The 57,671-nt window shown below is 73.5% G+C and carries 50 protein-coding genes and 1 pseudogene (1 of these 51 running past the window's edge); 32 read left to right on the forward strand and 19 right to left on the reverse strand.

What is annotated here, in order from left to right:
• Window positions 1-224: pseudogene (locus tag ABD990_RS17115) on the reverse strand (hypothetical protein); the annotation flags it as partial.
• Window positions 225-1,150: 926 nt separating this feature from the next.
• Between ABD990_RS17115 and ABD990_RS17120 the strand changes: the two are divergent.
• Both ABD990_RS17120 and ABD990_RS17125 read left to right on the forward strand, forming a co-directional pair.
• Window positions 1,151-1,603: a DUF7144 family membrane protein gene (locus ABD990_RS17120; RefSeq protein ID WP_345381539.1), complete on the forward strand. Its 453-nt coding sequence runs from the start codon at window positions 1,151-1,153 to the stop codon at window positions 1,601-1,603.
• A gap of 324 nt (window positions 1,604-1,927) precedes the next feature.
• A complete protein-coding gene (locus tag ABD990_RS17125) occupies window positions 1,928-2,092 on the forward strand; it encodes a hypothetical protein (protein ID WP_345381540.1) in 165 nt (54 codons plus the stop codon).
• Window positions 2,093-2,657: 565 nt separating this feature from the next.
• On the opposite strand, the gene ABD990_RS17130 is transcribed toward ABD990_RS17125, so the two are convergent.
• Window positions 2,658-3,080 carry a MarR family transcriptional regulator gene (locus ABD990_RS17130; protein ID WP_345381541.1) on the reverse strand — a complete coding sequence of 141 codons (423 nt, stop codon included), beginning with the start codon at window positions 3,078-3,080 and terminating at the stop codon, window positions 2,658-2,660.
• A gap of 178 nt (window positions 3,081-3,258) precedes the next feature.
• Here ABD990_RS17130 and ABD990_RS17135 point away from each other — a divergent pair, with 178 nt between their 5' ends.
• The 6 genes from ABD990_RS17135 to ABD990_RS17160 all read left to right on the forward strand — a co-directional run bounded on the left by ABD990_RS17135 (window position 3,259) and on the right by ABD990_RS17160 (window position 10,961).
• Complete coding sequence (locus ABD990_RS17135; RefSeq protein ID WP_345381542.1) at window positions 3,259-4,500, forward strand: FAD-dependent monooxygenase; 1,242 nt, start codon at window positions 3,259-3,261, stop codon at window positions 4,498-4,500.
• Window positions 4,501-5,312: 812 nt separating this feature from the next.
• Entirely contained in the window at window positions 5,313-5,873 is a 561-nt protein-coding gene (locus ABD990_RS17140; protein ID WP_345381543.1) for a type IV toxin-antitoxin system AbiEi family antitoxin domain-containing protein, read from the forward strand.
• Window position 5,874: 1 nt separating this feature from the next.
• Entirely contained in the window at window positions 5,875-6,627 is a 753-nt protein-coding gene (locus ABD990_RS17145) for a nucleotidyl transferase AbiEii/AbiGii toxin family protein (protein ID WP_345381544.1), read from the forward strand.
• Window positions 6,628-6,934: 307 nt separating this feature from the next.
• Window positions 6,935-8,527: an ATP-binding SpoIIE family protein phosphatase gene (locus tag ABD990_RS17150; protein WP_345381545.1), complete on the forward strand. Its 1,593-nt coding sequence runs from the start codon at window positions 6,935-6,937 to the stop codon at window positions 8,525-8,527.
• 122 nt (window positions 8,528-8,649) lie between these two features.
• Window positions 8,650-10,491, forward strand: coding sequence for a SpoIIE family protein phosphatase (locus ABD990_RS17155; RefSeq protein ID WP_345381546.1), 1,842 nt, complete (start codon window positions 8,650-8,652; stop codon window positions 10,489-10,491).
• 245 nt (window positions 10,492-10,736) lie between these two features.
• Window positions 10,737-10,961 carry a hypothetical protein gene (locus tag ABD990_RS17160; RefSeq protein ID WP_345381547.1) on the forward strand — a complete coding sequence of 75 codons (225 nt, stop codon included), beginning with the start codon at window positions 10,737-10,739 and terminating at the stop codon, window positions 10,959-10,961.
• A gap of 367 nt (window positions 10,962-11,328) precedes the next feature.
• Here the strand turns inward: ABD990_RS17160 and ABD990_RS17165 are convergent, their stop codons facing one another.
• Window positions 11,329-12,228 (reverse strand): sigma-70 family RNA polymerase sigma factor, encoded by a 900-nt coding sequence (locus ABD990_RS17165; RefSeq protein ID WP_345381548.1) that lies wholly within the window; start codon window positions 12,226-12,228, stop codon window positions 11,329-11,331.
• Window positions 12,229-13,226: 998 nt separating this feature from the next.
• Between ABD990_RS17165 and ABD990_RS17170 the strand changes: the two genes are divergently transcribed.
• The 6 genes from ABD990_RS17170 to ABD990_RS17195 all read left to right on the forward strand — a co-directional run bounded on the left by ABD990_RS17170 (window position 13,227) and on the right by ABD990_RS17195 (window position 21,046).
• Window positions 13,227-13,424 (forward strand): hypothetical protein, encoded by a 198-nt coding sequence (locus ABD990_RS17170; protein ID WP_345381549.1) that lies wholly within the window; start codon window positions 13,227-13,229, stop codon window positions 13,422-13,424.
• Between the two features lie 459 nt (window positions 13,425-13,883).
• Complete coding sequence (kdpF, locus tag ABD990_RS17175) at window positions 13,884-13,985, forward strand: K(+)-transporting ATPase subunit F (RefSeq protein WP_345381550.1); 102 nt, start codon at window positions 13,884-13,886, stop codon at window positions 13,983-13,985.
• A complete protein-coding gene (gene kdpA / locus ABD990_RS17180) occupies window positions 13,985-15,646 on the forward strand; it encodes a potassium-transporting ATPase subunit KdpA (RefSeq protein ID WP_345381551.1) in 1,662 nt (553 codons plus the stop codon). Before kdpF ends, kdpA begins: the two co-directional genes overlap by 1 nt.
• Complete coding sequence (kdpB, locus tag ABD990_RS17185; protein ID WP_345381552.1) at window positions 15,643-17,745, forward strand: potassium-transporting ATPase subunit KdpB; 2,103 nt, start codon at window positions 15,643-15,645, stop codon at window positions 17,743-17,745. The genes kdpA and kdpB overlap by 4 nt, the downstream gene beginning before the upstream one ends.
• Window positions 17,745-18,368 (forward strand): K(+)-transporting ATPase subunit C, encoded by a 624-nt coding sequence (gene kdpC / locus ABD990_RS17190; RefSeq protein ID WP_345381553.1) that lies wholly within the window; start codon window positions 17,745-17,747, stop codon window positions 18,366-18,368. Before kdpB ends, kdpC begins: the two co-directional genes overlap by 1 nt.
• Before the next feature lie 38 nt (window positions 18,369-18,406).
• The gene (locus ABD990_RS17195; protein WP_345381555.1) at window positions 18,407-21,046 is read left to right on the forward strand and encodes a DUF4118 domain-containing protein; all 2,640 of its coding nucleotides are present in this window, start codon (window positions 18,407-18,409) and stop codon (window positions 21,044-21,046) included.
• Between the two features lie 336 nt (window positions 21,047-21,382).
• Here ABD990_RS17195 and ABD990_RS17200 read toward each other — a convergent pair whose 3' ends face one another.
• Together ABD990_RS17200 and ABD990_RS17205 are read right to left on the reverse strand one after the other, a co-directional pair.
• Window positions 21,383-25,822, reverse strand: a complete 4,440-nt coding sequence (locus tag ABD990_RS17200; RefSeq protein WP_345381556.1) for an HAD-IC family P-type ATPase — start codon at window positions 25,820-25,822, stop codon at window positions 21,383-21,385.
• Window positions 25,823-25,953: 131 nt separating this feature from the next.
• The gene (locus ABD990_RS17205; RefSeq protein ID WP_345381557.1) at window positions 25,954-26,457 is read right to left on the reverse strand and encodes a hypothetical protein; all 504 of its coding nucleotides are present in this window, start codon (window positions 26,455-26,457) and stop codon (window positions 25,954-25,956) included.
• A 447-nt stretch (window positions 26,458-26,904) separates the two neighbouring features.
• Here ABD990_RS17205 and ABD990_RS17210 point away from each other — a divergent pair, with 447 nt between their 5' ends.
• The 7 genes from ABD990_RS17210 (at window position 26,905) to ABD990_RS17240 (ending at window position 30,967) form a co-directional block, all read left to right on the forward strand.
• A complete protein-coding gene (locus tag ABD990_RS17210) occupies window positions 26,905-27,351 on the forward strand; it encodes a CorA family divalent cation transporter (RefSeq protein WP_345381558.1) in 447 nt (148 codons plus the stop codon).
• On the forward strand, window positions 27,345-27,713 hold the full coding sequence (locus tag ABD990_RS17215) for a CorA family divalent cation transporter (protein ID WP_345381559.1): 369 nt from the start codon (window positions 27,345-27,347) through the stop codon (window positions 27,711-27,713). The genes ABD990_RS17210 and ABD990_RS17215 overlap by 7 nt, the downstream gene beginning before the upstream one ends.
• Window positions 27,714-28,038: 325 nt before the next feature.
• The gene (locus ABD990_RS17220; protein WP_345381560.1) at window positions 28,039-28,902 is read left to right on the forward strand and encodes a nuclease; all 864 of its coding nucleotides are present in this window, start codon (window positions 28,039-28,041) and stop codon (window positions 28,900-28,902) included.
• A gap of 80 nt (window positions 28,903-28,982) precedes the next feature.
• Window positions 28,983-29,132, forward strand: coding sequence for a hypothetical protein (locus tag ABD990_RS17225; protein WP_345381561.1), 150 nt, complete (start codon window positions 28,983-28,985; stop codon window positions 29,130-29,132).
• Between the two features lie 148 nt (window positions 29,133-29,280).
• A complete protein-coding gene (locus ABD990_RS17230) occupies window positions 29,281-29,550 on the forward strand; it encodes a hypothetical protein (RefSeq protein ID WP_345381562.1) in 270 nt (89 codons plus the stop codon).
• Window positions 29,551-29,870: 320 nt separating this feature from the next.
• A complete protein-coding gene (locus ABD990_RS17235) occupies window positions 29,871-30,344 on the forward strand; it encodes a GNAT family N-acetyltransferase (RefSeq protein ID WP_345381563.1) in 474 nt (157 codons plus the stop codon).
• A 290-nt stretch (window positions 30,345-30,634) separates the two neighbouring features.
• A complete protein-coding gene (locus tag ABD990_RS17240) occupies window positions 30,635-30,967 on the forward strand; it encodes a hypothetical protein (protein WP_345381565.1) in 333 nt (110 codons plus the stop codon).
• A gap of 115 nt (window positions 30,968-31,082) precedes the next feature.
• Here ABD990_RS17240 and ABD990_RS17245 read toward each other — a convergent pair whose 3' ends face one another.
• The 7 genes from ABD990_RS17245 to ABD990_RS17275 form a co-directional block, all read right to left on the reverse strand.
• Window positions 31,083-31,724, reverse strand: coding sequence for a maleylpyruvate isomerase family mycothiol-dependent enzyme (locus tag ABD990_RS17245; RefSeq protein ID WP_345381566.1), 642 nt, complete (start codon window positions 31,722-31,724; stop codon window positions 31,083-31,085).
• The gene (locus tag ABD990_RS17250; RefSeq protein ID WP_345381567.1) at window positions 31,721-32,212 is read right to left on the reverse strand and encodes an SRPBCC family protein; all 492 of its coding nucleotides are present in this window, start codon (window positions 32,210-32,212) and stop codon (window positions 31,721-31,723) included. Before ABD990_RS17250 ends, ABD990_RS17245 begins: the two co-directional genes overlap by 4 nt.
• Complete coding sequence (locus ABD990_RS17255; RefSeq protein ID WP_345381568.1) at window positions 32,209-32,568, reverse strand: ArsR/SmtB family transcription factor; 360 nt, start codon at window positions 32,566-32,568, stop codon at window positions 32,209-32,211. The genes ABD990_RS17250 and ABD990_RS17255 overlap by 4 nt, the downstream gene beginning before the upstream one ends.
• Window positions 32,569-32,860: 292 nt before the next feature.
• Complete coding sequence (locus ABD990_RS17260; protein WP_345381569.1) at window positions 32,861-33,556, reverse strand: class I SAM-dependent methyltransferase; 696 nt, start codon at window positions 33,554-33,556, stop codon at window positions 32,861-32,863.
• Window positions 33,557-33,642: 86 nt separating this feature from the next.
• Entirely contained in the window at window positions 33,643-33,843 is a 201-nt protein-coding gene (locus ABD990_RS17265; protein WP_345381570.1) for a cold-shock protein, read from the reverse strand.
• A gap of 153 nt (window positions 33,844-33,996) precedes the next feature.
• Window positions 33,997-35,193 (reverse strand): cytochrome P450, encoded by a 1,197-nt coding sequence (locus ABD990_RS17270; protein WP_345381571.1) that lies wholly within the window; start codon window positions 35,191-35,193, stop codon window positions 33,997-33,999.
• 145 nt (window positions 35,194-35,338) lie between these two features.
• Complete coding sequence (locus ABD990_RS17275) at window positions 35,339-36,187, reverse strand: hypothetical protein (RefSeq protein ID WP_345381572.1); 849 nt, start codon at window positions 36,185-36,187, stop codon at window positions 35,339-35,341.
• 193 nt (window positions 36,188-36,380) lie between these two features.
• Between ABD990_RS17275 and ABD990_RS17280 the strand changes: the two genes are divergently transcribed.
• From ABD990_RS17280 to ABD990_RS17295, 4 genes are all read left to right on the forward strand, one after another.
• Window positions 36,381-37,199 (forward strand): DUF4397 domain-containing protein, encoded by an 819-nt coding sequence (locus ABD990_RS17280; RefSeq protein ID WP_345381573.1) that lies wholly within the window; start codon window positions 36,381-36,383, stop codon window positions 37,197-37,199.
• Entirely contained in the window at window positions 37,200-37,874 is a 675-nt protein-coding gene (locus tag ABD990_RS17285) for a class F sortase (protein WP_345381574.1), read from the forward strand.
• Window positions 37,875-37,947: 73 nt separating this feature from the next.
• Window positions 37,948-38,589, forward strand: a complete 642-nt coding sequence (locus tag ABD990_RS17290; protein ID WP_345381575.1) for an RNA polymerase sigma factor — start codon at window positions 37,948-37,950, stop codon at window positions 38,587-38,589.
• Entirely contained in the window at window positions 38,570-39,286 is a 717-nt protein-coding gene (locus tag ABD990_RS17295; protein WP_345381576.1) for an anti-sigma factor, read from the forward strand. Before ABD990_RS17290 ends, ABD990_RS17295 begins: the two co-directional genes overlap by 20 nt.
• A gap of 83 nt (window positions 39,287-39,369) precedes the next feature.
• On the opposite strand, the gene ABD990_RS17300 is transcribed toward ABD990_RS17295, so the two are convergent.
• The 3 genes from ABD990_RS17300 to ABD990_RS17310 form a co-directional block, all read right to left on the reverse strand.
• Window positions 39,370-39,774 carry a DUF6401 family natural product biosynthesis protein gene (locus tag ABD990_RS17300; protein WP_345381577.1) on the reverse strand — a complete coding sequence of 135 codons (405 nt, stop codon included), beginning with the start codon at window positions 39,772-39,774 and terminating at the stop codon, window positions 39,370-39,372.
• Window positions 39,775-40,045: 271 nt separating this feature from the next.
• Window positions 40,046-40,825 (reverse strand): mechanosensitive ion channel family protein, encoded by a 780-nt coding sequence (locus tag ABD990_RS17305; RefSeq protein ID WP_345381578.1) that lies wholly within the window; start codon window positions 40,823-40,825, stop codon window positions 40,046-40,048.
• Window positions 40,826-41,089: 264 nt separating this feature from the next.
• Window positions 41,090-41,980, reverse strand: coding sequence for a DUF2382 domain-containing protein (locus tag ABD990_RS17310; RefSeq protein WP_345381579.1), 891 nt, complete (start codon window positions 41,978-41,980; stop codon window positions 41,090-41,092).
• Between the two features lie 314 nt (window positions 41,981-42,294).
• Here ABD990_RS17310 and ABD990_RS17315 point away from each other — a divergent pair, with 314 nt between their 5' ends.
• The 4 genes from ABD990_RS17315 to ABD990_RS17330 all read left to right on the forward strand — a co-directional run bounded on the left by ABD990_RS17315 (window position 42,295) and on the right by ABD990_RS17330 (window position 45,398).
• Window positions 42,295-43,368 carry a MerR family transcriptional regulator gene (locus tag ABD990_RS17315; RefSeq protein WP_345381580.1) on the forward strand — a complete coding sequence of 358 codons (1,074 nt, stop codon included), beginning with the start codon at window positions 42,295-42,297 and terminating at the stop codon, window positions 43,366-43,368.
• A gap of 94 nt (window positions 43,369-43,462) precedes the next feature.
• Window positions 43,463-44,443, forward strand: a complete 981-nt coding sequence (locus ABD990_RS17320) for a permease (protein ID WP_345381581.1) — start codon at window positions 43,463-43,465, stop codon at window positions 44,441-44,443.
• Window position 44,444: 1 nt separating this feature from the next.
• On the forward strand, window positions 44,445-45,167 hold the full coding sequence (locus ABD990_RS17325) for a TIGR03943 family putative permease subunit (RefSeq protein WP_345381582.1): 723 nt from the start codon (window positions 44,445-44,447) through the stop codon (window positions 45,165-45,167).
• Between the two features lie 48 nt (window positions 45,168-45,215).
• A complete protein-coding gene (locus tag ABD990_RS17330) occupies window positions 45,216-45,398 on the forward strand; it encodes a hypothetical protein (RefSeq protein WP_345381584.1) in 183 nt (60 codons plus the stop codon).
• A gap of 227 nt (window positions 45,399-45,625) precedes the next feature.
• On the opposite strand, the gene glgX is transcribed toward ABD990_RS17330, so the two are convergent.
• The 4 genes from glgX to ppdK all read right to left on the reverse strand — a co-directional run bounded on the left by glgX (window position 45,626) and on the right by ppdK (window position 55,052).
• Window positions 45,626-47,734 (reverse strand): glycogen debranching protein GlgX, encoded by a 2,109-nt coding sequence (glgX, locus tag ABD990_RS17335; RefSeq protein WP_345381585.1) that lies wholly within the window; start codon window positions 47,732-47,734, stop codon window positions 45,626-45,628.
• A complete protein-coding gene (locus ABD990_RS17340; protein WP_345381586.1) occupies window positions 47,731-50,427 on the reverse strand; it encodes an MGH1-like glycoside hydrolase domain-containing protein in 2,697 nt (898 codons plus the stop codon). Before ABD990_RS17340 ends, glgX begins: the two co-directional genes overlap by 4 nt.
• Before the next feature lie 116 nt (window positions 50,428-50,543).
• Window positions 50,544-52,208, reverse strand: a complete 1,665-nt coding sequence (locus ABD990_RS17345; protein ID WP_345381587.1) for an anti-sigma factor RsbA family regulatory protein — start codon at window positions 52,206-52,208, stop codon at window positions 50,544-50,546.
• Between the two features lie 123 nt (window positions 52,209-52,331).
• On the reverse strand, window positions 52,332-55,052 hold the full coding sequence (gene ppdK, locus ABD990_RS17350) for a pyruvate, phosphate dikinase (RefSeq protein ID WP_345381588.1): 2,721 nt from the start codon (window positions 55,050-55,052) through the stop codon (window positions 52,332-52,334).
• Window positions 55,053-55,485: 433 nt separating this feature from the next.
• On the opposite strand from ppdK, the gene ABD990_RS17355 reads away from it, so the two are divergent.
• The 3 genes from ABD990_RS17355 to ABD990_RS17365 all read left to right on the forward strand — a co-directional run.
• Window positions 55,486-56,385: a MerR family transcriptional regulator gene (locus ABD990_RS17355; RefSeq protein ID WP_345381590.1), complete on the forward strand. Its 900-nt coding sequence runs from the start codon at window positions 55,486-55,488 to the stop codon at window positions 56,383-56,385.
• Window positions 56,386-56,665: 280 nt separating this feature from the next.
• The gene (locus ABD990_RS17360; protein ID WP_345381591.1) at window positions 56,666-57,016 is read left to right on the forward strand and encodes an NADH-quinone oxidoreductase subunit A; all 351 of its coding nucleotides are present in this window, start codon (window positions 56,666-56,668) and stop codon (window positions 57,014-57,016) included.
• Window positions 57,007-57,671 carry the beginning of a hypothetical protein gene (locus ABD990_RS17365; protein WP_345381592.1) on the forward strand. Its footprint extends 772 nt past the window's final position, so only the first 665 of its 1,437 coding nucleotides appear in the window; it begins with the start codon at window positions 57,007-57,009; the stop codon falls past the right edge of the window. The genes ABD990_RS17360 and ABD990_RS17365 overlap by 10 nt, the downstream gene beginning before the upstream one ends.

Here is a 57,671-nt window from a genome sequence, read left to right on the forward strand (position 1 = left end):
TCCGCGTACGGGTAGTCCTGCCGCCAGGTCGTGACCTCTCCCCCGTCACGCGCCAGCAGGATCTCCTCGTCGTCGTCGAGCTCGCGGACGGTGTAGCCGTCCAGGTCGTCGAGCAGGTCCGCCGCCTCCAACGCCTCGCGCAACTCGGCGCGGGTGCGCTCGGAACGCCCCGCCCCATGCGGAGAGCTGCGGAACGAGCCCACGACATCGAGCGAAGAGGTCATGGTGCCCTTCGTAGCCGATGCACCGCGGGCCGAAACCCGAGGGTCGCGATCAGCGGAGCGGGAGCGGCGAGAGATGATCCGGTGGCGCGGTCCCCCGGCTCAGGTCGCGGGCCGTGGGCGCTGCGGCGGACGCCGGTGACGCGTTCCCCCGCGCGGCCCCTTCATGGGAACGACGACGTCGCGGACCACAGGTGGGGAGGGGCTGTCCCGGCGCAGAGCGTCACGTATCGCGGCTTCGAGCTGGACCCGTGACAAGCTGTAGCGGACCCCGCAGCGGTCGTGACAGTAGAACCGGACGAGGTCCTCGGTGGCGACGGGAGCCTCGGGAATTCCCCGCCGGAACCAGGTAGCGCACACCTCCGCGACTGTTGGCGCCCACCACATCGATCCGAGCGCTGTCGCGATCGCACCGGGCCTCGCCGAGCACTCGGCCGCATGCGTGACATCGCAGCCGCAGCACAGTCGCCGACGCGGCGCCGGCCGGAGCGACCGACGCGCCCGGGACGACCCGTCGCGCCACGTGAACGGCACCCTCTCCGGTTCGGGCCATATCGGCGGACTGTAGGTCAGCCACCGTTGCCGCCGCCGATCCTGGTGCCGCTGGGCCGGAGCCCGAGGCCGGACTCGGAGTGGAAGGCGAGGAACCCGACCGTGTCGAGCAGCCGCGGGCTGAAGGCACATCGGACACAGCCGACACGCCCCTCCGCATGCCCGAGGTTCCTCGCGGCGACTGACCTGACGGCCAGCGCTGCGCTCCGGGCAAGTACAGCCACCGACACCTCCTCGACCGGGCACGGCGGCTCGAACCCCGCGCGACCCGATGAGCCCCCGTTCTCGTCCATGTCGGATGAGGTCGACGCAGGCTGCACCGGCCGACAGTGAGACCTCGCCATGGCCCACGACCATGCAAGAGGAGGACCAGGATCATGAGCACCATCGACCCGGCCGCGCCCGGCGCCCCACCGCCTCGCGAGCGGCTCACCACGACCCCGGTGCACCGACCCTGGGCGACCGGGCTCGCCATGTTCGCCGGGACCGTCATGGTCGTCCTCGGGGTCCTGTCCGCGCTGGCCGGGATCTCCGCGCTCCTCGACGACGGGCTCTACGTGGCTGTACAGGGGTACCTCTACTCCCTCGACCTGACGACCTGGGGCTGGATCCACCTGATCCTCGGTGTGGTCGTCGCCGCGGCGGGCTTCGGAGTGATCGCCGGGCAGCTCTGGGCCCGGGCCATCGGCATCCTGGCAGCGAGTGTGAACCTGATCGCGAACTTCCTGTTCCTGCCCTACTCCCCGTGGTGGTCGATACTGCTCATCGCACTCGACATCGCCGTCATCTGGGCCCTCTCGGTCTACCGACCGCAGGAAGCACGCGGCTGACGGTGCTGCGCCACGACCTCGCGGTCGGCGTGGTCATCGGTATCGAGCGTCCTTGGGCGCGGTGACCACCTCCCCGGCCTTCACATGGGCCGGGTGGCGGACCCGCGCTGATCGTCAACCCATACTTCACGAAGCTTGCGTCAATGATAGGTTGACGATTGTGAACGACGGATGACGTCGAACCGTCCGAGGGGGTGCGCAATGGCCAAGAAGAAGGACAAGAAGAAGAAGGGCAAGAAGAAGAAGTGAGCCCGGCGGGCTCGACGCGGTCGAGCCCCGAACGGAGGCGCCCGGACATCGTCGTCCGGCGCCACCATCACGTCGATGATCAGCACGGTCACCCCGCGCGACGATGCCAGAGGCCGCTCGACGGCCGCGCCGGACGCCGGCGGCATGCCCCAGCCGCTCGTCGTCGGGCCGCCGCCGAAGATCCACGAAATCGGCGGGGCCGAAGCCGTGACACGCCATCCACGCCCCGATCCGTTCTGAGCTGAGTCGGAGCGTGGAGCACGTTCGCCCTGTCATGACTCGACGCACCAGGAGGCGGTCGGGCGCGGGTCGTCGGACCAGCATGCGACCAGGCGGACGCCCGGGGAGCCTGCGACGCCCCGCCGGTCGTCGTCGAGGTCGCGGAGTCGACGGTCCCGAGCGCGGCCGTCGGGGCGGCGAGGGTGTCTGCGGTGCTCATCGTGGTTCCCCTTCACAGGTGGCCTGGTGTGTTCCTGATGAGGACAACTCTGCTGTCGATCTCGGGGGCCCACCGTCGGCCCGACGCCCGATCGGCAGGGTGAATCAGCTGTCGGGCGACAGGCGGACGACGCGGAGGCCGGTCGGTCAGCTCCAGACCTGCCGCGTCGGACCCCGCTGATGACTCGGTCACCGAGCAAGCCGACCGCCCCGTCGAGCGGTGCACCAGAAGGGAGTCTGGGCGCGCAGCGAAGCCGCAACTCGACCAATCGCGGCCCAGCGGCGGCACTGATGCCAGGATTACCCGCGCGGCTCTGGAGCCCGCGACAAGAGCCGGTGACCGGATCCTGCCAGTTGCCGATCGACGTCAGGAGCCGGCGGCGAGGTCGAGCGCGTGCCCGTGGACCAGCTCGGTCGCCGCGGTGAGGTACCGGGTGATGACGGCCTGCTCGGCGGAGGTGAAGGAGTCCGCAAGCTGGTCGAGCTTGCCGAACAGCGGCGCCAGTTGGCCGAGTATGCCCGACACGGACGCCTCGTCCGGCTCCAGCACGATCCGGCGCCGGTCCTCGGCGGCGCGCCGGCGGTGCAGGTGCCCGGCCCGTTCGAGGCGGTCGGCAAGCTCGGTCCCCGACCCGCTGGAGATGCCCAGCAGCGAGGCCAGCTCTCCCGGTCCTAACGGTGCGTCCGCGGCCATCAGGTGCGTCATCGCCGTGAAGTCCAGGGCGCGCAGTCCGAGCCGGGCGGTGAGTGCCCGGGTCAGCTCCTCCTGGGCGCGCTGCAGCCGACGCACTCCCCAGGACACCTCCGACGCGGTGACGCGCTGCCGTTCCCGAGGCTCCACCTCGTCTTGCGATCCCTCCGACACGGAGCCATCCTAGCTATCAGGTAGCTCCGAGTCCGAGTTACCTCATAACGGAGGGAAAAACGATGACCGGATCGGCGATCGTCGTGGGCGGCGGCCCGGCGGCGTGCTGCTGACCTATCTCCTGGCCCGGGGCGGGGTGCCCGTGACGCTGTTGGAGGCACCCGGTGACTTCGACCGCCGGTTCCGCGGCGACACCCTCGCCCCGCCCGTGCTGGACTACCTCGACGCACTCGGCCTGGCCGAGCCGCTGCTGGCCGCCGTGCCGCACGCCCGCGCCGACGCCTTCCGCTGGCACACCCCCAGCCGCACCTACACCCTCGCCGACTACCGCTGGGCCAGCCGCCGCTTCGGCTACTACGCGCTCATCCCGCAGGCGCGATTCCTGCCCTGGCTGGCCCGGCGGGCCGAGCAGCACGGCGCCCGGATACTGATGGGCGCCCGGTTCCGCACCCTCCTGCGCGACGCCGACGACCGCGTCTGCGGCGTGGAGTACACCCACGCCGGCGCCGCGCAGCAGCTCACCGCCGACGTGGTGATCGGCGCCGACGGGCGCTCGTCGAAGGTCCGCCACGCCTCCCGCCTGGTCGCCACCGAGCTCGGCGCCAACCTCGACATCCTCTGGTACGCCGTGCCCCGCCGGCCCGACGACCCGGACCTGTCCGGGCTCGACCTGTTCGCCGCCCCCGGGACCACCGTGGTGCTCCTCGGTCAGGAGGACAGCTGGCAGGTCGGCTACGACATCCCCGCCGGCACCCTGCCCGAGGTCCGCGCCCGCGGCCTCGCCCCGATCATCGACGCGATCACGCGCGTCGCGCCCTGGCTCGGCGACCGGCTCGACACCCTCACCGACCTCAACCAGCTCACCCTGCTCCCGGTGAGGATCACCCGCCTGGACCGGTGGACCGAGCCCGGCCTGCTCCTGATCGGCGACGCCGCCCACGTCATCTCCCCGGTCGGCGGCAACGGCATCAACTTCGCCCTCGCCGACGCCGCCGAGGCCGCCAACCAGCTCCTGGACCCGTTGCGCGCCGACCCGGTCGATCCCGGACGCATCGACGCAGCCGCGCACCGGGTCGAAGTCCGCCGCCGCCCCCCGATCGACCGCGAACAGGCCTCCCAGCTGCGCATCGAGAAGGACAGCGCCGACCGCCTCCGCCGCGGCGACCCCCGCCCCGCCGGCTTCCTCCAACTCGTCGCGACCATCCCGGGACTCCCCCGCCTCATCGGGCGCCAGACCCGCAAGCTCCGCCTCCCCGCACCCGTCCCGACGATCCTGGATCGCCCGGCGCTTTCCCCTCCTGGCCGACGCCAGGGCAGCGCAGCGCTGGGCGGTGAAGGCCTGTGATCTCGACGCACGATCTGATCGTGATCGACGACGCCCTGTGGGTTCCGATCGGACGTCAGGTCCGGCAGCGTGTTGTCACAGTCATCCCTGAAGGAGCGGGCCGGTCAACCTCCCGTCCTTATAGTTGATCTTTGTTTCGGGGTTCTCCGCGTGCCTGCGGCAACGGGTTGCGGTGGACGAGATCAATCAGACGGGGCGATCACGCCGAGCCGACAACCTCGAACCGACAACGCCGAGCCGGCTCGGGGATCATGACCGTGCCGGTCCGCGTCCCCCGCAGGAACGGATGCCTCATGCCGCTGGGGCGGACAGGCAGCGCAGATGGCGATCGCGTAGGCCGTAGAACACGAGCGTGACCAGGTCACGGGCAGCGGCGACGACCCCGACGCCGCGGCCGCGGCGTGCGGCCACCGGGCGCCCTGGCCGTGGTCTGCGCCCTCGGCGGAGCCCGGGCTGGTGCTCAGCGGTGTCGCCCGCGCGTTCCCGGACGCAGTCGGGTTCCTCCGCTTCCCGACCACCACCTGGCAGTCGGCCCTGACCACCTCGGGTGGATCGCCCTGGCCGTCGCCGACTGGACGACGCAGCGCCGGCAACTTGGGGAGAAGGACATCGCGTCCTGACCCGGTGTCGTCGGCGCCCGGGGACCCGGACCCTCGGCCGCCTTGTCAGGCGGGATCTGTGGTGCCGTTGGTGTCACTTCTGTAGCCTTGGACCCTACGGAGGTGACAGTGATGGTTTCACGAGTTGCGTCACGGGTGCCTCCCGAACTGCTTCGACGAGGCCGCGTCCTCCGCCCGGTCGACGCCGAAGACGTGTACAGCAACCCCCGCGCCGAGTTCGCCCGCCTGGAACGAGCAGGAGCCCTCCATCGGCTCGCCGCCGGACTCTTCGCCGCGGTGCCGGACGACCGGGTCGGCAAGGACTGGCAGCCATCCCTCGAGGCCGTCGCGCTCGGCGCGGCCGGGACGGGCGGACACACCGCCGACAGCGCCCTGATGGGCATCAGCGCCGCCCGTATCCACGGCGCCGTCCCCCGCGCCCTCAACGTCGCCGTCGTCGCCGTCGAGCGCCACCGCCGCGCCCTGCAGCTCACCGACCGCAAGGCCACGATCCACTTCACCCGCCGCGACGTCGCCCGCCTCGACGTCCAACGCCACCGCACCGAACTCGGCCAGGGCTGGATCACCACCGTCGAGCAGACCCTGCTCGACCTCATCGCCCGCCCCCACCTCGGTGCCGTCCCCGACGCAGCGCACGAGGCGATCCGCGCCCTGATCCCCCGCGCAGACATCGCCCTGCTCCGCGACCTGGCCACCCGCCAACGCCGGCGCCGCGCGCTCGAGGACGCCCTCACCGCTCACGGGGCGGTCTGACGTGCTCGACCCCGACGACCTCCAGGACGTCGCACAGACCTACGGCGTCGACGAGGCCCAGGTCCTGCGCGACCACCTGATCTCCCACCTCCTCGCCGCCATCACCACCGAGGCCGCCGACCACGTCGTCTTCATCGGCGGCACCGCCCTGGCCCGCAGCGTCATCCCCGACGGCCGACTTTCCGAGGACATCGACCTTCTCGCGGTCGGCCGGCGTCGCATCGTCGCGGAGCGGCTCACCACCGCGCTTCCCCGCGCACTGCGCCGGGAGTTCCCCGGCTTGGATTGGCAGCCCTCGCTGATCGAGGCCCGAGAACCAGCGCCGGGGATCATCCGCAGCCCGGAGGGCCTCATCGTCCGCATCCAGCTGCTCAGCTCCACCGGCTACCCCCGCTGGCCCACGCAGGCAGTCGATCTCGTGCAGCGCTACGGCGACGCGCCGCCCGCCAGACTGTCGGTGCCCACCCCTGCCGGATTCGCCGCCGCGAAGGCCGTGGCCTGGCACGACCGCCACGCCTCCCGGGACCTCTGGGACCTCTGGGCACTCGCCGAGCGCGGACACCTCGACACCGCTGCCGCCGAGCTCTACGCCCGCCTCGGCCCCACCAACCACCGACCGGACCCCGACGACTACTCCGACCCACCGGACCAGGCACAGTGGCAACGCGATCTGGGCGCCCAGATCCGGCTGACGGTGAGCGCTGCCGACGCCGCCGCAGCCGTCGCCCACGCATGGAGCCAGCTGATCACCTAGCGCGGCGTGGATCGAACGTGGTGCAAACAGGGTTCGTTCCGACAACAGGAGCGGTCACAGTCAACGTTTCCGCAGCTCAGAGCAGTGCCAGCACTCTGTGATGCACGTCTCGGCGTTCTCCTGAAGCGGGTGTCGCAGGTTCGAATCCTGCCCCGGGCACCACCTCTGACCAGCGATCGCCGGGCCCGAGGTTTTCACCGCGAGTCGTGGAACCATCCGTGGAATCACCTGGGCCGACACCGTGACGACGGTGCGCGGCTCTGCGTGGTCGTGGGCGAACGCCTAGAGTGCGCCCCATGGGGGCGTCGTGAGCGAGACCGTGGCCGGCACCCCGACCGGCCCGGACGCCCCCGCTTCGTCCGCTCTACGTGTGCTTCTCGTCGAGGACGACGACGGCGACGCCTTCCTCGTGGAGGAGCTGCTGGCCGAGGTCGGTGAGATCCCGGCCCCGGTCCGCGTCAGCAGCATCGGCGAGGCCAGCGGCCTGCTCGGGCACGTGGCCTGTGTCCTGCTGGACATGAACCTGCCCGACTCCTCCGGGCTGGACGGCCTGACCCGGCTCCTCGAGATCGACGACCACCCGGCCGTCGTCGTGCTCACCGGCGACCTCGACGAGACCCGCGGCCGGGCCGCGGTGGCGGCAGGCGCCGAGGACTACCTGATGAAGGGCCGGGTCGACGGGCGGCTGCTCACGCGGGCGGTGCAGTACGCGGTCGAACGCCGCCGCGCCGAACGGCTCACCCGCCAGCTGCACGAGGCCCGGGTCCAGGAGCGGGAGAACCGCCGGCTCGGGCGGGGCCTGCTGCCCACCGCGCTACTGCGGGACCCAGCCCTCTCGGTCACCACCCGCTACCAGCCCGGCGAGAAGCGGCTGCTGCTCGGCGGCGACTTCTACGACGCCATCGAGACGGACGACGGCACCGTCCACGTCATCATCGGCGACGTCAGCGGGCACGGCCCCGACGAGGCCGCCATCGGCGTCAGCCTCCGAATCGCCTGGCGCACACTCATCCTCGCCGGCATGCCCGCCGCGCACGTCCTCCCGATCCTGGACCAGGTCCTGGTCACCGAGCGCCACGACACGATCCTCTTCACCACCGTGGCGATGGTCTCCGTGGCGGCCGACCGCCGCCACGTCGACCTCTACCTCGCCGGACACCCACCACCGATGCTCATCGACGGCGTCACACCCCGACCGCTGCCCGACCGCGCCCTCGGCGTCCCGCTCGGTGTGCGGCTGGGCACGACGTGGCCGTCCATCCGAATCCCGTTGCCCGCGGACTGGGCGCTGCTGCTCTACACCGACGGGCTCGTCGAGGCCCGCGACGACCACGGGGACGTGCTCTGGACCGACGGCCTGCTCGACCTGCTCGGGAGCCGGCTCGGATCCACCGGCCCGACCTGGGACGCCGAACCGGATCTGCTGCTCGACGCACTCCTGGCCGCGGTCGACCGCCGCGCGCCGCTGCGCGGCGACGATCTCGCCGTGGCGCTGATCACCCACACCCCGGCCGAGGCGAGGCAGCGGGCGGAGTGGGTGTACGACCCCATCGCCGGCGCCAGCGTCCGCGTCCGCCGCGACCTCCTCACCTTCCTGCGCGATCGGAACATCGACGAGGACACGACCGACGACGCCCTGCTGGTCGCCAGCGAGCTGGCCAGCAACGCCGTCGACCACGCACGCACGGCCTTCCGCGTGACCGTCATCCTGGACGGGCGTTCACTGCGGCTGGAGGTGACTGACGGCTCCCCCGCCGAGCCGCGGCTGCAGGTGCTCGACGTCCACGCGCTGCGCGGACGTGGGCTCCAGATCGTCGACACCCTCGCCGCCGAATGGACCGTCCGTCACCACGGGACCGGCAAGACCGTTGCCGCCGAGATCGCGATCACGACAGACTGAGCCGGCTCCGACCCGTACATTGCGGCCGCGGCATCGTCAGGGACGTCATCGTTCTGTCATCGTCTCGGTGATACCCGAGGGAGCCAGGACCCTCGCGGCGAACGGGAGCACACAGGAGCACGATGGCAGGCCACGCTGAGGGCGGTCCCGTCCGGGACGCCACCGACGTCGACGGCTGCGCCGATCTCTGCGACCCAGGCCGGCTCCGCGCCCTCGAACACACCGGTCTGGCTGCCGAGCCCGACCAGCGGCTCGACGGGTTCGCCGCCTGGGTGCGCGAGGCCCTCGACGTCCCCGTCGCGCTCGTCTCCCTGATCCAGGCCGACGCACAGGTCTTCCCCGGGATGACCGGGCTCCCCGAACCGTGGGCCACCAAGCGCTCCACCCCGCTGAGCCACTCGTTCTGCCAGCACGTCGTGCTCACCGCCGAACCCCTCGTCATCTCCGACGCCCGCGTCCACCCGCTGGTCCGCGACAACCTGGCCATCCCCGACCTCGGCGTCGTCGCCTACGCCGGCATGCCCCTCACCGACGCCGACGGAAACGTGCTGGGCTCGCTGTGCGCCATCGACAGCACACCCCGCGCGTGGACCGACGCCGAACTGACCACCCTGCGCCGCATGGCCGCAGCCTGCGCCACCGAACTGCGCCTGCGGCTCGCCACCTACGACGCGGGCCGCGAAGAAGCCCGCCGGGACCGCATCGAGGCCGCCCAACAGCGCTCGTTCCACCGCTCCCAGACCCTGCTGCTCGCCTCCCAGGCCTTCACCGACACCACCGACGTCCACGACGTCCTGACCCGCATCCGCGCGCTGGTCCACACGGAGCTGCGGCCCGACTACGTCGGCGCGGTCGTCCTCGACGAGCAGCACCGCACCGTTCGCCTCGCCGACGACCCCGTCGTGCTCGCCCCCACCCACACCCCCGACCTCGACGAGCACCTCCCGTCGGCCCGGGCCATGCGCGAGGCCGCGATCCTGTACTACCCCGACCGCGAGGCCTTCGACGCCGAGAACCCTCCCGCCGCCGTGGCGATCCTGCGTCACCTCGGCCTGCAGTCGGTGGTCGCCGTCCCGCTACCGGGTCCCGACGGACCCCTCGGCTCGATCGTGCTCGGCTGGGAGGTCCCGAACGTGGTCGAGGCCGAGGACCTGCTGACCATCGCCACCATCGGCGGCTACGCCAGCCAGGCCCTGGCCCGGGCGCGCATCCTGCAGCACCGGATCTCCGTGGCACACGCCCTGCAGAACGCCATGCTCACCACCCTGCCCACCGTCGACGGCCTACGGATGGCCGCCCGCTACACACCCGCCGACGCCCGGGAGCACGTCGGCGGCGACTGGTACGACGCCGCACCGGTCCCCCAGACCACCCGTCCCGAGCGGCACGCCCTTCTCGTGTCCGCCGGCGACATCATCGGCCACGACCTCGACGCCGCCACGATCATGGGCCAGGTCCGGTCCATGCTGCGCCAGGCCGCCTGGGACCATCCCGCCGACCCACCCTCGGCCGTCCTGCACGCCTTCGAGGCCGCAAACCACGGCCTGCGCCTGGATGCCGAAGGCACCATGATCCTGGCCCGCCTCGTCCAAACCGACACCGGCACCTGGGCCCTGACCTGGACCAATGCCGGCCACCCGCCCCCGATCCTGCTGCTCCCCGGTGGCAGCGCCGAACTGCTCCACGGCCACGACCCCTTGTTCGGCTTCGCGCTCCCCGCGGGCGCACCCCGCACCGACCACCACCGCGACATCCCGCCCGGCAGCACCTTGTTCCTCTACACGGACGGACTCGTCGAGCACCGCGGCAGGGACCTCGACGCCGGCACGGAAGCCCTCCTGAGCCTGCTCCGACGCCTCCACGACCGCCCCGTGCAGGAGCTCGTCGACCTGGCCGTGGGCACCCTCGCCTCCGACGCGCCCGACGACGTCGTCGCCTTCGCCATCCGCTTCCAGGACCACTGACCCGGGCACGGGCCGACGGCAGGTCACTCAGGGGTTCGCGACCGCGAGCGAACGTCCCTGCGGGGAGCCGCGCGATCGATGAGTTCACGGATCGGCTCACTGCTCGACCGGCCTGCCCCACCTGATACATGCCGGCCCGCACGTGCGCGGCGTCTGCGCGTTGCGCTGCGGATGGGTCGCCGTCAGGCTGGGGTCGCCGACGCCTTGTCACCCCGAGGCGTCTGCTCACTCCGAAGGATGGGAGGGTGCACACCTCGATGCCCTATACCCAGCAGTGCAGTCGATGCGGTCGAGTCGTCGATCCCGCCTCGGCCGACTACATCGACTGGCAGGCCTACGGCGACGGCACGACCGTGTGTCCGGGATGTCTTACGCCGTCCGACCGGCAGGACGGCGAGGCCGCCCTGCTCACCGAAGGCGAGAACGACGCGATCCTGCGCGATCTCGACCCGGACAACGACACCCGGTAGCGAGCCGACGGGACCCGGCAGGCCGCGGTCGCCGGCGTCGGGGCGTCGGTGGCCGCCGGAACTGTTGACCGCCCTGCTCGACCGGAGCCCTTCCCGCGGGTGATCTTTCGTGAGGGGCTACCGAGCATGTCGGCCTCTGCTGGCTGCAGCTCGGCCTCGGTCGGAGCCACCCTCTGCCGCCGCGCTGCGACGTGAGCGGTACGGCGGGAGCCGCAGGATCGTCTACCCCGTAGAACAGCGCCGGTCTACGCCACGCCGCCGCCTGCGGCCCTGCTGCTCACAGCAAGGCCTTGATCCCTGTCGGCCGGGTGATCGTTCGGCCAGGCCGGCGATCCCACGCATTGTGAGGGTCCTGCGGCGGGTGCACCTAGTCGGCGTACTCGCGCATGGGCCCGGATTGCCCGGGTAGGCGCAGCTTCGCCATTGCCCGGTTCTCGATCTGGCGGATCCGTTCTCGGCTGACGCCCAGGAGCGCGCCGATCTCATCGAGGGTGTGAGGACGTCCGTCGACGAAGCCGAATCGCAGACGGATGATCTGGGAGTCGCGTTCCGGCAGCGCGGCGAGCACGTCGGCGACGTATCGCCGGCGGGCCTGGGCGAGGGCCGCTGTATGGGGATCGGTGGCATGCGGGTCGGCGAGTAGCTCGGCGAACGTGTCGGTCCCTGCATCATCAAGGGGGTGGTCCAACGAGAGCGGAGTGCGGGCGCACTGGAGGAGCTGCTCCACGACCTCGGGGGACACCTCGAGCGCCCGGCCGATCTCAGCAGGGGTGGCCTCGCGGTCGAGGTCCTGAACGAGGCGACCGCGCACCCGGCTCAGCCGTGCGAGCAGCTCCTCCTTGTGCGCCGGGAGGCGGATCGTGCGGAACTGCTCGCCCCTGGCGCGTCCGATGGCCTGGCGAATCCACCACGTGGCGTAGGTCGAGAACCTGTGCCCGCGCGTGTGATCGAACTTGTCGACCGCGCGGATCAGGCCGATGTTGCCTTCCTGGATCAGGTCGAGCAGTGGTACCTCAGGGCCGCTGTAGCGCCGGGCGATGGAGACCACCAACCGTAGGTTCGCGGTGATCAGGCCCTCGCGCGCTCGGACGCCCTCACGAACCGCGCTACGCAGATCCCGCCCGAGAACGCCGGCACGTTCGTCCACGGCCAGACCGTGGAGTCGCTTCGCGGCCAGAACGCCGGCCTCGATGCAGCTGCCGAGCGCGACCTCCTCCGCTGCGGTGAGAAGCGGAACCCTTCGGATACGGACGAAGTAGGCCGCCAACCCGGCGGTCCCCACGTACTCGCGCGGAACTGCGCGGGGCGGGTCGACGTCGCCGGCGGCGCTCGCTGCTGTCGGAAGGGAGTCGGCGGTCCGGGTACGCCGCGGTCGTGGCGACGTCGCGACAGTGGGCCGTGCGGTTCGGGTCGACATCGCGAACCCTCTCGTGCCGGGACTCGGCTCATCAGTGGATGTCCGAGGCCTGGAGACGGGCACCGCTGCAAGCTCGACGCTACGCGCGTCGTCCGGCATCTGTCGACGGGTCCTCAGCCGCGCCGGGGACGACCTCGGGGAGCTGGCGCGCGGACCACCGACCACATGGAGCCTCGTCGACCCGTGTCGCCTGTCAGAGAGGCGTCAACCCTCTGGCGAGGGCACGCGTTTGCGGCAGCAGCTTCACCGGCGACTGGTGCAGCCCGAGACCCGGGCGGACACGAGACAGAGCGTTCAGGTCTTGTTCCGCACGACGCCGGCAACAGGCACGAGGTCACGCTCGAGGAGGGCGTACGCCTCGGCGAGGTCGCGAACTCCTGCGGACTGTTCCCCACCTTTGCCGCAGCCTTGATGATCGCCTCGAGGATGCCCTCGCGGGCCTGCTCGCTGAGACTCGGATCAGTCGTCGTGCCTCCTGGTGCAGCCTCGTTCGTTCCGGCTTGCCCGTGTCCCGGCGTGTCGAGACTCCGAACAGGTCAGTTCAGCGACCCGTCGCCGCTCGTCGGCGTACACTCACGTGACAGAGCTCATTCTGCACGTCGGCGGCCTGCCGGCGTCGTGCTCTGCGAACTCTGGCACCGAGTGTCTCGCTCGGGAACGGGAAGCACCGATATGACATCGGCATCCTTCGCATCGGCCGCCGTCGCCGCCCCGCTCTCCAGACCGAGTCCGCCGCCCGCCACGAGCGACCGCCCCGCCTGTCCGTCGAGACCGCGGGCTCGGATATCACCGGCCAGGTCGACGGCGCGTGGTGGCCCTACTCGCGTGACCTCGTCGGAGGAGAACCGATGAGCCACGTCGGACGCGCATTCGGCAAGGACGACAAGGGCCGCCAGGCTGCTGCCCAGGCCGCCTACGAGATCAGCTGCGCGGCCCAGAGCAAGCGGGCTGCACGGGTGGTCGCCGGCATGGCGGTTGACGCCGAGGACTGCGCGGAGCTGCTGGCCATGCTCGGACTCGACGGGCAGCGGCCCACCACGGCGTGACGAGGCCTGCGGCCGGCGTGGCCCTCCCCGGGTCGACCTTCACGTAAGCCTCGCACATGTCCCACCGTCCGGATACCACGCCGACCGCGTTCACGTCGCGCTTCGCGCGAGCACCGGTCGTGAGGATGGCCGGACGGTCCCCGCCGACGATCGCCGCATCCCTGGACTCCCGGCCCGACTTCTGAACCCCGGTCCGCTTCCTGCTCCGTCGCTGCCACGGCAGCGGTTGACATGCGTCTCCGGCCGTCAAGATCTCGTCAAGATCAGGCGCGGGGACGTCAAGGTCCTGTTCGAAGTCTCCACGACGTCCCTCGGCCGGGCTCACACTCGCCGTCGGCTTCGCCGGGAGGTCCGGCGGCCGAGTGTGAGGAGTTGTCCGGTGGCCGATGTGCTCTACGCACTGCTGCTGGTCGGCGGGTTCGCCGTCCTGGTGCTGTGCCTGCGCGGTCTGGAGCGCCCGTGAGTACCGCCGACGTGGTGACGAACGTGGTCGGCGGGGTCGTCGCCCTGGGCCTGCTCGGCTACCTGGTGGTGGCCCTGTTGCGTCCGGAACGGTTCTGATGGACGACACCGTTGCCGGCCTGCTCCAGGTCGCCGTGCTGCTGGTCCTGCTCGCGGCGGTGTACACCCCCCTCGGGGACCACATGGCCAGGGTCTTCACGAGCGAGCGGGACTGGCGGATCGAGTCCGCGCTGTACCGGCTGGTCCGGGTCGACGCGGCGAGCGGTCAGCGTTGGCCGACCTACGCCGCCGGGGTGCTCGGCTTCTCGTTCGTCTCGATCGTCCTGCTGTACCTGCTGCAGCGGCTCCAGCCGCTGCTCCCGGCGTCCTTCGGCCGGGGTTCGGTCGACCCGTCGATGACCTTCAACACCGCCGTCTCGTTCGTGACCAATACGAACTGGCAGTCCTACGTGCCGGAGCAGGTGCTCGGCAACACCGTGCAGATGGCCGGGTTGACCGTGCAGAACGTGGTGTCCGCCGCGGTCGGCATGGCCGTGGCCGTCGCACTGGTCCGTGGTTTCGTCCGCTCCGGCACGGACCGGATCGGCAACTTCTGGGTCGACCTGACCCGCGGGGTGGTCCGGATCCTGCTGCCCTTCTCGTTCGTCGCGGCGATCCTGTTGATCGCCATGGGTGTGACGATGTCGCTGCGCTCGGGCGTCGCCGTCACCGGCGTCGACGGGGCCACCCACACCCTGCCGCTGGCCCCGACGGCCTCGCAGGAGGCCGTCAAGGAGCTCGGCACCAACGGCGGCGGCATCTTCAACGCCAACTCGGCGCACCCGTTCGAGAATCCGAACGCCCTGTCCAACCTGTTCGAGATCTTCCTGCTCCTGGTCATCCCGGTCTGCCTGACCCGCACGTTCGGCACGATGGTCGGCAACCGCCGGCAGGGCACCGTGCTGCTGTCGGTGATGGGCGTGGTCTGGACCGCGATGCTGGCCCTGGCCTGGTTCGCCGAGACCCACCCCAACGGCCCCGCCACGCTCGCCGCGGGCGGTGCCCTGGAGGGCAAGGAGGTCCGCTTCGGCATCCCGGGCTCGGTCCTGTTCGGGGTGTCGACGACCGGGACCTCCACCGGTGCTGTCAACTCGCTGCACGACAGCTACACCGGCGGGGGCGGCGGCGTCGTGCTGCTGAACATGTTGTTCGGCGAGGTCGCGCCCGGCGGTGTCGGCGCCGGCCTCTACGGGATCCTCGTGCTCGCGGTGATCGCGGTGTTCCTGGCCGGGCTGATGGTCGGCCGCACGCCGGAGTACCTGGGCAAGAAGCTCGGCCGGCGCGAGGTCACCGCGGCCGCGGTGTCGATCCTGGTCATGCCCGTGCTGGTGCTCGTCGGTTCCGGGCTGGCGATCGCGCTGCCGGGGACGCTCGACGCGTTGAACAACGACGGGTCGCACGGCTTCTCCGAGGTCCTCTACGCCTACGCCAGCGCGGCCAACAACAACGGCTCCGCGTTCGCCGGCATCACCGTGACCAGCGACTTCTTCCAGACGACACTGGGGCTCGCGATGCTGTTCGGCCGGTTCGTGCCGATCCTGGCGGTGCTCGCCCTCGCGGGCTCGCTCGCCCGGCAGCGCCGGGTCGAGCCCGGCGCGGGCACCTTGGCCACGGACGAGCCGCTCTTCGCGGTTCTCGTCACCGGCACCGTCGTGCTGGTCGCCGCCCTCACCTTCTTCCCGGCGCTCGCGCTGGGTCCCCTCGCGGAGGCTTCGGCATGACACGCGGCACGACCACCCCCACCCTCGAACGCACCCCGCCCGAGGCGGTCGCCTCCGGCACCCCGGTCGAGGCCGGCGCGTTCCGTCCCGCACAGCTGTGGGCGTCGCTGCCCGACGCGCTGCGCAAGCTCGACCCGCGCACCCAGCTGCACAACCCGGTCATGTTCGTCGTGTGGATCGGGTCCGTGCTCGTCACGCTCGACGCGATCCGGCAGCCGACGCTCTTCGGCTGGCTCATCGTGATCTGGCTGTGGTTCACCGTCCTGTTCGCCAACCTCGCCGAGGCCGTCGCCGAGGGCCGCGGCAAGGCACAGGCGGAGACGCTGCGGAAGACCACGCGCGACACCGTCGCCCGCCGCCTGCGCCGCGACGGGACCGAGGAACGCGTCGGCGGCGCCGAGCTGCGGATCGGCGACCGGGTCGTCGTCGAGGCCGGCGGGACGATTCCCGGCGACGGCGACGTCGTCGAGGGCATCGCGACCGTGGACGAGTCGGCGATCACCGGCGAGTCCGCGCCCGTCGTGCGCGAGGCCGGTGGCGACCGGTCCAGCGTGACCGGCGGGACGACGGTGCTGTCCGACCGGATCGTCGTGGAGATCACCACCACGCCGGGGGAGAGCTTCGTCGACCGGATGATCGCGCTGGTCGAGGGCGCCTCCCGGCAGAAGACGCCCAACGAGATCGCCCTGACCATCCTGCTGGGCGCGCTGACGATCATCTTCCTGCTCGCCGTCGTCGCGCTGCAGCCGATGAGCGCCTACGCCGGTGGCCCGCAGTCCGTGGTCGTTCTGGTGGCCCTGCTGGTCTGCCTCATCCCGACGACGATCGGGGCCCTGCTCTCGGCGATCGGCATCGCCGGGATGGACCGGCTGGTGCAGCGCAACGTGCTCGCCAGGTCCGGCCGCGCCGTGGAGGCCGCGGGGGACATCGACACCCTGCTGCTCGACAAGACGGGCACCATCACCTTCGGCAACCGGCAGGCCACCGAGCTGATCCCGGTGGGCGGCGCCGGCCGCGTCGAGCTGGCCGCCGCCGCACGACTGTCGAGCCTGGCGGACGAGACGCCGGAGGGTCGCAGCGTGGTCGAGCTGTGCGCCCGCGAGTTCGGGCTGCCGGCGGAGGCCTCGGCCGAGGAGGCCCGCGCGCAGTTCGTGCCGTTCAGCGCGCAGACCCGGATGTCCGGGCTGGACCTGCCCGGCCGTTCCGTGCGCAAGGGCGCCGCGAGCGCGGCGCAGGCGTGGGCCGGCTCGGCGGACTCCGCCGCCTGGGCAGAGGTGTCCCGCCTTGCCGACGCCGTCGGTGACGAGGGCGGAACGCCGCTGGTCGTCGTCGAGGCCGCCTCGCCCACCGGCGAGGACGCCCGGGTACTGGGCGTGATCCGGCTGTCCGACGTCGTCAAGCCGGGTATCGCGCAGCGGTTCGCCGAGCTGCGGGCCATGGGCATCCGCACGGTCATGGTCACCGGCGACAACCCCCGCACGGCGCGCGCGATCGCCGCCGAGGCGGGCGTCGACGACCACCTCGCCGAGGCCACGCCCGAGGACAAGATGGCCTACATCCGCACGGAGCAGGAGGGCGGGCGGCTGGTCGCGATGACCGGCGACGGCACCAACGACGCGCCCGCGCTCGCCCAGGCGGACGTCGGGGTCGCGATGAACTCGGGGACGGCCGCGGCCAAGGAGGCCGGCAACATGGTCGACCTCGACTCCGACCCCACGAAGCTCATCGACATCGTCGAGATCGGCAAGCAGCTGCTGATCACCCGCGGGGCGCTGACCACCTTCTCCGTGGCCAACGACCTGGCGAAGTACTTCGCGATCCTGCCCGCGATGTTCGCCGCGCTGTACCCCTCGCTCGGGCTGCTCGACGTCATGGGCCTGCACTCGCCGCAGTCCGCGATCGCCTCGGCGGTGATCTTCAACGCGCTGGTCATCATCGTGCTGATCCCGCTGGCCCTGCGCGGCGTGCGCTACCGGCCCTCCTCGGCGTCGAGCCTGCTGCGCCGCAACCTGCTGGTCTACGGCCTCGGCGGCGTCGTCACGCCGTTCGCCGGCATCTTCCTCATCGACCTCCTCGTCCGACTGGTCCCGGGAATCTGATGCTCTCCACACTGCGCAGGCAGACCGGAACCGGTCTGCGGCTGCTGCTCCTCTTCACGGTGCTCTGCGGCATCGTCCACCCGCTCGTCGTCTGGGGCGTCTCCCGGCTCCCCGGGCTCTCCGGTCACGCCGAGGGCTCGCTGGTCACCCGGGACGGCACCGTCGTCGGATCCTCGCTGATCGGCGTCGACCCGGTCCCCGCCGACCCCGCCGCCGACCCCTACTTCCACACCCGGCCCGCGGCCTCGTCCGAGGACGTGCTCGGCCCGGCCGACACCAGCACCTCCGGCGGCTCCAACAAGGCCGGCGACTCCACCGACCTGCTCGACACCGTGTCCCAGCGGCGCGCGCTGATCGCCCGGCGGGAGGGCGTCGCGCCCGAGGCCGTGCCCACCGACGCGGTCACCGCCTCGGCCTCCGGGCTGGACCCGGACATCAGCCCGGCCTACGCCGCGCTGCAGGTCGACCGCGTCGCGCGGGTCGCCGGGCTGCCCGTCGACCGGGTCCGGGACCTGGTCGCGCAGGCGACCGACGGGCGCATACTCGGGTTCCTGGGCGAGCCGACCGTGAACGTCACCGAGCTCAACCTGGCGGTCGCCGCCGCACAGCGGGCAGGCCGGTGAGGTGAGATGAGCGGGTCTCGCACGAGCGGGGTGGGGACGTGACCACCGGAGCGGCGCCGGGAGGACAGGTGCAGCAACGAGGTGAGCTGCGGATCCACCTGGGCGCCGCGCCGGGGGTCGGCAAGACCTACGCCATGCTGTGCGAGGCCCGTCGCCGCAAGGAGCGCGGGACGGACGTGGTGGTCGGGCTCGTCGAGACCCACGACCGCGCGAGGACCGCCGAGCTGCTCGACGGCCTGGAGATCGTCCCGCGCCGCCCCACCCGGTTCGGCGGGGAGCTCGACGTGGCCGCCGTGCTCGCCCGCCGCCCGGAGGTCGTGCTGGTCGACGAGCTGGCCCACACCAACGCGCCGGGCTCGGACCGGATGGCCGGCTCCGCGAGCTCCGCCTCCGGCAACCCCAAGCGCTGGCAGGACATCGAGGAGCTCCTCGACGCCGGCATCGACGTGCTGTCCACGGTCAACATCCAGCACCTCGAGTCGCTCAACGACGTCGTGGAGAAGATCACCGGGGTCCGGCAGCGAGAGACCGTCCCCGACGAGTTCGTCCGCCGCGCCGAGCAGATCGAGCTGGTCGACATCACCCCCGAGGCCCTGCGCCGGCGGATGGCGCACGGCAACGTCTACGCCGCCGAGAAGGTCGACGCCGCCCTGGCCAACTACTTCCAGGTCGGCAACCTGATCGCGCTGCGCGAGCTCGCCCTGCTCTGGGTGGCCGACGAGGTCGACACGGCGCTGCAGCGCTACCGCACCGAGAAACGCATCTCCGAGACCTGGGAGACCCGCGAACGCGTGGTCGTGGCCCTCACCGGCGGCCCGGAGTCGGAGACCGTGCTGCGCCGGGCCACCCGGATCGCCAAGCGGGCCGGCCAGGCGGACCTGCTCGCCGTGCACGTGCTGCGCGGTGACGGGCTGGCCGGGGCACCGGTCGGGGCCACCACCGCACTCCGGAAACTGGCCGACGACGTCGGCGCCAGCTTCCACACCGTCGTCGGCGACAGCGGCGCCGGCGGGGTCACCGACGCCCTGCTCGAGTTCGCCCGCGGGGTGAACGCCACCCAGCTGGTGCTCGGCACCTCCCGGCGCTCCCGGCTGGCCCGCCTGTTCGACGAGGGCATCGGAGCCCGCGTCGTCCAGGAGTCGGGCTCGATCGACGTCCACATGGTCACCCACGCCGCCGCCGGCGCCTCCGCGCTCCGGCTGCCCCGGCTGCACAGCGCGGTCCCGCTCGACCGCCGCGTCCTGGGCTGGGTGCTGGCGGTGCTGGGCCCGGCCGCGGCGACCCTGATCGGCGCGTCCCTCTACGAGATCGTCGGGCTCTCCACCGACGTCGTGCTGTTCTTCCTGGCCACCATCGTGGCGGCGCTGGTCGGCGGGCTCGGTCCGGCGCTGCTCGCCGCCCTGCTCGGCGGCCTGCTGCTCAACTTCTTCCTCACCCCGCCGCTGTACTCGCTGACCATCTCCGAACCGGAGAACGCGATCACCGTCGTCGCGATGCTGATCGTCGCCGTGCTCGTCGCGCTGGTGGTGGACCGGGCGGCCCGGCGCGGGGAGCAGGCCGCGCGGGCACGCACCGAGGCGGCTCTGCTGGCCTCGTTCGCCCGCACCGTCCTGACCCGCGCCGACCCGCTGCCCCGCCTGCTGGAGAAGGTCCGCGAGGCCTGGGGGCTACGCTGCGTCGCCCTGCTCGAGCACGAGGACGGCGAGTGGCGGCGAGTCGCCACCTCGGGCCCACCGGAGTGCGGCCGGCCCGAGGACGCCGAGGTCGACGTCGCCGTCGAACCCGGGCTGCACCTGATCGGCACCGGCCGCGCGCTGCCCGCCCACGACCGACGGCTCATGGAGACCGTCGGCGGGCAGGCCCTGCTCGCGCTACGCAGCCAACGCGCGAGTGAGGAAGCGCTGCGCGCCCAGCGGCGCGCCGAGATCAACGAGACCCGCGGGGCGTTGCTCTCCGCGGTCGGCCACGACCTGCGAAGTCCGCTGACCTCCATCAAGGCGGCCATCAACAGCCTGCGCGATCCGCTGCTCCGGTTGTCCGGCACGGACCGGGCCGAGCTGCTCGAGACGGTCGAGGAGTCCGCGGACCGGCTGACCGGCCTCGTCGACAACCTCCTCGACTCCTCGCGGCTGGCCTCCGGCGCCGTCGCGCCGTTGCTGGAACGCATCGGCTACGACGAGGTGGCCGCCCGGGCCCTGCTCAGCGTGCCCGACGGCCCCCGGGTCCGCCTGGAGATCCCGGGCGACCTGCCCGACGTGACCGCCGACGTCGGGCTGCTGGAACGCGTCGTCGCGAACCTGGTCGACAACGCCCTCCGCCACGGCGGCGGCGCCCCGGTCGTCCTGCGGGCCAGCGCCCACGAGGGCCGCGCCGAGCTGCGGGTCGTCGACTCCGGACCCGGGGTGCCCAAGAAGCAGCGCGAGAAGCTCTTCGCGCCCTTCCAACGGCTCGGCGACCGCCGGGCGACCAGCGGGGTCGGGCTCGGGCTGTCCGTCGCGCGCGGCCTCACCGAGGTCATGGGCGGCACCCTCACCGCCGAGGACACCCCCGGAGGGGGACTCACCACCGTCATCTCGTTGCCCATGGCGCCGGCTCCACGGGTCGCGAGCCGCGGCGTCGTCGGCGGTGGAACCGCCTGCTCGCCCGACGAGGTCGCCGCGGACTCGGTGCAGCCGTGAACGGGATCCCGAGCATCCCGGCGAGCGGCATGGGCGACAGCTGAGCGACTGACGTCGTCATGACGATGGGTGAGGACGCGGAGCAGGCCGACCGGGCATCGCCGTCAACCCATGCTTGACGAGGCGGGCGTCAACTACACACCGGGGGCGGGCGGTCGGCGGTGCGGGCCCGCGCACCGGTCCGTGGACCTATACAGCGGCAGGGCGGAGAGCACCCCAGAGCGTACGGGCGAGGCGCACGGCGAGGCGCTCCAGCAGCGCCGCGGCGGCGGTCACCAGGACGGCCGTCAGGATCTCGCTCATCATGTCCACCCTTCCGACGAGGAGGACCGAGCGTCACCCGTCGCGATGACGGCCGGGCGCCCGCTGATCGGCCTCCCGGTGACGGTCGGGTGACAAGCGGGCACCTGCGCGGTCGGTGAAGCCCTGGGCGACGAGCTGAGCAAGGCCGGCGCCGGCAGCGGCGCCCAGCGCCACGGCCCACTGGTGCGGCAGGAGCGGGCGGGAGCCGACGACGTGGCTCAGGCCGGGCACCTGCACGGCGACCGCGAGCAGGGCCAGCGAGGCCACGACCGCGAGGGCGACGAGCGGGGTGCGTCCCCGCACGGCGAGGGTCTGTCCCAGCTGCGCGCCGACGAGTGCGACGAGCCCGGTGGTGCCGGCCTGGCGGGGCGTGCTCACCGGCCGGACGAGCAGCCATGCAGCCGTGGCCGTGACGGCGGTGATGCTCGCGCGGACGGCGATGTCCCGGTTGAGCGAGCGCCCCAGGGACCGTTCGGGGCCTTCCGCGAGCAGCGCCTCGGGGCTCACCTCGGGCGGGGGCCGGACGGCGACGGCCATCGCCGGCAGGACGTCGGTGAGCATGTTGACCAGCAGCAGCTGCCGGGCGTTGAGCGCGCCCGGGCCGCCGATGATCCCGGTGCCGAGAGTGTAGGCGATCTCACCGAGGTTGCCGCCGAGCAGGATCGACAGCGCGTCCCGCACGGAGGACCACATGCCGCGGCCCTCGACGACGGCGTCGGTGAGCGTCTCGATCCGGTCGTCGGTGATCACGACGTCGGCGGCCTCCCGGGCGGCCGGGGTGGCGCGGGTCCCGAGCGCGATGCCGACGTCGGCCAGGCGGATCGCGGGGGCGTCGTTGGCCCCGTCGCCGGTGACCGCGACCGTGTGGCCGTTCTGCTGGAGCAGCCGGACTATGCGTGCCTTCTGCGCCGGGGTGACCCGGGCGTAGACCGCCGTGCGGGGCAGGGCCTCGACGAGCCGGGCGTCGTCGAGCCGGTCGAGGTCGGCACCGGTCAGGACGTCGCGCCCGTCGAGCAGGTCGAGCTCGGCCGCGATGGACCGCGCCGTGCTGGGGTGGTCGCCGGTGATCATGGCGACGTCGACCCCGGCGCCGCGCAGCGTCGCGACCGAGCGTGCCGCCGTCGGCCGGACCGGGTCGACGAGGGCGACCAGGCCACGGAACTCCAGGTCCGTCACGTCGGCCTCGGCCAGCCGATCCTGGTCGGGGACACGGCGCTGCGCGACGGCGAGCACCCGATGCCCCTGCCGGGCCAACCGGTCGACCTCGGCCTCGATCCCGGCCCGGGCGTCCGGTGCCGACGTCCCGCCGCCGCGGGCCCCCGCCGTGCACAGCGGCAGGACGACCTCCGGCGCGCCCTTCACGCTGATCCGGCTGCCGCTGCGACCGCGCCAGAGGGTGGCGTGGTAGCCGCGGTGGGTCTCGAACGGCAGCTCGTCGAGCTGCTCGACGAGCGCGTGCCCGTTCTCGGCGCTGATCCCGAGCAGCTCCGCACCGCGCAGGACGGCCTGATCGGTCTGGTGGGCGACCTGGCGGGGATCGGCGCGGAACGGGCTGGCCCGCACGGCGGCGGCCACGACGTCGCGCAGCCCCTCGGGCAACGGATCGTCCACGGTGGCCGAGGCGGTGCCGTCGGAGACCTGGCGCAGCGTGATCCGGCCTTCGGTGAGGGTGCCGGTCTTGTCGAAGCACAGTGCGGTGACCCGCCCGAGGGCTTCGATGGTCGAGGAGTTGCGGACCAGGGCGCCGCGGGCCGACAACCGGCGCGCGGCGGCGAGCTCGGCCACGGTGGCGACGAAGGGCAGGCCCTCCGGCACGGCGGCCACGGCCAGGCCGACCGCCCGGGTCAGCGCCGCCCGCACCGGTCGCCGCCGGAGCAGGTCGATCGCGATCACCAGCACGCCGGCGCCGACCGTCAGCGGGAGGACCCGCGCCGTGAGCTCGTGCAACCGCATCTCGACCCCGGTCGGCGGGGCCTGCTCGCCGTCGCGGCGGAGGGTGCGGCCGACCTCGGTGGACGTCCCGGTCGCCACGACGACGGCCTCGCACCGCCCGGCCGCGACGACGGTGCCCTCGTAGAGCATCGAGTGCCGGTCGGCCAGGGTGCGGGCGCTGCTCGCCCGGACCGACTTCGCCACGGGTGCCGACTCCCCGGTCAGCGAGGACTCGTCGATCTCCAGGTCGTGCGCCGACAGGACCCGGCAGTCGGCGGGCACCGCGTCGCCGGCGTGCAGCCGGATCACGTCGCCGCGGACGAGCTCGTCACTGCGCCGCTCGTCCTCCGTCTCGCCGCGCCGGACCCGCACCCGGGTGGCGCTGCTGCGGTGCAGCGTGCGCAGCGCCCGCTGCGCACTCACCCGCTGCACCCCGCCGATCAGGCCGTTGAGCGCGAGCACGCCGAGGATCAGCAGCGGGTCCAGCAGCGAGCCGGTGACCGCCGAGATCCCCGCCCCGGCGCCCAACGCCGGGGTGACCGGGTTCGCCAGCTCCTCCACCGAGGCGCGAACGAGGCCGACCTCCGACCGCTCCGCGGGCGAGGGCCGGTCCTGCTGCCGGCGGCGCGCCTCCTGCTCGGACAACCCGCCGCGAGAAGTCTCCACCGCGTCCAGTACCGCGCGGGCCGACATGGCGTGCCACGGTGTCCGGTCGGAGGGCACCGGACCCGGCCGTCGGCCCGGATCCGAGCCGCACCACGTCCCGTACCCGAGGGCGAGCAGGGCCGCGGTGTGCACGGCCGCCGCCGCCCGGCCGCCCGCACCGGTGGGTGGCCCCAGGAGCGCCAGCACACCGCCCAGGACCGATCCACCGATCGCGAGCTGCGCGGCCCGGCGACTGGTCCGGTGCGCCGGGGAGACGGCGTCGAGCACCAGGCACACCTCGGCCGCCGTGCCGGCGAGGACGTCCGCGGTCCACGGTGGACCGCTCCGGCGTCCCGGCACGAGCCCGACCCCGACGTCGGCGGCGTCGAGCGCGGTGGTGCGCCGGCTGACCAGTGCGACGACATGCCCGTCGGTCTGCAGTCGGGTCACCGAGTCGGCGAGCTCCGCTCCTCCCGGCACCTGACCGTCGGCGTCCAGGCGCCTGGCCAGCTGCCGCGGCCCGGCCACCAGCACCAGCCCCGCACGCCCGGCCGCGGCGACGACGGCCTCGGCGTAGGGGTCCAGCTCGTCCTCCACCGCGACCAGGGCGCGGACCTCGTCCGCACGGCGCAGGGCCAGGACGACCGAGGAGCGCCGGGCCAGCTCCGCCGCGGCCTCGTGGGCCTGCGACGGCAGTGCAGCCGGGTCGTCGAGGGGCACGACCGCCCAGCCCTCGCGGGTGCGACTACGCCTCGGCCTGCGCAGGTCGACGAGGTCGTGGGCCCGCTCGACGAGCTCGGACGACTCGTCCTCCGCCGACCCGGCCACGGGCACCACCTCGGTGACGACGTATCGGCCGGTGCACAGCAGGTCGACGTCGAGCACGATCGTGTCGACCCTGTCCAGCCGCCGCAGCGCCGCCCCGTCGAGGACCAGGCTTCCCCGCTCCGCCAGGTCACGGCCGAGCCGCGCGGCGAACGCCTGCCGGCCCACCTGCGCCGCCTTGGGCACACCGACCGCGAGGGCCGTGCTCGCGAGCGGGACGGGTCCGGTGAGACCCAGTAGGAGCCCGCCGCCCAGGGTGAGGCCGGTCGCCCACTCGCTCACCGTCTCCACCGGTCCCGGCGGTACCGACACCGGCCGGGACCGCGCCGGCACCGCCTCGGCCCGGTGTCCGCTCTCCTGCTCGGCCAGCGCGGTCTCCCACGCGGCCCACGCCCGCCGTCGTGACTGGGCCTCCCGGTGGACGACGTACCGCTGCGCCGCGTCCACCGCCAATCCGACCGGGCGCCGCCCGGCGGCGTTGGAGATCGCCGACGCCCCACCCAGCAGCACGTCGGTCGCCGCCTCGCCCAGCGCCTGCGCCAGCACACCGCGCAGTCGAGGTGTCGCGTCGATCAACGCCACGATCGACCCCGGCACCGTGATCGGCAGGACCGGTACGGCCCGCCCGATCGCGGTGTAGAGTAGGCCCGTCGTGTGCAGGCCCACCAGCGCGGCCTCGCGCAGCGCGCGAGCCGGGTGTCCGGGGTGTTCGCGCCCGGACCGCGGTGCTTCGGCGAGCCCGCTGTCCTGCTCCACCGCGCGGACCACGCGTTCGATCTCGGCTTCCCCCGCCGATCCCGGGTCGAACTCGACCATGACGGTGCCGAGGACGGCGTTCACCTCGGCACGGCGAACGGCCTCGTGCCGCGCGATCCCCGCCTCGGCCCTCACGGCCGCGTCCGGATCCGTATGCACCCCGCGCAGGGGAAGGTGGACGCGCTCCGGCGAACCGGACCCGATCCCCGTCCCCACCGCGGAGATCAGCTCGGTCACGCCGTTCGCCGTGGCCACGGCCGTGCCCGCGACAGTGCCGACGGCGACGGCCGCTACGTCGAGCACGCGTTGCAGCACCGGGACTCCCGCGGACGCAGCGATCCGGGCGGCGGACCGGGGCCACTCTCCGGAAGGGCGAGCCGCTCCGGACCGCCGCGGATGCGATCGGGTGAGACGTGCCGGGTCTCGGGCGGCCCGGCCGGAGACGATCAGGACGTGCCGCTCGTCTCTCCACCATTCGCGCCGGACGTGTCGGCGACCTCCGCGCGTACCGGCTGCTCCGGCCCGCGCGGCGCGACGTCCACCTTGCCCCGGCTGGCGAGCGCGCTCCCGATCCCGATGGCCGCCGCGACCGGCCACTCGATGACCCCGGCCACCGCGGTCACCGCCAGGCCGCCCATGAACAGCAGGGACCTGCCCGACGGCAGCATCGACCGGGCGCCGCGCGCCGCAGCCTCGAGGTCCTCCCGCTTCGGCGCGTGCAGATCCGGCGCCCGGAACTGAGCCGTCACGAACGGCAGGTTCACCGTCGCCGCGCGGCGCCCCTCGAAGCGCCCCTCGCCGGGCTGGTCAGGGCGGACCTGCTCGGTCTCGGACGGCTTCTGCCCCGTCGACGTCCCGGTGGGGGACGTGCCTTCCTCGGTCTGTGTACCGGCGGCCTGCGCCCCGCCCGCTCCGGCGGTCTTCTCGGCCTGCCTCGCCCTACCCGCCACGATTCACCTCGCCGAACCCCGAGATCCGATCGGACATCTCTTCTCGAGATGGCCCGTCAGCGAACCACAGCGGACCTGCTGATGTCGGCGGATGCCCGGCCGACCACCCGAACGTCCGGCGCCGCTCGGCGAGTTCCTGCCGGCGCACCAGCAGCCAGCCCGACGAAGAGCCCAACCCGTCCGCCTGAACGCACCCGCCCGGAGCCGAGGCGCTCCGCGGCCCGGTCGAGCTGTCACGCGGGATCGGGGTGCCCGTGGGTCGGCCGTCGGGCAGCCGCCGGACACATTTGACGCGGCGGACTGCCAGGTACTGAACGTCGTCCCGGGAGCCGTGGCCGCTCCGACACCCGCGTGGAAAGGACGTGATCCATGACAGGTCCGCGCCCGGTACCCGAACCGGAGCCCGCCCCTGGCGATCCGCACACCCCGGGAGGACGCGCACCCAGCGTGACGACCGCGGAGCCACCCCGCTGCGCGACCCGCACGCGGCTGTACCGGGCCGGGAAACTGGTCGACGAGGGCTTCCCGGCCGAGCAGATCCGCGGACACCTCGACGCGCACGACGACGCCGTGGTCTGGCTGGACCTGCACGATCCCGACGAGTCCGACCTCGGCATCCTGATCGCGGAGTTCGGGCTGCATCCCCTCGCGGTGGAGGACGCGGTCGTCGACCGGCAACGCCCCAAGCTCGACCGCTACCAGTCCCACCTGTTCGTCAACCTCTACGCCGTCGACCTCGACGAGGACGGCTGCGCGCTCGTCACCAGCGAGATGAGCGCGTTCGTCACGGCCCGGGCCCTCATCACCGTCCGCAAGACCGACTTCGACATCGACAGCGTGCTCGCCCGGTGGGACGCGGCGCCCGAGTCACCGTCCCCCTGCGCGAGGTGGTGAACCGGCTGCTGCGCGACGACGAGAACATCCCGCTCACCAACCCCACCATCGCGCCCTACTTCCAGGACGTCTACGACCACGTCCTGGGCGCCGCCGAGACGGTCGACAGCACCCGCGACCACGTGGCCAGCATCCTCGAGAGCAACCTCAACGAGCAGGGCAACGAGCTCAACGTCATCACCCGCAAGCTCGCCGCCTGGGCCGCGATCATCGCCGTGCCCACCGCGATCACCGGGTGGTACGGGCAGAACGTGCCCTACCCCGGCTTCGAACAGCCCTGGGGCTTCGTCACCAGCAGCCTGCTGATCCTCGTCCTGGGCGGGCTGCTCTACCTCGGACTGCGCCGCAAGGGCTGGCTCTAGCACCTTCGAGGACGGACCGGCGGTGGGCCGGACCGAGGACTACACGTACCTGAGCACGGCGTTGCCGAGCCTGGCGTGAGCGGAGAGTCGGGCCGCGTGGAGGCGGTCTACCACAGCAGCACCGACGCCCCGGGACCCGACGGCGTGTGGCGCTACCACCGGGTCGGCTGACGGGGGTGGCGGGCCTCAGCGACGCGGCGAGGCGCCGCCGTGGCAACCGGCGCGCCGGACGAGTCGATGAACAGCCGATGACGACCCTCCCCGGGCCCGGCACGAGGGCTCGCCCGGCGTGCCGCGACGGAGGAGACGGAGGAGGGTGAACCCCGTGCCACTGACGCTGATCAAGGGCGGTTTCCGCATCGTCGGCGCCGCTCCGGACGGGGATTCCATCCGCTTCCACCCCGCAGATCCCGACGCCTTCGCCAGAGCCGGAATCGCCGTACGCACCAGCAGCACCGGCGGCGCCCAGCTGCGGCTCGAGGGCATCGACTCCCTCGAGACCCACTACAGCCCCCGCGTCGGCGGCCTCGGCCAACTGCACCAGCCGATCCGGCTGGCCGAGCAGGCCGCCGCCCTGCTCCCCCGGCTGCTCGGCTTCACCGAGGTCGAACGCGACGACCAGACGGTCGTCTCGTCCATCCCGGAACGCGTGCCGGGCTACATCCTCACCCGCTTCGCCGACAAGTACGGCCGCTGCGTGGCCTTCGCCTTCGGCGGCGAGAGCGCCCACGCCGACCTGGAGTCGGTGTTCGTCCGACCCGAGGATCTGGCAGGCAGCGCCAACAGCGGAATGCTCGACACCGGGCTGGTCTACCCGACGTACTACAGCAAGCTCTTCCCGGACCTCCGTGCTGCGCTGACCGACGCCTGTCGCCGCGCCCGCGACGCGCGCCGCGGAATCTGGGCCGAGGACGTGACCGAGTCCGGGTTCACCGTCACCGGCCTCGAGACGCTCACCGAGCAGGCCGTGATCCTGCCCAAGCTCTTCCGCCGCCTCGTCGACTACCTTGCCCTCGGCGACGGCGACGCCTCGCTCGGCGGCTTCCCCGCCTACCTCGCCACCGTCGACGACCGGCTGGTCATCGCGAGCACCGCCGCCGTCACCGGCTTCGACAACGTCCTCGAGATCCAGGGGCAACAGGTCCGCATGACCCACCCACCCGAGGACCTGATCTTCATCGAGGCCTGACGGCGCCACCAGGGCTCGTCGACGACGCGGAACGCCGAGCTCGGCTCAGCCGGTCGCCGCCCGAGGGCAGGAGCACAACGGTGAACATCGTCGCTCGACGCCACCCGCCGTTCACCCGGCCCGCGCAGACTCGGCGGATGGCGCGCGACCGGATGCTCGGTGCCCTGCTGACGATGGCCTTGCTGATCGCCACGGCCATGACGGGGCTGTGGTTCCTGCTGCCTGCGTGACGGCAGTTCACCCAGCAGCGTCGCGGGGAGGGTGACCCGCTTCCCGCCGGGACGACCTCGGCCTCCAGCCGGTCGGCGCGCTCCTGCTCCTGCCGACTCGGCCAGGTATGCGTAGCTTTGCCGGCCCCCACACGCGCACACTCGGTGCATGGCGGTGAACGTTCGGTTCGAGGACGGTCCGGCTCGCGGCCAGGTCGTCCGGTACGGCTACATGTCCATCCCGCTCCCCAGCCTGTTCTGGACGGACTCGACCTCCGGTCGCGGCGCCGTCTACAAGCGGGTCGAGGAGCTCCCCGACATCACCGGCGCCTGGCGCTACCGCCAGGTCCGTGCACCGGGCCGGGTGAGCGGCCCGCCGGGATCGTCGGCCGTGTGTGCGGTCCCGACACCATCGCCCCTTCATCCGGCCGGTGCGTGACGGCGGGCCGACGACGAGCGGATCCGGCCCCCCGACCGCCTCGGAGCATTCCGTCGGACAGTCCAGCGTGGACAGCACCTGGCTCGGCGCCGCGATGCGGCCGGGACGCTCGTGCTGCACCCGCGCCGAGACCGACGAACCGGGAAGGGCCGTTCGCCCCTTGCAGCACACCGAGTCGACAGGGCCAGAGTGGCCGGCGTGCTCGATCTGGGACCGCACCCCGCACCCGCGGGATTCGTTCAGGCGACGATCGCCTGCGGCGACCGCCCGAGAGGATCCACCGAGCGCGAGCCGGTGTATCGGCTCGGAACGGATTCGGCATGACGTCTCCACCCGTGCAGCTGCGGGAGATCACCGACGACAACCGGAAACGCGTGCGCGCCCTCCGGGTCCGGCGTGAGCAGCGACGGTTCGTCGCCTCCGTCACCGAGTCGCTCGAGGACGCCGCGGCGGAGCCGGAGGCCCGGCCGTGGGCGCGAGCCGTCTACCTCGGCGACGAGCCGGTCGGATTCGTGATGCTCTCGTGGAACGCGCCGGACTACTTCCTGTGGAGGCTGCTCGTCGACAAGCGGTACCAGGGGCGCGGGATCGGTCGGGCGGTGCTCACCCGGATCGCCGACCTCGTGCGGGAGGAGGGTGCCGACGAGCTGCTCACCAGCTACGAGCCGGGCCCGGGCGACCCGGGCCCGTTCTACCGGAAGTTCGGCTTCGAGCCGACCGGCGAGGTCGACGACGACGGCGAGATCGTCCTGCGGCTGCCGCTGTCTCCCCCAGGAGCCGGCTCGAACCGGTGATCCGGGTTGCTCGGAGCCTCCGGACGTGGAGCCGTTGCCGGCTCTGCCCCGCGCCCCCGCTGGATCGCCGGCACGGTCTGACCGTCCTCGGCAGGGCCGGGGCGCAGCGCGCCCGACGTCGCCCGGAGCAGCTGAGCGCTCCGCTCCACAGGTCGCAGTGGTGGCGGCCCTCGCTGCCTCACCAGCACTCACCTGGGGTGGACGATGTCGCGGAGGTCCGACGCAGGCACGCTGAGCGGCCTTCACCGTCCCACCGGGTCCGCCCGCGGCCTGGACGAGGAGGACCGCCCATGTCAACGACCACCACGCCGGTCGACGCGGCACAGGAACCGCCGGCGACCGCCAACGAGACGCCCGTCATCCGGGTCGGCCACGGCGAGCTGTTGCGCGCGATCGAGAAGAACATGCAGGAGAACTCGGTCAGGGTCGAGATCGCGGGCCTGGGGACCGTTCGGCTGCCCGCCCTCGACGCGCTGGCCTGGCTCGGTGGTCTGGCCACCCTGGCCGCCGTCGGGATCCTCGAGTGGCCGGTGGCCGCCGCGATCGGCGCGGGACATCTGCTCTCCCGTCAGCGGCACCTGCGACTCCTCCGGACCTTCGGGGAAGCGCTCGAGAAGGCGTGAGCCTCGGGCCCTCCACGGCTCCACAGCCCGGTGGCCTGGCGCCGTGGACTCGTCCGCGGTTCAGATCTCCCCACCGTCAGGTCCGACCGCCGGCGATCCGAGTCCACTCGCGGTCTCAGCCGCCGATGCGTTCGGCGAGCTCGGGCAGCCCGGGCCCGGACAGGTCACCGGTGATTCCGCGGCGGCCGGCGAGCGCCATGAGCAACGCCTCGCCCGGCCCCGACACCTCGGGACCTTCGCCGGTGGTCCAGTCCAGGTCGGTCGCGGTGAGGGTCAGTCCGCGGATGCGCTTCCTCGCACCGATCGTCGGGGCGGTCCTGGCGAACTCCAGGACGACGGCGAGCCGCTCGGCCGGGAGATGACGAGGCAGCCCGAGGGGTCGGCGGATGTCCTGGTGGTGGATCGTGCCGTCGGTCAGCGCGATGCGTCCACCGAATCCCGCCGTGAGTCCACGGGGACGCTGGTGCGCCCTGGCCAGGGCGACGAGCTCATCGGGGCTGCGGTCCGCGTAGTCGGCCAGCCCGAGTGCGTTCGGGCCGCCGCGCGTGAACCGGCCCCTCGCGAAGCGTCTGATCAGCCCGATCGTGCCGAGCTCGTCGTAGCTGAACATGTGGGCGACGACGTCGCGGACCCGCCAGTCCTCGCAGAGCGTCGGTGCCTTCCACTGCTCCGGGGTGAGGGAGGCCAGCAGGTCGGTGATCTCGGCCCGCTCGGCCATCGCCATGGCCATGTAGTCGGGGCGGCCGGTGCGCGTCATCGGTCGGCCCGCTGGGCAGCCACGATCTTGGCGAACCCGTCCAGCAGCAGCGCCCACCCGCCACCGCCGTTGATCGCGTCGTTGATGTTCCGGCCGCCGTCGAGGCGTTCGAAGTAGCGGTGCTCGACCTCGACCACGCTCTCCTGCGGGCCGGTGGCGGTGAACCGGGCCTCGATCTCGCTGGCCTTGGCCGGGTCCGGATCGAACTGCCAGGAGCCGTTGATCTGCCAGGTGAACACCAACCGGTGGGGCGGCTCCCAGACGAGCACCCGGCCCCAGTCGCACTCGCTGCCGTCGACACCGCGCTCGAACCAGCGCCCGCCGACGCCGGACTCGAGCACGACTTCGGCGAGTTCGGCCTGCCCGATGTGGTACTGGTGCGGCCACCACGCGTCGACCGAGGCGGTGAACACCTCGAAGGCGCGCTCGACCGGGACCGCCAGGGAGACCGTGCCGGTGATGGGCGGGATCGGGGCCGTGCCGGTCATGGGTTCTCCTCGCTCCCGGGGCCGGTGGCCGGGTCGGTTCCCCAGTCGGGCGGGGTCGCCTCGGCCGTCTTCTGGAAGTCGGTGAGGGCGTCGCTCCAGACCCCGTCCAGCCAGGTCCGCAACGCGGTGACGCCCTCGGGGTTGAGCCGGTAGATCCGGCGCGTGCCCTCCGCGCGGCTGACGACCAGCCCGCCCTCGCGCAGCACCCGCAGATGCTGCGACACCGCCGGTCGGCTGATCGGCAACTCGTCGGCGAGCTGCTGCACCGAGCTGGGCCGACGCGCGAGCAGCTCGAAGATGGCTCGGCGGCTGGGGTCGCCGAGCAGCCCCAGTCCCGCATCTCCGTTAGCCGTCACAAACGGTAAGTGTAGACGAACGGAGCCGGGCTGAGTCAAGAACAAGGCGGAGCCGAACTGGGCGAGGGGGTGACGGCAACGACCGCCACGCCCTGGCCGCCGGGGGCACGACGCCGACCGGTGGAGGCGCCGGCTCACCGCCTGACCGTGAAGGACGCGGTCGCCCTGGACGACCTGGTCGGGGTCGTCGAGCAGGAGGGTGCCGGGGTGCGTGCCGAAGTAGCGCACGCCCTCGCCGCGGACCACCGGGACGACGTCCATGGCGACCTGTCGACCAGGCCCGCGGGCACGCTCACCGTGGCAGCGGTCCACCTCGGCGGAGCCGGTGCACGCTCACCTCGGGATCGGCGGTGCCGGTGGTGCCGACGGTCGCCCACCTCTCGCACGCGGCGAGGAAGTCACGGGCGGGCGCGCGTCCCTGATCGGCGAGCCAGATCTCGCCCGCGCCGCACACGAGCCGGGGGAGCAGCGCGCCCAGGGCGTCGAGTCCGTCGTGCAGGTAGAGCACGTCGGCGGCCAGGACGAGGTCCCACGGAGCACCGGCGATCGCCGACCAGGGGTCCGACCAGTCGCACTGCGCCACCTCGAGCCGGATGCCGTTACGGCGGGCGTTGTGTGCCGCGAAGGCCAGGGCGCCGGGCGCACGGTCGGTGGCCAGGACCCGCGCCCCGCCCTGCGCCGCGGCGAGGCTCGGCAGGGCGAGGCCGCACCCGAGCTCGAGCACGCGCGCCCCGGTGACGTCCGCGCGGGAGACGGCGCGCGCGAGCTCGATCCCGCTCGGCCACGGCTGTGCCCAGTAGGGCGGCTCGTCGCCGCCCTTGCCGAGGTTCTGCTGGTAGATCTGGTCGAGCGCGTCGCGGGGGTGGAGGAGCTCGATCCGCCCGGTCGGCAGGTCGACAGCGGTGTGGCCGATGCCGAGCAGGCCGGAGGGCGCGTCGGCTGCGGGGACGTCCCCGTACAGGGTGAATCCGCTGGTGGCGGAGGGCATGCAAGCCTCGGATCTCTCGCGGGGCAGCCCGCGTTCGGGTGCGGCACCGAGGGTGCCGCTCGTACCGCGCCTCCGGGCGCGATCGGTCAGAGCCGGTAGACGCCGGACGCGACGAGCCCGGACGGTGACTCGCGCAACTCGAACTCGACGCGATCGCTCGGGTGCAGGCTCTGGCTCCCCCCACCGTCGATCTGGACTCGTCGCACGGGAACCTTCCTGCCGTCGTCGAGGACGATGAGGCCTGTCCCCTGCTGGGGGTCGAACCACTCGACGGTTCCAGTCGCCATTCCCGGCTCCCTGCGCCCCGGCTGTGAAGACTCATCGGGCGACCCGGGTACGCGCCTCGACAACTGCTGAGGTTCCGACCCTACGCGTCTCGTCCCATCGGGGGGCCGACCAGTACGGGCCGGGTGACGGCGGTGTCCGTTCTGCGGGGGTCGTCACGCGTCCCAGGTGACCGGGAGGCTCTTCACCCCGTAGATGTCCGCGGTCTCCGGGCGCAGGCGCACCTCCTCGGCCGGCACGGCCAGGCGCAGCGTCGGGAATCGGTGGAGGAGCGCGGGGAACGCGACCCGCATCTCGACGCGCGCCAGCTGCTGGCCGAGGCACTGGTGGATCCCGTGGCCGAAGGCCAGGTGCGGGCCGTCCTGCCTGCGGAGGTCGAGCACGTGGGGATCGGTGAAGCGTTCGGGGTCACGGTTGGCGGTGCTGTAGGACAGGATGACGGTCGTCCCGGCCTCGATGGTTCGGCCGCCCAGCTCGACGTCCTCCAGCGCCGTCCGCATGAACGTCTTGGCGACGCTCAGGTACCGCAGCAGCTCCTCCACGGCCCGGTCGGCGAGCCCGGGATCGTCGCGCAGCGCGGCCAGCTGTGCCGGGTTCCGCAGCAGCGCGAAGGTGCCCAGCGCCAGCATGTTCGCGGTGGTGTCGAGCCCGGCGGCCAGCAGGATCAGGCTCATCCCCTTCAGCTCCTCGTCCGTCAGGTCGCTGTCGGTGAGGTCGCTGAGCACGTCGTCGGTGGGGTCGGCGCGCTTGGCGGCCACCAGCTTCGCGAGGTACTCCTGGGTCGCGGTGTAGGCCGCCATCAGGTCCTCGTCGCTCGTCTCCCCGCTCATGAACGACCCGACCTGCTCCTGGAAGGAGCCCCGGTCCTCGTAGGGCACCCCCAGCAGCTCGCAGATCATGACGGCGGGGATGGGCGTGGGGAACGCGGTCACCAGGTCCGTCGGTGGCCCGGCCTCCTCCATGGCGTCCAGGTGCTCGGCGGTGATCTGCTCGACGCGCTCGGTGAGCTGTCGCATCCGCCGGACGGTGAACCTGCCCACCAGCGGCTTCCGGTAGCGGCTGTGCTGCGGCTCGTCCATGAGGAGGAACTCGCCGGGCGGCGCCGGAGGGACCTCCATGCCGGTGATGTCGATCGTCGGATGGCGCATGAGCTCCTTGCGCGAGCTGAACCGCGGGTCGGCCAGGACCGCCCTGACGAGGTCGAACCCGGTGACCAGCCAGCCCGGCCTCCCGCCGGGGAAGGCGTACGGGCTGATCGGGCCGTGCTCGCGGGCCCGGATCAGCTCCGCGGGCGGGTCGAAGGGACAGCCGGGCCGGCGCTCGGTCGGCAGCGTGGTGACGACGTGGTCCATGGTCGTTCCTCTCGGCGGTTCGGCCCTCGTCGCGTGGGCCCGTCGACGACGAGGGTCGGGTCCACCGGTTTCACGGCGCCTTCACCGCCGTTGCACGCCCACCGCAGGTCCGCCGGCGGCGCCCGGTTCGCGCTCCGGGTGCCGCTCAGCCTGCCGCGAGCCGGCGCCGCCGAGGACCGGCCAGCCGCAGCGGGCGCCGCCGTCGCACCCCGACCGCGGCGGCGATCACGACGGCCAGCCCGACCGCGGCACCGACCGCGAGCACCGGCTCTCCGGCCCCGCGCGCCCCGAGCACGGCTCCCGCGAAGGCCCACACGACCGCGGCGAGGTAGGGCAGCAGCCCGCCGGTCCAGCGGAGCAGCGCCACGGCGGTCGCGGTCGCCCCGGCCAGGACCGCCGCCTGCCCGAGCAGCCCGGCCACCCCGTCGAGCGGCGCCCCGGACGCGACGAGGGCCGTGGTGAGGTTCAGCCAGATCGCGATGCTGCTCCACCCGAGGTAGAGCCCCAGCGTGCCCCACAGCACCGCCCGTCCGTACCCGCTCCACGCACCGACACGGTCCGCCTCGCGCAGCGCCACCCGGGTCGCGGCGAGCAGCCCGGCCAGCATCACCAGGAACACCGCCAGGGTCGCCCAGCGCGGCTCGAGCTCGGCGGCGACCAACCACGCCGTGAACCCGGCGAACACCACCGTGAGCGGACGCGCGATCCGCACCCGGAGGTCGGGGTCCGGCCCGCCCGGCGCCGCCGCCCACACCGCCCACAACAGCGACAGGACCTCGATCACCACCCAGATCGAGAACGCGTAGCCGGCCGGCACGATCGCCGGCTCACCGGCCCGGTCCGCGGTGGTGAACACCCCTCCCCCGCCCAGCGCCGCGATCAGCGGGGCCGCGACGAGCTGCCCGACCGCGAGCACGACCAGCGCCACCGTCCAGCCGCTCCACCGGCCGGACCGCCGACCCCGGCCGCGGACGTCCTTGAGCACACGCGTCATGACGACTCACCCTCCCGAGAAAACCTCGATGGTCAAGAGATTCCGGGTTGCCGCCGGGAGCCGCAAGTCGATCTCGGAGAAAGTCCCGGCAGGTGCATCCGCCGGGCGGCACCCGGCGGTAGTGCGGGATGTCAGCGAGCCGGTCGGGCCTGGCGGCCACGGCTCGACGCCCTCTCTCCCAGGAGAACCCTCCATGCGACGTCTCGCTCTGGCCGTCGGAAGTGTGCTGGCCGCGTGTGCGGCCACGATCGCCATCGCCCCGGCGGCGACCGCGCAGGAGACCGGCAGCGTCCACGTGGTGCACGGCATCCCCGACACCCCCGTCGACGTCTATGTCGACGGGCAGCGCGCGCTCGACGACTTCGCCCCCGGCACCGCGGCCGGCCCGGTCGACCTGCCGGCGGGGTCCCGCACGGTCGCCCTGTTCCCCGCCGACGCCGCCGACGGGTCCGGGCAGCCGCTGCTCTCCGGGCGGGCCGACGTGCCCGCGGGCGGGGACGTCACCCTGGCGGCCCACCTGGACGCCGGCGGCTCCCCGACCCTCACCCCGTTCGTCGACGACGTCTCGCCGGTCCCGGCCGGGCAGGCGCGGCTGGTCGTGCGGCACACCGCCGCCGCACCGGCGGTGGACGTCCTCGCCGACGGGAGCCCCGCACCGACCGGGCTCACCAACCCGAACCAGGCCGCGGCCGAGGTGCCGGCCGGCACGCTCTCCGCCGCCGTCGCCGCGGCCGGCACGACCCAACCGGTCCTCGGACCGGCGGACCTGCAGCTCGCCGAGGGGACGGCCACGTTCGTGCACGCGGTGGGATCGCTGAGCGCGGGCAACCTCCAGCTGGTCACGTTCACCGTCGAGGGCCTGCACAGCGCGCCCGCGGGCGTGCCGGCCGGCGCACCCTCCGGCGCGCCGTCCGGGTCCGACGGGTGGGCGCCGATCGGCGTGGCGGCCGGTCTCGCGGTGGTCGGCCTGTCCGCGGCGGCGCTGCGGCGAGGCTCGGCGACCCGTTCCTGAATGAGCGGGACGCACGGGCCGCGACGCGGGACCGCGACGGCCGCGCTGGTCGTCGGGCTCACCCTCGCGGTGGGGTCCGGGACGGCCTGGACGACGGGCCCGGCCCAGCCGGGCCCGTCGATCGGGGCCGCCCGGTCCACCGCACCGGCGCAGCCGGTGACGGTCTCCCCCGCCCCGGCGGGCGGGCCACCGCGGACGAGCGGGTCGGCGGCGGCCGTGGCCCCGACACACCTCCGGGTGGACCGCGCGGACACGACCGTGATCGACGCGCCGCTCCTGCCCGTCGGGGTCGACGACGCCGGGCGGATGAGCGTGCCGGAGGACGTCTCGGCGGTGGGCTGGTACCGGTTCGGGCCGGCGCCCGGCGATCCGCGGGGCTCGGCGGTGCTCGCCGGGCACGTCGACGACCGGATCCAGGGCCCGGGGGCCTTCCACGGGCTCGCCCGGCTCTCGCCCGGCGACCGGCTCACCGTCGCCCTGTCCGACGCACGCGTCCTCGCGTACGTGGTCGCCGACGTCGGGCGGGTGGCGAAGGCCGCGCTGCCGACCGGCGAGTTGTTCGGCCGCGACGGACCGCCCCGGCTCACCCTGGTGACCTGCGGCGGCCCGTTCGACCGCGGCACGCGGGACTACCGCGACAACGTCGTCGTCACCGCGGTGCCGGATGCGCGGTGACGGGTCAAGGTCGACATGCCGGGTTCGTCCGGTGTTGCCATGCTCGTCCGGTGACCAGCCGACGGATCGGCCGATGACGGAGATCGTGCCGCTGCCCGGCGGCGCGGCAGGTGCCGGGTCCCGCGACCCGCAGCGGAGGCGCTCGGGCGACCCGCCGGACGGACAGTGGCCGGACGACGAGCTCGCCCGGCGGCTGCGCGACGGCGACCCCCGAGCGTTGCGGCTCGCCTACGACCGGCACGCCCGGGTCGTGCACACCGTGGCCCTGCGCCTCCTCCGGTCGCACCACGACGCGGAGGACGTGACCCAGCAGGTGTTCGTGCGGGCGTGGCGGGGGCGCGCGACCCTCGATCCGGACCGGGGTGGCCTCGGCGCGTGGCTGATCGGCATCACCCGGCGGCAGATCGCCGACCGGCTCGCCGCGCGGGCCCGCGACCGCGCGGCGACCGACGGGGCCCTGCGCCTCGGCCCTCCGCCGCCGCTGGAGCGCAGCCCCGACGAGATCGTCGACGCCGTGCTCGTCGCCGACGAGCTGGATCGCCTGCCCGAGCAGCAGCGTAGGGTGATCAGGCTGGCCTTCTACGACGATCTCACCCAGCAGCAGATCTCCACCCTGACCGGACTCCCCCTCGGCACGGTCAAGAGCCACCTGCGCCGCGGGGTGGACCGGCTACGGCGACGATGGGAGGCGGGCGGTGCCGCACCCGGGGCCTGACGAGCTCGTCGCCGCCGCCCTCACCCGTGACCCGGTCCCCGGTGTCGCCGACCACCTCGCCGTCTGCCCGTCCTGCCGGGAGGAGGTCGAGGCCCTGCGGCGCACCGCGGAGCTCGTGGGCGATCACCACGGCGAGCCGCTCCACGACCCGCCGCCGGAGGTGTGGGACCGGGTCGCCGGTGAGCTGGGCCCGGAGCTCGGCGGTGCCGCCGCACCGGCGCCGGCCCGCCCCGCCAGGTCGTCCCGGCGGCGCGTCCCCGCTCTCCTCGTCGCGGCCGCGCTCGTGGTGGGGCTGCTCGGTGGTCTCGGCACCGGTCTGGGGATCGCCGCCCTGCGCGAGGGGCGGGCCGACGACGCGCCGTCGGTGCCGCTCGTCGCCGTCGCCGCAGGCTCCGCGGTCGACGGCAGCACCGGGCTCGCCGACGTCGACGGCAGCCGGGTCCTCACCGTCCGGGTCGGCCGGGCCCAGGTCGGACCCGGGGAGTTCCTCGAGGCCTGGCTGATCGACGCGGCCGCCACCCGGCTCTACACCCTCGGGGCGCTCACACCCGACGGCCCGGGCACCTGGTCCGGGCGCTTCGTCCTGCCCGCGGACCTGCCCCTCGACGTCCTCGACACCGTCGACGTCTCGATCGAGGCCTACGACGGCGACCCCGGCCACTCGGGCGACAGTCTGCTCCGCGGCCGCACGGCCTGACGATCCTCGGGGTCGTTGCTGTCCCGCACCGGCAGGGTTTCCCGCAGTCCGCACGGAGACGCCGCACGAGGAGGACGTGCAGCTCAGGCGCGCGAGCCGTCCACCGAGGGGCCCCACGGCGGGAGCTGGGGCGGCGGCAGGTGACGGGTCGGTGCCAGGGCGCAGACGGCGACCAGGCGCAGGCTCGTCCAGTCCGCCCGCTCCCAGGACGTGAGGTCGTCCGCCGGCGGTCGCCAGCCGTGGGCACGGGCGTGGGTGAGCACGCCGTGCGCGTAGCCGGCGAGCAAGGCCAGGCCGGCGATCATCGCCGTGCTCTCCAGGCCGATGGTGGTGGCGTCCCGGACGGCGGCCGCGTGCTGGTCGACCACGGCGGCCAGACCCGGGACCGCTGCTGCCGCCACGAGCCCGGCGCACCCGACCTGGTCGTGGAGCTGGGCCAGCCAGCGCCGTGCCGAACGCTCGGTGAACACGCCCGTCGTCCCGCTCACGCGGATCACGCTACCGGCGGCACCTCGACAGGCACAGGGCGGCCCTTATCACTGTGGCGCGGATCCCGCACGACGAGGCGGTGGCTTCCACCCGGCCGGGTCACATGGATCGGACGGACCTCGTCGGACGAGCGCCCCGGGCGGGTTCGACGACACGCACGTCGAACGGCGTGGACAGAAAGGAGGCGGGAGCGCTCGCCGTGCGAGCGCTCCCGCCTCGTCGTCCGTCGGTGACCGGCGTGCGCGTCCTGCGCGGCCGGTCGGAGCCGGCTCAGCCCTGGTACTGGCGGGCACCCGGCTCGGTGGTCTGCTGGTCGGCGTACTGCCGGGCACGGGCGGCGTCGGCCTCCCCGCGGGCACGGGCGGTCTCCAGGTCCGACCTGACGGTGTCGGACTGCTGCTGCGCCTTGCGGTAGCCGGAGTCGATGAGGTTCTTCGCGGCGTCGCGCCCGCCGAGGCCGAAGGCCAGCGCGGCGGCCAGGGCCAGCCCACCGATCAGGGCGATGTAGGTGGCGGTCACGATGACCGGGGCGATGCCCAGCTGGGTCAGGATCATGAACACGGCGATGGCCATGACCAGGGTCGGCGCACCGGTGCGGACGATCCGGCCGGTCGGGGTGTCGCCCATGGTGCGGTGCGCGAGCCCGCCGACGGCGCCGGCGACCGCGGCGGCCACGATGAAGATGAGCAGCGCGGCGATGACCCGGGGCAGGTAGGACAGCACGAGGCCGAAGAAGAGGGTCAGCGCCGGGATGTTCAGGGTGGCGATCGCCGCCGAGATCACGAACAGCATGATCACCCAGAACACGACGCCGCCGACCAGCCGCGCCGGGCTGCCGCCGGGGCTGACCTTCTCCACGTAGCGGCCGCCGGAGTTGGCGGTCAGCCGCTCGTCCAGCCGGGCCTTCTGCAGGCCCTTGGTGATGAGCTTGTTCAGGATCTTGGCGATCAGGTACCCGACCACCAGCACGACGATGGCGCCGAGCAGCTGTGGCAGGTAGTTGACGAAGGCGGTGAACCCGCTCTGCAGGCTCTGCAACGCGTCGAACATCGGACCGACCTCTCGGTGTGGGTGACCTGTGCGGCCCGCCCCTCCGAGGTCAGGCCTGGTGGGGGGCTACCCCCTGCTCCCCCCGGAGCAACCTCTTCCTGCGACCGCATCGCGACCAGAGCGGCGTCGGGGGCATCGGTACGGGGTCGGGCCGGTGCGACGATCGATGGAACCGTGGTGCCACCCCGCGCACGCACCTCGGCCCCGACGACGGCGGCACCGCCCCGAAGGACGGTGCCGCCGCACGTTCACTGCGCTCGAGGGTCAGCGCTCGTCGGTGCGCCGGCCGGTGCGGCCGGTGCTCTCGACCCCGGAGGCCTCGATCTCCTCCTTGCGGACCTGGCCGCTGACCTGCTGCTCCTCGGTCACGGTCTCCTTGCCCATCCGCACCCGTTCCACCGGTACGGCCTCGGTCTGGGTGACCGGGCGCTCGGCGTGCAACGTGACCTCGTGCTCCTCCTCCGAGATCTCCGGACCGTCGGTCGCCGCACCCACGTTCGACTCGGTGATCGGCTCGCGCTCGATCCGGACCTCCTCGTGGGAGACCGGGACGGTCTGGGTGACGTGCTCGGTCACCACGTACTTGCGCAACCGGGCCCGCCCGGCCTCGGTGGTCTCGGTGCCGACGCGCATCCGCTCCTCGGAGCGGGTCATCGCGTCGTCGGTGTTCGGCCCCGAGACGTCGTGGCCGGCCGCGCGCTCGACGCGATCGCCCGCGCGGTCCTCGATGCGGTCCTCGATGCGGTCGCCGGTACGTCCGGCGGCCGAAGCGCTGTCCGTGTACCCGGCCTGCGTGGTCTGCCCGCCCTGCCCGGTCCGGGCGGTGACGGACTCGCCCCCGTAGGGAACGCCGTAGTGCTCGAAGAGCTGCTTCTCCTCCTGGACGCTCAGCTCCCTGTCCGGGTCGTGGTGCGGCGCGGACTGCAGGGCGTCCTTGTCGAAGGGCACCCGCAACTCGTTCCCGGCCAGGTCGGCGGTGGCCAGCGGCACGAGGGAGATGTGCGAGCCGAACAGCCCGCTCTTGACCGCCGCCCACTCCGGGCGCTGCGTGTCGTTGTCCAGGTAGATCCCGTCCACCTTGCCGAGCTTCTCTCCGCCGCGACCGGTCACGGTCACCCCGAAGATGCTCTGCGGGTCCTTGAGGTTCACAGCCATCGTTCGTCGTCCTTCCGCTGAGGCGCCGCGCCGTTGCGGCGGTCACTGATGCAGGCATCGGCCGATGCGCCGGGGGTAGCCACCGCCCGCGCCGTTACACACCGTTGTTCAAGATCTGTCCAAGTTTCGGGCGTCGCGAGAGCCCTGGCGGACGTTCCTCCCGGACAGTCGATCGGGTGCAACTCATGTGACCCCGGGTCGGCGAACTGCGATGATGGCCGGACGCCGCGCATGATCGGAGCAGACCCCGGTGCACGGCGTGGTGCGCCGCAGGTCCCGGGCGCGAGGGCGGGTGATGGTCGATGGAGCCGGGAGTGCCCATCTCCTCGGCCGCGCGCGGACTCGGCATCGAGCCCGCGACCCTGCGGGTCTGGCAGCGTCGCTACGGCCTCGGCGCCAGTCACCGCTCCGCGGGGGGACACCGCCGCTACACCGACGCGGACCTCGCCCGCCTGCGCACCGTCCGCGACCTCGTCGACTCGGGCATGAGGACCGGCGACGCGGCACGTGTCGTCCTCGCCCCGGGCTGGGCGGCGCCCACCGCGACATCACCGGGCACCCGGGACGTCCCCGGACCGGAGTGGCCCCCGCTCGCCGAGGCAGTTCTGCCGGCAGCGCCGTCCCTCGCCGACTCCGCAGCCCGAGCGGGCCCGTCGGAGTACGTGGACCTGCTCGTCGAGGCGGCCCTGAACCTCGACGAAGCACTGCTCGCGTCCCTGCTCGCCGCGCACCTGACCGGCCACGGCAGCTATCTCACCTGGGAGACACTGCTTCGCCCGGCACTGCGCGGTGTCGACTCGTGCCGCGCCGGCCGCCCCGATCGCGTCGCCGCCGAACACCTGCTCTCCCAGCTCGCCTCGGCGGTCCTCCTCACCCGGTCGACGACGGGCGGGCCGGGCCCGTCGACCGCGCTCCCGGCGGACCCGATCCGGCGCACACGGACCCGGGACGACCACCGGGTGGTGCTGGCGTGCGCTCCCACCGAACAGCACGCCCTGCCGCTGCTGGCCCTCGGAGCCTGCCTGGCCGACGCGGCCGTGCCGACGCTCACCCTGGGTGCGCGCACCCCCACCGTCGTCCTGCGCCGGCTGGCCGAGCCCCGAGCCCTCGGCCAGGAGCCCTGCCTGATCGTGGTGCTGGCCGTGCGACCCACCGCGGCCGACGCCGCGATCCTCACCCCGCACGGTGATGAGGTGACCTGGATCGCCGCGGGTCCCGGATGGCAGCCACGGACCCTGCCACCCGGGGTGCTCCACGCCAACGGGCTCGCCGCGGCGTCGAGCGCGGTACACGCGCTCCTCGACGGCGTCGTGCACGAATCCGGTCCGGTTGCCGACGAGCGGTCCGGGCACCCGGCGAGCAGTGCTCGTCAGGCCGGCACCCGATGACCGAGCAGCTCGTCGGGCTCGAGCGCCCTGTTCTCGTGTGAACGATCTGCTCGTTCCGCCGCGCAGCCGCTGCGGGGCTGTGATCATCCGCCGCGTGTCCTCCACCGTCGCTCGTCCCCGGGTGTGGTCGCTCCACGCCGTGTGCTCGGTCCTCGTCGTGGCCCTGGTGGCGCGCCCGCTCCTCGCCGAGGCGGTCGTGGATCCCGCGCTCGGCATCGCCGCCACGGTGTTCGTGGCCGTGTGCGTGCAGGCCCTGCCCTTCCTCGTCCTGGGGGTGCTGCTGTCCGGCGCGCTGACCGCGTTCGTCTCCCCCGCCGCGCTGCGCAGGCTCCTCCCCGAGCGTCCCGGCGCCGCCGTCCCCGTGGCCGCGCTCGCCGGGACGGCGCTGCCGGGGTGCGAGTGCGCCTCCGTCCCGGTCGCACGTCGGTTGATCGGCCAGGGCGTCCCGGACTCCGCGGCCCTCACGTTCCTGCTCGCGGCCCCCGCCGTGAACCCGGTCGTGCTGGTGTCGACGGCCGTCGCCTTCCCCGGCGAGCCGCGCATGACGCTCGCCCGGTTCGTCGGGTCGCTGGCCACCGCCTGTGTGACGGGCTGGTGCTGGCAGCGGTTCGGACGCGCAGGGTGGATCGTCGACCGGGCCCGCCGCTCCACCCCCGGCGCCCCCGGCACGGACCGGTGGACCGTGTTCGCGGAGACCGCGCGGCACGACCTCGTGTCCGCGGGCGGCTTCCTCGTCCTGGGAGCCCTGTTTTCCGCGGCGCTGACCGTGGCCGTTCCGGCGTACTGGACCGCCACGCTCGCCGGCGACCTCGTCCTCGCCGTCGCCGTCCTGGCGGTCCTCGCGGTCGTGCTCGCGCTCTGCAGCGAGGCCGACGCGTTCGTCGCCGCGTCCCTCACCGCCCTGCCGCTGCTGCCCCGGCTGGTGTTCCTCGTCGTCGGGCCGGCCGTGGACGTGAAGCTCGTGGTGCTGCAGGCCGGCACCTTCGGCCGCTCGTTCGCCACCCGGTTCGCCCCGCTGACCTTCGTGGTCGCCGTCGGCTGCGCGCTGGCGGCCGGGCTGGTGCTGGGGCTCTGACGTGCACCGCGACACCCAGAACGTGATCCTGCTGCTGCTCGGCGCGACCCTGGTCCGCATCACGGCCGACGACACCGTCCTCCGCTACGTCCGTCCCGGTCACCGGTGGTGGGTGCTCGGCGCCGGGATCGTGATCGTCCTGCTCGCAGCGGTGGCGGCGCTGCGGGACCACGTGCCGCGGCTGCTCGGACGGTCCGGCCGGTCCCCGGCCGGGCACGCGCACGGGGGCCCGGAGAGGCACGCCGCCTGGCTCATGGTCGTCCCGGCGATCGTCCTGGCCGTGGCGGCCCCGGCGGCGCTCGGTGCCGACGCCGTCACGCGGACCCCGCTCCCCGACGCCGCCCCCGTCGACGTCCGGTACGCGCCGCTCCCGCCCGGCTCGGCACCGGAGCTCACGCTCACGGAGTTCGTCGGCCGGGCCGGATCGGACGGCGGCGCGACGCTGGCCGGCCGGACCGTCACCCTGACGGGGTTCGCCGTCCCGGGGGGCGAGGCCCCGCGCCTCGCCCGCATCGCGATCTCCTGCTGCGCCGCCGACGCCCGGCCGCAGACGGTTCGGCTCGTCGGCGGCGCCGGGCCGGCCCACGTCCCGCCGGACACCTGGCTGCGGGTCCGCGGCGTCCTGCAGCCCGGCAGTGCGAGCAGCGCCACGCGATGGGTGCCCGCCGTGCAGGTGGCGTCCGTGGAGGTCGTCCCCGTCCCGGTGGACCCGTACGAGTACTGACTTCTCGCCTGGTGGTCGTCATCGCCGGACCGGTGCGAGGCTGGGGCGATGGCGGAGGTTCCCGGGGCGAGCCATTCAGGGCTGCAGATCACCGACGTGTCCCTGACCGACTCGCGGTTCAGCGGCGTCGAGGTGGTCGACGCGAGCTTCCGGCGCGTCCGCATGCGCGGGGTGTGGATCGGCGAGGTGGAGATCGACGGCCACGTCGCCGACCTGCGGATCAACCGGTGAACGGGCCCGGGTACCCCCGGCCGGCAGCTACCCGGTGGCGGAGTGCCTGCGCACGGTGCTCGCCGAGGAGTGGCAGCAACTGGCAGGACCGCCTCTACGCCGAGCGGGACCTCGACGTCCTCCACGGGCGGGCCCGAGCGCAGGGCCCCACCGAACCGGAATGAGCCGACGCCCACGCCGTCGAACTCCTCGTGGCGTGCGCGCTGCCGGAGCCCACGACGAGGCCCTCACCGGGATGGGGCATGCAGCACGACGATCGACCGCGGCTCCACCGTGACGACGTCCCCCGCCGCGCGCTTCCCGTGCCGCTCCACCTCCGCTGGCGCGTAGGTGTCGAGCTCGGCCTGCCAGACCTGCCCCTCCCGGGTCGGCGGCACCGTGAACCGCGTCGGTTCCCACCAGGCGCTGACCAGGAGGAGGAAGTCGTCGTCGAGCTGCTCGCGGCCGGTCGCGTCCCGGTCCGGCGCGTCCCGGCCGTCGAGGTAGATCGCGACGCTGCGCGCGGTCGGGTCGGCCCACTCGGCAGCGGTGACGATGGTCCCGGCGGGTGTGTACCAGCGCAGCATCCGCCAGTCGACGCCGGAGAGGAAGCGCCGCCTGCGGAACACGGGATGGGCCCGGCGCAGGGCGACGAGCCGTCGGCTGAAGGCGAGCAGCTCCTCGTCGACGTGCGCCCAGTCGAACCAGGTCAGCTCGTCGTCGTGGCAGTAGGCGTTGTTGTTGCCGCGCTGGGTCCGGCCGAGCTCGTCGCCGCCGAGCAGCATCGGGATGCCGAAGGAGAGCAGCAGCGTGGTCAGCAGGGCCCGCTGCTGCCGGCCGCGCAGCGCCCGGACCTCGGGGTCGTCGGTCGGTCCCTCGTGACCGCAGTTCCAGGAGCGGTTGTCGTCCGTCCCGTCGCGGTTGCCGTCGCCGTTGGCCTCGTTGTGCTTGGTGTCGTAGGCGACGAGGTCGGCGAGGGTGAACCCGTCGTGCGCGGTGACGAAGTTGACCGACGCGGTGGGCCGCCGGCCGCGTCCGCCGTAGAGGTCGGCGGAGCCCGCGAAGCGGGTGGCGAACTCGCCGAGCAGGCCCGGGCGGCTGCGCCAGAAGTCGCGGACGGTGTCGCGGTAGCGGCCGTTCCACTCGCGCCAGAGCGGCGGGAAACGGCCGAGGTCGTAGCTGTCCGCCCGCCCGACGTCCCAGGGTTCGGCGATCAGCTTGGCCCGCGACACGACGGGATCCTGGGCGACCAGGTCGAAGAACGCGGCGAGGCGGTCGAACCCGCCGTCGTCGCGGGCGAGCGTGGGGGCCAGGTCGAAGCGGAACCCGTCGACGCCCATCACGGTCAGCCAGTACCGCAGCGAGTCCATGACCAGCTGCAGCGTGAACGGGTCGGCGGTGTTGAGCGAGTTGCCGCAGCCCGTCGTGTCGAGGTAGCGACGGGGGTCGGCCGGGTCGAGCCGGTAGTAGCCGGCGTTGTCCAGCCCGCGGTGGCACAGCGTCGGGCCGTGCGGGTCGCCCTCACCGGTGTGGTTGAAGACGACGTCGAGGACGACCTCCAGGCCCGCCCGGTGCAGTGCCTCCACCATCGCCCGGAACTCCGCGACCTCCCCGCCGGGGCGGCCGGCGCGGACCTCGGCCGAGTACCCGGGGTGCGGGGCGAGGTAGCCGATCGTGTTGTAGCCCCAGTAGTTGGTGAGCCCGCGTCCGGGCAGGAAGGCCTCCGACACGTGGTGGTGCACCGGGAGCAGCTCGACGGTGGTCACCCCCAGCCCGACGAGGTGGGCGACGGCGGCGTCGTGCGCCAGCCCCGCGTAGGTGCCGCGCAGCTCGGGCGGCACCCCCGGGTGGGTCGCCGTGAACCCCGTGACGTGCACTTCGTAGACCACCGTGTCCGCGTAGGAGTACCGCGGCGCCGGGTCGGAGATCGTTGCGGGCGGGCCCACGACCAGGCTGCGCGGGACGTGCGCCGCCGAGTCCAGGGCGCTCGGCCGCGCCGGGTCGTCGGGGTCGTGCCCGAGCACCTCGGCCCCGAAGCGCACCTCGCCGGACACCGCGCGTGCGTAGGGGTCGAGCAGCAGCTTGGCCGCGTTGTACCGCAGGCCGCGGGCGGGCTCGTACGGCCCGTGCGCGCGGTAGCCGTAGGCCCGGCCGGGGCCGACGCCGGGCACGAACCCGTGCCAGACGCCGGCGTCGTACTCGGGCAGGGCGAGGCGGACCTCGTCGGTCCCGTCGAACAGGCAGAGCTCCACGACGTCGGCCCGGGAGGCGACGGCGAAGTTCGTGCCGCCGTCCCGGACGGTCGCGCCGAGCGGGGCGATCGCACCGGGCAGCACGGTCGGAGCGGGCTCGCTCATCGGTCCGGGTTCTCGTCGCGCAGCCGGCGCAGCACGTCCCCGACGGGGTCGACGGCACCGTGCCGACGGCGGATCACGTCCGCGACCAGGCCGGTCCAGCCGGTCTGGTGGGAGGCACCCAGTCCCGCGCCGTCGTCGCCGTGGAAGTACTCGTTGAAGAGCAGGTTGTCCCGCCAGCGGGGGTCGTGCTGGAGCCGGTCCACCCCGCCGAAGCAGGGCCTGCGGCCGTCGTCGCCGACCAGGAACAGCGACACCAGCCGCTCCCAGAGATCGGCCACGACCTCGTCGAGGCGCAACCGCTTGCCGGAGCCGGTGGGGTACTCGACGGTGAAGTCGTCGCCGAAGAACCGGTGGTAGCGCTCGAGCGAGTTCACCACCAGGTGGTTGACGGGGAACCACACGGGGCCGCGCCAGTTGGAGTTGCCGCCGAACATCGGCACGGTCGACTCGGCCGGCTCGTAGTCGATCTCGGCGTGCAGGCCGGGTGCGTCGAGCACGTACGGGTGGTCGCGGTGATACGCCGAGACCGACCGCAGGCCGTGCGGGGACAGGAACTCGGCGGGATCGAACAGCTGCGCGAACAGGCGCTCGAGCCGGTCGACGCCGACCACACCGAGCAGCAGCTGCCGGTGCCCCTGCTCGCCGCGCAGCAACCCGCGCTCGGCGAGCGCCTCCTGGTCGTCGAGCCCCTCCCGCTGCAGGAACTCCGCGAAGTGCTTCCCGGCGGCCGCCGCGCGCCGCAGGATCGGCTCGTCGGCGACCCCGGCGGCGAGCATCGGGATGACGCCCACCATGGAGCGCACGGCCACGGGCACGGCGGTGCCGTCCGGGGCGACGAGCCGGTCGGCGAACAGCCCGGTCTCCGGGTCCCACAGGCCCGCGGAGTCGACGGCGCCGCGGATGGCGGCCAGGTGCTCGAGGAACTTGCGGACCAGGTCGTCGGCCGGGCGCCGGCCGGAGTGCCGCAGCACGGTGGCGACGGCGCCCATGGCGAGGGCGTAGGCGGCCATCCATCCGGTCGCGTCGGACTGTTCCAGCAGATAGCCCGGCGGCAGGTGCGAGCGGTCGATCGGGCCGATGTTGTCCAGGCCGAGGAAGCCGCCCTCGAAGACGTTCGAGCCGTCGGCGTCCTCCAGGTTGACCCACCAGGTGAAGTTGAGCAGCAGCTTGTCGAACACCCGCGAGAGGAAGTCGACGTCGCGTGCACCGTCGATCGCGAACACCTCGAGCGCGGCCCAGGCCTGCACCGGCGGGTTGACGTCCCCGAAGTCCCACTCGTAGGCGGGCAGGGCGCCGTCCGGGTGCTGGAACCACTCGCGGCACACCAGGATCAGCTGGTACTTCGCGAAGGCCGGATCGACATGGGCCAGCGCGACGCAGTGGAAGGCGAGGTCCCAGGCCGCGAACCAGGGGTACTCCCACTTGTCCGGCATCGACATGATGTCGAAGGAGTTGAACGTCCGCCATCGGGCGTTCCGCCCGCGCCTGCGGGCGGCCGGCGGCGGGGGCTGGCCGGGGTCCCCGTCGAGCCAGCGGGCGACGTCGTAGTGGTAGAGCTGTTTGCTCCACAGCAGCCCGGCGAAGGCCTGGCGCATCACGGCCGCCTCGTCCGCGGAGGCGGCCGCGGGGGTGAGCTCGGCGTAGAACTCGTCGGCCTCCGCGCGCCGCCGGTCGCGGACGCCGACGAAGTCCTCGCCCAGGTCGCCCGCGCGGTCCTCGGGGTGCAGCCGCAGGCGCAGCTCCACCGTGGCGCCCGGGTCGACCTCCACCCGGTACCGGACCGCGCACTTGGTTCCCGTGCCCTCCGGGTTCACGGTGGCCGCACCCGCGACGACGTGGTCGTTGATCCCGTCCTTCGGGTACTGCGGCCCGGGAGTGCCGTAGAGGCGCTGCAGGTTGGTCTCGTTGTCGCAGAACAGCAGCTCGGGCGCGACGCCGTCGGGGCCGGGGCCCGCGGTCAGCTGCAGGCCCCCGAGGAAGGGGTGCGGCACGGCCACGGTCGCCGGACCGCTCGCGCGCATCGCCGGCGCCGCGGCGGCCGGGTCCCAGGACCACGTGTTGCGGAACCACACCGTCGGCAGGACCTGCAGCTCGGCCCGCTCGGGCCCGGCGTTCGTGATCTCGACGGTCATCAGCAGGTCGTCGGGGTCGGCCTTGGCGTAGTGCACCTCGACCACCCAGTAGCGGTCGTCGTCGAAGACGCCGGTGTCGAGCAGCTCGTACTCCGGGTCCCGACGGCCGCGCGCCCCGTTGGTCGCCACCAGGTCCTGGTACGGGAAGGCGCGCTGGGGGTAGTGGTAGCGCCAGCGGTTCCAGGCGTGGCTCGGGACCGCGTCGAGGTACCACCAGTACTCCTTCGCGTCCTCGCCGTGGTTCCCCTCCGCACCGGTCAGCCCGAAGATGCGCTCCTTGAGGATCGGGTCCCGCCCGTTCCACAGGGCCAGACCGAGGCAGAGCCGCTGCTCGACGTCCGAGAACCCGGCCAGCCCGTCCTCGCCCCAGCGGTAGGCCTGCGAGCGCGCGCGGTCGTGCGGCAGGTAGGTCCACGCCTCGCCGTCCGCGCTGTAGTCCTCGCGGACCGTGCCCCACTGCCGTTCGCTCAGGTACGGGCCCCAGCGGTACCACGGATCGCCGGACCGCAGCCCCTCGTCGAGGCTCCCGAACCCCCGCACCCGCTCGCTCTCCGCACCCACCGCGCCTCCCCGTCCCACCCGGTCCTCCGGCGCGTCCGAGGCTGACGGGCCCCCGTCGGCCGCGGATCACCCCCGGTGGGCGAACTCCCTCCGACCCACGCCTCCGCCCCGGCGGGTCAGGGCGTGCCGGACTGCAGCGAGCCGGGGATGTAGAGGCCGCGGCGGGTGGCCCGGCTGAGGGCGAGGGCGCGGTCGGGGGCGTCGAGCATCGCGGTGATGTGTTCGACGCGGCCGGTCACGGTGCCCTCGGACAGGTGCAGCCGGGCGGCGATCCGGCCGTCCGGCCAGTCGTCGACCAGCAGCCCGAGGATGGTCAGGTCCAGCGGCGTCAGCCGCTGCAGGTCCGGCGGCGGCGAGAGCAGCAGGGCCGTCCCGTGGATGCTGCGGGGGTGCGGGGGGCAGCGCAGCGCGGTCACGCAGATCAGGCCCCCGGCAGGGTTCGGGGCGAGGAACCGGGTGCGGTCACCGCCCCGGTCGAGGTGGCGGGCGGCGGTGCGCGTCACGGCGGTGCGGGCGTCCAGCAGCCGGTGGCCTGGCAGTTCACCGAGCGGCAGCACCCTGCCGGTGCAGGTGAGCAGGGCTCCGGCGACCGCGTCATGCACGGTGTCGGCGAGGGTGGCGGTCCCGTGCGACGGGTCGAGCGCGGGCCCGCCGATCAGCGCGGCGAGGCGGGCCTCGGTCTCGACCAGGCGCCGCCGGCGGCGCTCGGCCCCCGCCCGGGCGAGGTCGGCCCACCGCCGGCGCCGTTCGGCGCTGGCCCGGGCGTCGTCGGCGCGCCGCCGGGCGGTCTCGGCCCGGGCCCGGGCGACGGTCACGACGCTCTCCGCGGGCGCGGGGGGACGGCCGCCGCGCAGCCGGACGGTGAACCCGTCGGCCGCGGTCAGGAGCTCGATGTCCACGCGCGTGAACTGGTGGCTGAGCCACAGCCCGAGCCCGGCGCCCACGGAACCGTCGGGGACGGCGACGAGGCCGGTCAGCGGGTCGGGCGGCCCGGGGCCGGTGTCGTGCACCCGGACGAGGACCCGTTCGGAGCCCGTCCAGACCGTCACGGTGAGGGGCGGCCGCCCGTACAGCTGCGCGTTCGTGACGGCCTCCGAGACCGCGAAGAGCAGCTCGGTGAGCGTCCCGGCGTCGACCCTCCCGCGAGCGGCCTCCGTCACCCGGCTCCGGGTCTCGCTCAGCGAGGCGTCGACCAGCGCGACGGCCGGCGGGGTGCCCTCCAGCGGATCGGCCGGCACCGGCAGGGGCTCGAACTCGGCGACCTCCTGGTAGCGCGGGCTCGCGCTGCCGCCGTCGGGGGTGAGGATGCGGCGGTGGGTGCGTTCGACGACGTCACGGACGGGCCGGGCCGTGGTGGTGGCGTCGTAGAGGCAGCGGCTGTAGACGGGGTAGTCCTGCCAGACCACGTTGACCGCGGACTCGTAGCGGTCCCACCCGGCGAAGCGGCCGCCGTTGCCCTCGTGCGGGACGTCGCCGGCGATGCGGATCTGCTCGGCGCCGGCCGCCAGGTGGCGCTCGAACTGCTGCCGGTAGGCCTCGATGGCGCCCGCCGGCGTGGCGTACAGCCCGGTGTCGACGATGAAGTCGACCGCGGCCGTCCGGGGCAGCCGTGCCCGCAGCAGGTCGCACTTGCGCTCGTCGTAGCCGATGACGACCGGCTCCCCGGCCTCCGTCCCGCCGGTCACGAACGGCACGATCAAGGCGAGGAACTCCTCGTCCGAGGAGTAGAAGCCGGCCTCGTGCACGTGTCCGACCCGGCCCTGCGCTGATCCTGTCCTCATCCGTGCGCTCCGGACTCTGGCCGCTCCCCGGCGGTGGTGTGGACCGGGTTCGAGCGACGGGCGTAAGGGCGCGGCCTACCCCCTCTGCCTGATTCTATGCCGCGGGGCGGGCGGCCGTCGCCCTCAGCGCGGCCCGGCGAGCCCGGCGGCGGTGTCGTCGAGGGAGACCGCGGCCCGGCCCGCCTCGAGGCGGGCGACCGGCACCCGGAACGGGCTGCAGGAGACGTAGTCGAGGCCGACGTGGTGGAAGAAGTGGACCGAGTCCGGGTCGCCGCCGTGCTCTCCGCACACCCCCATCTTCAGCCGGGGCCGCGTGCGTCGGCCCTCCTCGACGGCGATGCGCACGAGCCGGCCGACGCCGATCTCGTCGAGGGTCTCGAACGGCGAGACCGTGAACACGCCCTTGTCCAGGTACGCCGCGAAGAACGCGGCCTCGACGTCGTCGCGCGAGAACCCCCACGCCGTCTGGGTCAGGTCGTTGGTGCCGAAGGAGAAGAAGTCCGCGGCCTCGGCGATCCGCCCGGCCGTGAGCGCGGCCCGCGGCAGCTCGATCATCGTCCCGACCGGGATGTCGAGCGTGACGCCCTCGCGCTCGGCGACCTCGGCGAGGATGCCGTCCGTCTCGTCCCGGATCAGGTGCAGCTCCATCACCGAGCCGACGAGCGGGACCATGATCTCCACCTCGGGGCGACCGCCGGCCTTGATCCGCTCGGCGGCGGCCTCGGCGGCCGCCCGCACCTGCATCGCGAACAGGCCGGGCACCACCAGACCGAGCCGGACGCCGCGCAGCCCCAGCATCGGGTTCGACTCGTGCAGCCGTTCCACCGCGGCGAGCAGCGCCTCGTCCGCGGCCGGGTCCTCGCCGCGTTCCCGGGCCACGGCCACGCGGACCGCGAGCTCGGTGCGGTCGGGCAGGAACTCGTGCAGCGGCGGGTCGAGCAGGCGGACGGTGACGGGCAGGCCGTCCATCGCCTCGAACAGCTCGACGAAGTCGCCGCGCTGCAGGGGTCGCAGCGCCTCGAGCGCCTCGGCACGTGCGGAGGACGTCTCGGCCAGGACCAGCCGCTCGATCAGCGCCCGCCGCTCGCCGAGGAACATGTGCTCGGTGCGGCACAGGCCGATGCCCTGGGCCCCGAGCCGGCGGGCGCGCGCCGCGTCCTCCCCCGTGTCGGCGTTCGCCCGCACCCGCAGCTCCCGGGTGGCGTCGGCGTGCGAGAGGAGGCGGTGCACCGCGAGCACCAGCTCCGCGGTCTCCTCGTCCACCCGGTCCAGCACCGCCTCGAGGCCCTCCTCGAGGTACCGGGCGACCGGGGAGGGGATCACCGGTACGTCGCCGAGGAAGACCTCGCCGGTGGAGCCGTCGATCGCGATCACGTCGCCCTCGTTCACGACGACCTCGCCGACGCGGGCCGTGCGGGCCGCCGCGTCGACGTCGATCGCCTCGGCCCCGCACACGCACGTGCGGCCCATCCCCCGCGCGACGACGGCGGCGTGGGAGGTCTTGCCCCCACGACTGGTCAGCACGCCGGACGCGGCGATCATGCCCTCGAGGTCGTCCGGGTTGGTCTCGCGCCGGACGAGGATCACGTGCTCGCCGGCCGCGTGCCGCGCGACGGCGGCGGCCGGGTCGAACACCGCCGCCCCGACCGCGGCCCCCGGCGACGCGGCCAGGCCGGTCGCCAGCAGCGTCCGGTCGGCGGACGGGTCGAACTGGGGGAACATCAACCGCGCCAGCTGCTCGCCGGTCACGCGCTGCAGCGCCTCGTCCAGGGTGATCAGCTGCTCGTCGACGAGCTGGGCGGCGATCCGGAACGCGGCGGCGGCGGTGCGTTTGCCGACCCGGGTCTGCAGCATCCACAGCGTGCCGCGCTCGACGGTGAACTCGATGTCGCAGAGGTCGCGGTAGTGGGTCTCCAACCGGCGCATCACGCCGTAGAGCTGCTCGGCCGAGGCCCGGTCCCGCTCGGCGAGGTCGGCGAGAGTGAGCGTGTTGCGGATGCCGGCGACGACGTCCTCGCCCTGCGCGTTCGGCAGGTAGTCGCCGTAGACGCCCTGCTTGCCGGTGGCGGGGTCGCGGGTGAAGCACACCCCGGTGCCGGAGTCCGCGCCGAGGTTGCCGAACACCATGGTGCAGACGTTGACCGCGGTGCCGAGGTCGTGCGGGATCCGCTCCCGGCGGCGGTAGAGCCGCGCCCGCTCGGTGTTCCACGAGTCGAACACGGCCTTGATCGCCAGGTCGAGCTGTTCACGGGGGTGCTGCGGGAACGGTCGGCCCGTCTCCTGCTGCACCACCTTCTTGTAGGCCTCGACCAGCTCCTCGAGGTCGCCGGCGGTGAGGTCGACGTCCTGGGCGGCGCCGCGCTCACGCTTCCGCGCGTCCAGCGCGTCGGCGAACAGCGCGCCGTCGATGTCCAGCACGGTCTTGCCGAACATCGCGATCAGGCGCCGGTAGGAGTCCCAGGCGAACCGCTCGTCCCCCGACACCGCGGCCAGCCCGCGCACGGACGCGTCGTTGAGCCCGATGTTGAGGACGGTCTCCATCATCCCGGGCATCGAGAACTTGGCGCCGGACCGCACGGAGACCAGCAGCGGGTCCTCGGGATCGCCGAGCTGGCGGCCGATCCGGTCCTCGAGCGCGCGCAGCGCCCGGGTCACCTGCACGCGCAGCTCGGCCGGCACGGCCCCGTCGGCCAGGTACCGGCGGCACGCCTCGGTGGTGACGGTGAACCCCGGCGGCACCGGCAGCCCGAGCCGGGTCATCTCCGCGAGGTTGGCTCCCTTACCGCCCAACAGGTCCTTCTGGTCCTTGCCGCCCTCGCCGAACTCGTAGACGTACTTGTGCATCGGCCACCTCACACGTCGTCGGGCAGGAGGATCCGTCCGCTGTCGAGCCGGGCATCCGATGCTGCTCCGTCCCGGTGGCCGGGACCAGACCCGAGCGACGGATCCTCGCGCTCGCACAGGCGGCCCGCCTCGTTCCGCTCGGGAAGGAGGCGGGCCGCGCGCGCCGGGGCCCGGACGGGGCACCGCGGTGGGAGCGGACCGAGGATCATGCATCGGGCCGGGGTGGGTCGCGCACCACTCCGGCTCCGGGGTCCGGCGCTCTGGCCGGCGGCCCGGTCCGCGTCCCGCACTGGGGGGCAGGCGCGGGATCCGCGCACCGGGCCGACCTCGTTCCAGGGTGCGGCGGCGGGTCGGGTAGGGCAACGGCCGAACCTGCGCATTCGATTCTCCGAAGACCCGTGCGCGCGGCGGCCCGTGGGCGCACGCTTGCCCTGTGTCGGTCAGCACGCAGAACCAGCCGGAGAGTCCGTTGACGATCCAGCAGGTGAGCGCGCTGCTCGCGGTTCCGGTCTCCACCCTGCGCACCTGGGAGCACCGCTACTCGGTGCCCGGCGTCGTCCGGACCCGTGGCGGGCACCGCCGCTACCCGGCGCAGGTGATCGACGAGCTGCGCATCATCCGGGACGAGATCGCCCGCGGCCGGCGCGCGGGTGACGCCGCGACGACCGCCCGCCTGCTGGTCGACTCCGACGAACCCGGCCGCGACCTCGTGGACCGCTTCCTGGACGCCGCCCGCGCGATGGACCAGCGCGGGGTCCGCTGCTGCCTGGACGACGCCGCCCGGCTGTTGGGCCTGGGAGCCACGGTCGACCTGGTGCTGGTGCCGGCCATGCGCCGGATCGGGCACTGGTGGGAGATCGGGATGTGCGACGTCGGCCACGAGCACCTGGCGACGGAGGCCGCACGGACCTGGATCGCCCGGACCGTGGCGTTCGCCCCCGAGCCGCGTCGCGTCGGGTGCGTCCTGCTCGCCTGTGGCCCCCGGGACCTGCACTCCCTGGGCCTGGAGGCGTTCGGCATGGTCCTCGTCGCGGACGGACGGGCCTGCCGGGTGCTCGGTGCGCGCACCCCCGTCCCGAGCCTGGTGATCGCCGCGGAGGCTCCGGACGTGGTCGCCGTCGTGGTCGTCTCGCACCTGTCCCTCGGCCGGCGGCCCGCGGTCGCCGCCCTCGAGGCGGCGGCGGCGCTGGGCCGGCCGACCTTCCACGCCGGGAACGCCTTCCTCACCCGCCCCTCCCGCCGCCGGGTTCCGGGCCTCTACCTGGGCGAGAGCCACCGCGACGCGGCACGCCTCCTCGAGGAGACCCTGGCCCGGGCGTCGCTCGACGACTGACTCGCGCCGGTTGGTTCCGTTCCCTTGCTCGGACGACCGAGCGGCCGGGTGGGGCGGGCGAGCGCGACGGCTCCCCCCGTCGCCCTTCCGGAAGGATACCCTAGGGGGGTACCCTATTCAGCGGCACGAGGTGAGACCGCGCCGGGAACGGGTAGGAGGTCGCGAGCGGCGTGGACAGCGCCGCGGGACCGGTCCACGATGGCCGTCGTCCCGGATGCCCGTCCGGGGTACGGGTATGCGCGACCGGAGTGCCGCCGGTCGGCATGGGAGGGGAGGACGCGTGCGGGAGTTCGTGCCGGTGCTCGCCGCCCTCGGCGTGGTCCTCGCACTGGTCGCGCTGCTCTACGGGGCCGCCCGGGCGGTGCGGCCCGACCCGACGGCGCGGGAGGTGCTGCCCTTCGGCGGCGGCCTGCCGCCCGCGCAGCACGCCTTCTCCCGGTTCCACGTCCGCTGGTACCCCGTGACGATGGTCTTCCTGGCCTTCGACATGGAGATGGTGTTCATGTACCCGTGGACCCTGGTGGTCTCGCGGGTCGGGACCGCCGCCGTGGTCGAGATGTTCCTGTTCCTCGGGATCCTGCTGGCCGGGGTGGTCTACGCCTGGCGCGAGGGCGCGCTGCGATGGACCTGACCACCCGCCTCGTCCGCTTCGCCGGCGCCCGGCCGCACGTCCTCCTGGTCGCGGCCCGCGGTGGTACCGCCTGTCGGCTGGCGGTCGAGCGGGAGCTGGCCCGGCGCGGGTGGCCGCTCGCGACGAGCCCCGCCGACACCGACCTCCTCGTCCTCGCCGGGCTTCCCGGGGACGAACTCGCGGAGGCCGCCGACGCGACGTGGGCGGCGGTTCCGACCCCGCGGGCCCGGTGCCGGATCGACCGGCCCGCCGACGTCGCGCGGATGCTCGACCGGGCCGCCTCGGACCTCGTCACCGCGGGCCGGGGATGGGGGATGCAGGTCTCGTCCGGGCCGTCGGTCCACGAGAACCACGGAGAGGCGGCGAGCGCGCAGGAGGAGGACCAGCAGCCTCGGCACGAGCAGCACGGCGGCTCCGGGCAGCACGAGCACGAGCAGCAGCACGGCGGGCACGAGCAGCGTGAAGGGCACGACCAGCACGAGTCGCACGGCGGACACGGGGACCACGGCGGGCACGAGAACCACGGGGGGCACGGGGGGCACGGGGGGCACGGGGGGATGGAGATGCCGGGCGGGCTGCCGATGGCGGATCTCGGGGAGGACCGGGACGGCCTGATGCTCGACCGGTTGCAGGTGAGCCTGGGCCCGGTGCTACC

Origin of the sequence: Pseudonocardia yuanmonensis (assembly GCF_039542425.1) — a bacterium.
GTDB classification, from domain to species: Bacteria; Actinomycetota; Actinomycetes; order Mycobacteriales; family Pseudonocardiaceae; genus Pseudonocardia; species Pseudonocardia yuanmonensis.

Bases quoted from the DNA above. Each gene is read 5' to 3' on its own strand.
- ABD990_RS17120 (WP_345381539.1), top strand. From the start codon at position 1,151: ATGAGCACCATCGACCCGGCCGCGCCCGGCGCCCCACCGCCTCGCGAG.
- ABD990_RS17125 (WP_345381540.1), top strand. From the start codon at position 1,928: ATGATCAGCACGGTCACCCCGCGCGACGATGCCAGAGGCCGCTCGACG.
- ABD990_RS17155 (WP_345381546.1), top strand. From the start codon at position 8,650: ATGGCAGGCCACGCTGAGGGCGGTCCCGTCCGGGACGCCACCGACGTC.
- ABD990_RS17170 (WP_345381549.1), top strand. From the start codon at position 13,227: ATGAGCCACGTCGGACGCGCATTCGGCAAGGACGACAAGGGCCGCCAG.
- kdpA (WP_345381551.1), top strand. From the start codon at position 13,985: ATGGACGACACCGTTGCCGGCCTGCTCCAGGTCGCCGTGCTGCTGGTC.
- kdpB (WP_345381552.1), top strand. From the start codon at position 15,643: ATGACACGCGGCACGACCACCCCCACCCTCGAACGCACCCCGCCCGAG.
- kdpC (WP_345381553.1), top strand. From the start codon at position 17,745: ATGCTCTCCACACTGCGCAGGCAGACCGGAACCGGTCTGCGGCTGCTG.
- ABD990_RS17230 (WP_345381562.1), top strand. From the start codon at position 29,281: ATGGCGGTGAACGTTCGGTTCGAGGACGGTCCGGCTCGCGGCCAGGTC.
- ABD990_RS17235 (WP_345381563.1), top strand. From the start codon at position 29,871: ATGACGTCTCCACCCGTGCAGCTGCGGGAGATCACCGACGACAACCGG.
- ABD990_RS17240 (WP_345381565.1), top strand. From the start codon at position 30,635: ATGTCAACGACCACCACGCCGGTCGACGCGGCACAGGAACCGCCGGCG.
- ABD990_RS17245 (WP_345381566.1), bottom strand. From the start codon at position 31,724: ATGACGCGCACCGGCCGCCCCGACTACATGGCCATGGCGATGGCCGAG.
- ABD990_RS17250 (WP_345381567.1), bottom strand. From the start codon at position 32,212: ATGACCGGCACGGCCCCGATCCCGCCCATCACCGGCACGGTCTCCCTG.
- ABD990_RS17260 (WP_345381569.1), bottom strand. From the start codon at position 33,556: ATGCCCTCCGCCACCAGCGGATTCACCCTGTACGGGGACGTCCCCGCA.
- ABD990_RS17265 (WP_345381570.1), bottom strand. From the start codon at position 33,843: ATGGCGACTGGAACCGTCGAGTGGTTCGACCCCCAGCAGGGGACAGGC.
- ABD990_RS17270 (WP_345381571.1), bottom strand. From the start codon at position 35,193: ATGGACCACGTCGTCACCACGCTGCCGACCGAGCGCCGGCCCGGCTGT.
- ABD990_RS17275 (WP_345381572.1), bottom strand. From the start codon at position 36,187: ATGACGCGTGTGCTCAAGGACGTCCGCGGCCGGGGTCGGCGGTCCGGC.
- ABD990_RS17280 (WP_345381573.1), top strand. From the start codon at position 36,381: ATGCGACGTCTCGCTCTGGCCGTCGGAAGTGTGCTGGCCGCGTGTGCG.
- ABD990_RS17285 (WP_345381574.1), top strand. From the start codon at position 37,200: ATGAGCGGGACGCACGGGCCGCGACGCGGGACCGCGACGGCCGCGCTG.
- ABD990_RS17290 (WP_345381575.1), top strand. From the start codon at position 37,948: ATGACGGAGATCGTGCCGCTGCCCGGCGGCGCGGCAGGTGCCGGGTCC.
- ABD990_RS17305 (WP_345381578.1), bottom strand. From the start codon at position 40,825: ATGTTCGACGCGTTGCAGAGCCTGCAGAGCGGGTTCACCGCCTTCGTC.
- ABD990_RS17310 (WP_345381579.1), bottom strand. From the start codon at position 41,980: ATGGCTGTGAACCTCAAGGACCCGCAGAGCATCTTCGGGGTGACCGTG.
- ABD990_RS17330 (WP_345381584.1), top strand. From the start codon at position 45,216: ATGGCGGAGGTTCCCGGGGCGAGCCATTCAGGGCTGCAGATCACCGAC.
- glgX (WP_345381585.1), bottom strand. From the start codon at position 47,734: ATGAGCGAGCCCGCTCCGACCGTGCTGCCCGGTGCGATCGCCCCGCTC.
- ABD990_RS17345 (WP_345381587.1), bottom strand. From the start codon at position 52,208: ATGAGGACAGGATCAGCGCAGGGCCGGGTCGGACACGTGCACGAGGCC.
- ppdK (WP_345381588.1), bottom strand. From the start codon at position 55,052: ATGCACAAGTACGTCTACGAGTTCGGCGAGGGCGGCAAGGACCAGAAG.